Origin of the sequence: Tsukamurella sp. 8F, from assembly GCF_029167375.1 — a bacterium.
Classification (GTDB): Bacteria; Actinomycetota; Actinomycetes; order Mycobacteriales; family Mycobacteriaceae; genus Tsukamurella.
In genome coordinates this window covers 55642-112873 of record NZ_JARFTP010000005.1, presented here as the reverse complement: position 1 = coordinate 112873, position 57232 = coordinate 55642, and the positions used below count along the sequence as shown (strand labels likewise).

At 69.3% G+C, this 57232-nt stretch carries 53 protein-coding genes and 1 pseudogene (2 of these 54 running past the window's edge); 20 read left to right on the top strand and 34 right to left on the bottom strand.

Going from position 1 to position 57232, the window contains the following annotated elements:
- Both cydB and P0W64_RS05585 read right to left on the bottom strand, forming a co-directional pair.
- A protein-coding gene (gene cydB, locus P0W64_RS05590; protein WP_275479085.1) for a cytochrome d ubiquinol oxidase subunit II crosses the window boundary here: on the bottom strand, window positions 1-450 show its 5' portion. It extends 597 nt beyond the left edge of the window; 450 of the gene's 1047 nt are visible here — the first part of the coding sequence; the start codon lies at window positions 448-450; the stop codon falls past the left edge of the window.
- Between the two features lie 12 nt (window positions 451-462).
- Window positions 463-1923, bottom strand: coding sequence for a cytochrome ubiquinol oxidase subunit I (locus tag P0W64_RS05585; RefSeq protein ID WP_275479084.1), 1461 nt, complete (start codon window positions 1921-1923; stop codon window positions 463-465).
- Between the two features lie 188 nt (window positions 1924-2111).
- Here P0W64_RS05585 and P0W64_RS05580 point away from each other — a divergent pair, with 188 nt between their 5' ends.
- Entirely contained in the window at window positions 2112-3494 is a 1383-nt protein-coding gene (locus P0W64_RS05580; protein WP_275479083.1) for a DHA2 family efflux MFS transporter permease subunit, read from the top strand.
- On the opposite strand, the gene P0W64_RS05575 is transcribed toward P0W64_RS05580, so the two are convergent.
- On the bottom strand, window positions 3478-4398 hold the full coding sequence (locus tag P0W64_RS05575; RefSeq protein WP_275479082.1) for an aminodeoxychorismate lyase: 921 nt from the start codon (window positions 4396-4398) through the stop codon (window positions 3478-3480). The two genes, P0W64_RS05580 and P0W64_RS05575, sit on opposite strands and share 17 nt — an antisense overlap.
- Window positions 4399-4500: 102 nt before the next feature.
- Between P0W64_RS05575 and P0W64_RS05570 the strand changes: the two genes are divergently transcribed.
- From P0W64_RS05570 to P0W64_RS05560, 3 genes are all read left to right on the top strand, one after another.
- Entirely contained in the window at window positions 4501-5580 is a 1080-nt protein-coding gene (locus P0W64_RS05570) for a folate-binding protein (protein ID WP_275479081.1), read from the top strand.
- A complete protein-coding gene (locus P0W64_RS05565; protein WP_275479080.1) occupies window positions 5577-6209 on the top strand; it encodes an MOSC domain-containing protein in 633 nt (210 codons plus the stop codon). Before P0W64_RS05570 ends, P0W64_RS05565 begins: the two co-directional genes overlap by 4 nt.
- 133 nt (window positions 6210-6342) lie before the next feature.
- Window positions 6343-6528 carry a DUF3073 domain-containing protein gene (locus tag P0W64_RS05560; protein WP_275479079.1) on the top strand — a complete coding sequence of 62 codons (186 nt, stop codon included), beginning with the start codon at window positions 6343-6345 and terminating at the stop codon, window positions 6526-6528.
- A 143-nt stretch (window positions 6529-6671) separates the two neighbouring features.
- Here the strand turns inward: P0W64_RS05560 and purM are convergent, their stop codons facing one another.
- The 8 genes from purM to P0W64_RS05520 all read right to left on the bottom strand — a co-directional run bounded on the left by purM (window position 6672) and on the right by P0W64_RS05520 (window position 14851).
- On the bottom strand, window positions 6672-7733 hold the full coding sequence (gene purM, locus P0W64_RS05555; RefSeq protein ID WP_275479078.1) for a phosphoribosylformylglycinamidine cyclo-ligase: 1062 nt from the start codon (window positions 7731-7733) through the stop codon (window positions 6672-6674).
- Between the two features lie 61 nt (window positions 7734-7794).
- Window positions 7795-8556 (bottom strand): ABC transporter permease, encoded by a 762-nt coding sequence (locus tag P0W64_RS05550; protein ID WP_275479077.1) that lies wholly within the window; start codon window positions 8554-8556, stop codon window positions 7795-7797.
- A 2-nt stretch (window positions 8557-8558) separates the two neighbouring features.
- Window positions 8559-9338 (bottom strand): ATP-binding cassette domain-containing protein, encoded by a 780-nt coding sequence (locus tag P0W64_RS05545; RefSeq protein ID WP_275479076.1) that lies wholly within the window; start codon window positions 9336-9338, stop codon window positions 8559-8561.
- A gap of 1 nt (window position 9339) precedes the next feature.
- Window positions 9340-10140 (bottom strand): DUF4097 family beta strand repeat-containing protein, encoded by an 801-nt coding sequence (locus tag P0W64_RS05540; protein WP_275479075.1) that lies wholly within the window; start codon window positions 10138-10140, stop codon window positions 9340-9342.
- An 83-nt stretch (window positions 10141-10223) separates the two neighbouring features.
- Window positions 10224-10724 (bottom strand): histidine kinase, encoded by a 501-nt coding sequence (locus P0W64_RS05535; RefSeq protein WP_275479074.1) that lies wholly within the window; start codon window positions 10722-10724, stop codon window positions 10224-10226.
- A gap of 200 nt (window positions 10725-10924) precedes the next feature.
- Window positions 10925-12496 (bottom strand): amidophosphoribosyltransferase, encoded by a 1572-nt coding sequence (gene purF, locus P0W64_RS05530; RefSeq protein ID WP_275479073.1) that lies wholly within the window; start codon window positions 12494-12496, stop codon window positions 10925-10927.
- Between the two features lie 100 nt (window positions 12497-12596).
- Window positions 12597-14396, bottom strand: coding sequence for a glycosyltransferase family 39 protein (locus P0W64_RS05525; RefSeq protein ID WP_275479072.1), 1800 nt, complete (start codon window positions 14394-14396; stop codon window positions 12597-12599).
- A 68-nt stretch (window positions 14397-14464) separates the two neighbouring features.
- A complete protein-coding gene (locus tag P0W64_RS05520; RefSeq protein ID WP_275479071.1) occupies window positions 14465-14851 on the bottom strand; it encodes a sterol carrier family protein in 387 nt (128 codons plus the stop codon).
- A 67-nt stretch (window positions 14852-14918) separates the two neighbouring features.
- On the opposite strand from P0W64_RS05520, the gene P0W64_RS05515 reads away from it, so the two are divergent.
- On the top strand, window positions 14919-16418 hold the full coding sequence (locus P0W64_RS05515; protein ID WP_275479070.1) for a glutamate-cysteine ligase family protein: 1500 nt from the start codon (window positions 14919-14921) through the stop codon (window positions 16416-16418).
- A 137-nt stretch (window positions 16419-16555) separates the two neighbouring features.
- Here P0W64_RS05515 and purL read toward each other — a convergent pair whose 3' ends face one another.
- Together purL and P0W64_RS05505 are read right to left on the bottom strand one after the other, a co-directional pair.
- On the bottom strand, window positions 16556-18865 hold the full coding sequence (gene purL, locus P0W64_RS05510) for a phosphoribosylformylglycinamidine synthase subunit PurL (RefSeq protein WP_275479069.1): 2310 nt from the start codon (window positions 18863-18865) through the stop codon (window positions 16556-16558).
- Window positions 18866-18941: 76 nt separating this feature from the next.
- Window positions 18942-20306, bottom strand: a complete 1365-nt coding sequence (locus tag P0W64_RS05505; RefSeq protein ID WP_275479068.1) for a cation:dicarboxylase symporter family transporter — start codon at window positions 20304-20306, stop codon at window positions 18942-18944.
- 106 nt (window positions 20307-20412) lie between these two features.
- Here P0W64_RS05505 and P0W64_RS05500 point away from each other — a divergent pair, with 106 nt between their 5' ends.
- Together P0W64_RS05500 and P0W64_RS05495 are read left to right on the top strand one after the other, a co-directional pair.
- On the top strand, window positions 20413-22002 hold the full coding sequence (locus tag P0W64_RS05500) for an ATP-binding protein (RefSeq protein WP_343232839.1): 1590 nt from the start codon (window positions 20413-20415) through the stop codon (window positions 22000-22002).
- A complete protein-coding gene (locus P0W64_RS05495; RefSeq protein ID WP_275479067.1) occupies window positions 21984-22670 on the top strand; it encodes a response regulator in 687 nt (228 codons plus the stop codon). The genes P0W64_RS05500 and P0W64_RS05495 overlap by 19 nt, the downstream gene beginning before the upstream one ends.
- Here P0W64_RS05495 and P0W64_RS05490 read toward each other — a convergent pair.
- Window positions 22667-23107, bottom strand: a complete 441-nt coding sequence (locus tag P0W64_RS05490) for a MerR family transcriptional regulator (RefSeq protein ID WP_275479066.1) — start codon at window positions 23105-23107, stop codon at window positions 22667-22669. The genes P0W64_RS05495 and P0W64_RS05490 overlap by 4 nt on opposite strands.
- A gap of 102 nt (window positions 23108-23209) precedes the next feature.
- On the opposite strand from P0W64_RS05490, the gene P0W64_RS05485 reads away from it, so the two are divergent.
- The 5 genes from P0W64_RS05485 to P0W64_RS05465 all read left to right on the top strand — a co-directional run bounded on the left by P0W64_RS05485 (window position 23210) and on the right by P0W64_RS05465 (window position 28832).
- Window positions 23210-24148, top strand: coding sequence for an MBL fold metallo-hydrolase (locus P0W64_RS05485; RefSeq protein WP_275479065.1), 939 nt, complete (start codon window positions 23210-23212; stop codon window positions 24146-24148).
- Window positions 24149-24281: 133 nt separating this feature from the next.
- Window positions 24282-25079, top strand: coding sequence for a Stf0 family sulfotransferase (locus tag P0W64_RS05480; RefSeq protein ID WP_275479064.1), 798 nt, complete (start codon window positions 24282-24284; stop codon window positions 25077-25079).
- Window positions 25076-26008 (top strand): sulfate adenylyltransferase subunit CysD, encoded by a 933-nt coding sequence (gene cysD, locus P0W64_RS05475; protein ID WP_275479063.1) that lies wholly within the window; start codon window positions 25076-25078, stop codon window positions 26006-26008. Before P0W64_RS05480 ends, cysD begins: the two co-directional genes overlap by 4 nt.
- Complete coding sequence (gene cysC, locus P0W64_RS05470) at window positions 26008-27891, top strand: adenylyl-sulfate kinase (protein ID WP_275479062.1); 1884 nt, start codon at window positions 26008-26010, stop codon at window positions 27889-27891. The genes cysD and cysC overlap by 1 nt, the downstream gene beginning before the upstream one ends.
- Window positions 27888-28832: a formylglycine-generating enzyme family protein gene (locus P0W64_RS05465; protein WP_275479061.1), complete on the top strand. Its 945-nt coding sequence runs from the start codon at window positions 27888-27890 to the stop codon at window positions 28830-28832. Before cysC ends, P0W64_RS05465 begins: the two co-directional genes overlap by 4 nt.
- Window positions 28833-28859: 27 nt before the next feature.
- Here the strand turns inward: P0W64_RS05465 and P0W64_RS05460 are convergent, their stop codons facing one another.
- The 7 genes from P0W64_RS05460 to P0W64_RS05430 form a co-directional block, all read right to left on the bottom strand.
- Window positions 28860-30275 carry a sulfatase gene (locus P0W64_RS05460; protein ID WP_275479060.1) on the bottom strand — a complete coding sequence of 472 codons (1416 nt, stop codon included), beginning with the start codon at window positions 30273-30275 and terminating at the stop codon, window positions 28860-28862.
- Window positions 30276-30348: 73 nt separating this feature from the next.
- Window positions 30349-31890 (bottom strand): ABC transporter substrate-binding protein, encoded by a 1542-nt coding sequence (locus P0W64_RS05455; RefSeq protein ID WP_275479059.1) that lies wholly within the window; start codon window positions 31888-31890, stop codon window positions 30349-30351.
- The gene (locus P0W64_RS05450) at window positions 31887-33536 is read right to left on the bottom strand and encodes an ABC transporter ATP-binding protein (protein WP_275479058.1); all 1650 of its coding nucleotides are present in this window, start codon (window positions 33534-33536) and stop codon (window positions 31887-31889) included. Before P0W64_RS05450 ends, P0W64_RS05455 begins: the two co-directional genes overlap by 4 nt.
- Entirely contained in the window at window positions 33533-34375 is an 843-nt protein-coding gene (locus P0W64_RS05445; RefSeq protein ID WP_275479057.1) for an ABC transporter permease, read from the bottom strand. The genes P0W64_RS05450 and P0W64_RS05445 overlap by 4 nt, the downstream gene beginning before the upstream one ends.
- On the bottom strand, window positions 34372-35316 hold the full coding sequence (locus P0W64_RS05440) for an ABC transporter permease (RefSeq protein ID WP_275479202.1): 945 nt from the start codon (window positions 35314-35316) through the stop codon (window positions 34372-34374). Before P0W64_RS05440 ends, P0W64_RS05445 begins: the two co-directional genes overlap by 4 nt.
- A 177-nt stretch (window positions 35317-35493) precedes the next feature.
- On the bottom strand, window positions 35494-36975 hold the full coding sequence (locus tag P0W64_RS05435) for an amino acid permease (protein ID WP_275479056.1): 1482 nt from the start codon (window positions 36973-36975) through the stop codon (window positions 35494-35496).
- A gap of 82 nt (window positions 36976-37057) precedes the next feature.
- Entirely contained in the window at window positions 37058-37498 is a 441-nt protein-coding gene (locus tag P0W64_RS05430; RefSeq protein ID WP_275479055.1) for a helix-turn-helix domain-containing protein, read from the bottom strand.
- 99 nt (window positions 37499-37597) lie between these two features.
- On the opposite strand from P0W64_RS05430, the gene P0W64_RS05425 reads away from it, so the two are divergent.
- Window positions 37598-38773 carry an acetyl-CoA C-acyltransferase gene (locus P0W64_RS05425; RefSeq protein ID WP_275479054.1) on the top strand — a complete coding sequence of 392 codons (1176 nt, stop codon included), beginning with the start codon at window positions 37598-37600 and terminating at the stop codon, window positions 38771-38773.
- Entirely contained in the window at window positions 38770-39462 is a 693-nt protein-coding gene (locus P0W64_RS05420) for an SGNH/GDSL hydrolase family protein (RefSeq protein WP_275479053.1), read from the top strand. Before P0W64_RS05425 ends, P0W64_RS05420 begins: the two co-directional genes overlap by 4 nt.
- On the opposite strand, the gene P0W64_RS05415 is transcribed toward P0W64_RS05420, so the two are convergent.
- The 4 genes from P0W64_RS05415 to P0W64_RS05400 all read right to left on the bottom strand — a co-directional run bounded on the left by P0W64_RS05415 (window position 39434) and on the right by P0W64_RS05400 (window position 43752).
- Window positions 39434-40675 (bottom strand): alpha/beta fold hydrolase, encoded by a 1242-nt coding sequence (locus tag P0W64_RS05415; protein ID WP_275479052.1) that lies wholly within the window; start codon window positions 40673-40675, stop codon window positions 39434-39436. The two genes, P0W64_RS05420 and P0W64_RS05415, sit on opposite strands and share 29 nt — an antisense overlap.
- A gap of 68 nt (window positions 40676-40743) precedes the next feature.
- Window positions 40744-41697, bottom strand: a complete 954-nt coding sequence (locus P0W64_RS05410; RefSeq protein WP_275479051.1) for an enoyl-CoA hydratase/isomerase family protein — start codon at window positions 41695-41697, stop codon at window positions 40744-40746.
- The gene (locus P0W64_RS05405) at window positions 41694-42896 is read right to left on the bottom strand and encodes a M28 family peptidase (RefSeq protein WP_275479050.1); all 1203 of its coding nucleotides are present in this window, start codon (window positions 42894-42896) and stop codon (window positions 41694-41696) included. Before P0W64_RS05405 ends, P0W64_RS05410 begins: the two co-directional genes overlap by 4 nt.
- Window positions 42883-43752 (bottom strand): alpha/beta hydrolase, encoded by an 870-nt coding sequence (locus P0W64_RS05400; protein WP_275479049.1) that lies wholly within the window; start codon window positions 43750-43752, stop codon window positions 42883-42885. The genes P0W64_RS05405 and P0W64_RS05400 overlap by 14 nt, the downstream gene beginning before the upstream one ends.
- Before the next feature lie 148 nt (window positions 43753-43900).
- Between P0W64_RS05400 and P0W64_RS05395 the strand changes: the two genes are divergently transcribed.
- Window positions 43901-44878, top strand: coding sequence for an iron-siderophore ABC transporter substrate-binding protein (locus P0W64_RS05395; protein WP_275479048.1), 978 nt, complete (start codon window positions 43901-43903; stop codon window positions 44876-44878).
- Here P0W64_RS05395 and P0W64_RS05390 read toward each other — a convergent pair.
- From P0W64_RS05390 to purS, 3 genes are read right to left on the bottom strand one after another with little or no spacing between them, the layout of a single operon-like run.
- Entirely contained in the window at window positions 44814-46115 is a 1302-nt protein-coding gene (locus P0W64_RS05390) for a M18 family aminopeptidase (RefSeq protein ID WP_275479047.1), read from the bottom strand. The genes P0W64_RS05395 and P0W64_RS05390 overlap by 65 nt on opposite strands.
- A gap of 1 nt (window position 46116) precedes the next feature.
- Window positions 46117-46791, bottom strand: coding sequence for a phosphoribosylformylglycinamidine synthase subunit PurQ (purQ, locus tag P0W64_RS05385; RefSeq protein WP_275479046.1), 675 nt, complete (start codon window positions 46789-46791; stop codon window positions 46117-46119).
- Entirely contained in the window at window positions 46788-47027 is a 240-nt protein-coding gene (gene purS, locus P0W64_RS05380) for a phosphoribosylformylglycinamidine synthase subunit PurS (protein ID WP_275479045.1), read from the bottom strand. Before purS ends, purQ begins: the two co-directional genes overlap by 4 nt.
- Window positions 47028-47114: 87 nt before the next feature.
- Here purS and P0W64_RS05375 point away from each other — a divergent pair, with 87 nt between their 5' ends.
- Window positions 47115-47762: an MBL fold metallo-hydrolase gene (locus P0W64_RS05375; protein WP_275479044.1), complete on the top strand. Its 648-nt coding sequence runs from the start codon at window positions 47115-47117 to the stop codon at window positions 47760-47762.
- A gap of 14 nt (window positions 47763-47776) precedes the next feature.
- Here the strand turns inward: P0W64_RS05375 and P0W64_RS05370 are convergent.
- Window positions 47777-48145, bottom strand: a pseudogene (locus P0W64_RS05370) (nuclear transport factor 2 family protein); the annotation flags it as partial.
- Between the two features lie 105 nt (window positions 48146-48250).
- Between P0W64_RS05370 and P0W64_RS05365 the strand changes: the two are divergent.
- The 3 genes from P0W64_RS05365 to P0W64_RS05355 are packed head-to-tail and all read left to right on the top strand — an operon-like array spanning window position 48251 to window position 51452.
- Window positions 48251-49123: a CoA-transferase gene (locus P0W64_RS05365; protein ID WP_275479043.1), complete on the top strand. Its 873-nt coding sequence runs from the start codon at window positions 48251-48253 to the stop codon at window positions 49121-49123.
- Window positions 49120-49878 carry a CoA-transferase gene (locus P0W64_RS05360; protein ID WP_275479042.1) on the top strand — a complete coding sequence of 253 codons (759 nt, stop codon included), beginning with the start codon at window positions 49120-49122 and terminating at the stop codon, window positions 49876-49878. Before P0W64_RS05365 ends, P0W64_RS05360 begins: the two co-directional genes overlap by 4 nt.
- Window positions 49878-51452, top strand: coding sequence for an AMP-binding protein (locus tag P0W64_RS05355; RefSeq protein ID WP_275479041.1), 1575 nt, complete (start codon window positions 49878-49880; stop codon window positions 51450-51452). The genes P0W64_RS05360 and P0W64_RS05355 overlap by 1 nt, the downstream gene beginning before the upstream one ends.
- A 3-nt stretch (window positions 51453-51455) precedes the next feature.
- Here P0W64_RS05355 and P0W64_RS05350 read toward each other — a convergent pair whose 3' ends face one another.
- The 5 genes from P0W64_RS05350 to P0W64_RS05330 all read right to left on the bottom strand — a co-directional run bounded on the left by P0W64_RS05350 (window position 51456) and on the right by P0W64_RS05330 (window position 56540).
- Window positions 51456-52214: an SDR family oxidoreductase gene (locus tag P0W64_RS05350; RefSeq protein ID WP_275479040.1), complete on the bottom strand. Its 759-nt coding sequence runs from the start codon at window positions 52212-52214 to the stop codon at window positions 51456-51458.
- Between the two features lie 109 nt (window positions 52215-52323).
- A complete protein-coding gene (locus P0W64_RS05345) occupies window positions 52324-53397 on the bottom strand; it encodes an acyl-CoA dehydrogenase family protein (protein ID WP_275479039.1) in 1074 nt (357 codons plus the stop codon).
- 1 nt (window position 53398) lies between these two features.
- The gene (locus P0W64_RS05340; RefSeq protein WP_275479038.1) at window positions 53399-54376 is read right to left on the bottom strand and encodes an acyl-CoA dehydrogenase; all 978 of its coding nucleotides are present in this window, start codon (window positions 54374-54376) and stop codon (window positions 53399-53401) included.
- Window positions 54373-55662 (bottom strand): acyl-CoA dehydrogenase family protein, encoded by a 1290-nt coding sequence (locus P0W64_RS05335; RefSeq protein ID WP_275479037.1) that lies wholly within the window; start codon window positions 55660-55662, stop codon window positions 54373-54375. Before P0W64_RS05335 ends, P0W64_RS05340 begins: the two co-directional genes overlap by 4 nt.
- Window positions 55659-56540, bottom strand: a complete 882-nt coding sequence (locus P0W64_RS05330; protein ID WP_275479036.1) for an enoyl-CoA hydratase — start codon at window positions 56538-56540, stop codon at window positions 55659-55661. Before P0W64_RS05330 ends, P0W64_RS05335 begins: the two co-directional genes overlap by 4 nt.
- A 127-nt stretch (window positions 56541-56667) precedes the next feature.
- On the opposite strand from P0W64_RS05330, the gene P0W64_RS05325 reads away from it, so the two are divergent.
- Window positions 56668-57232, top strand: the 5' portion of a protein-coding gene (locus tag P0W64_RS05325) for an acyl-CoA dehydrogenase family protein (protein ID WP_275479035.1). 605 nt of this gene lie beyond the right edge of the window; the window shows 565 of its 1170 coding nt (coding positions 1-565); the start codon lies at window positions 56668-56670; its stop codon lies beyond the right edge, outside the window.

Genomic DNA, 57232 nt, shown 5'->3' with positions numbered 1-57232 from the left:
CATCTGCTTGCCCGCATCGATGTCCACGCCGCGCACGATGTTCGCGAACGCGACACCCCACAGGATCGCCGGTATCCACGAGCCGAGACCGATGCCTATGTCGGCGATGCGGCGCCAGCGCGGGTCATCGATCTTGCCGCGCCACTCGATCGCGCACACGCGCGCGATGAGACCGACCAGGATCAGCAGCAGTGGCAGGTACATCCCCGAGAACAGGGTGGCGTACCACTCCGGGAACGCTGCGAACATGGCCGCACCGGCGGTGATCAACCACACCTCGTTACCATCCCACACGGGCCCGATCGTGTTGAGCAGGACGCGGCGCCGCACGTCCGAGCCGCGGCCGAGGATCGGCATCAGCATCCCTACGCCGAAGTCGAAGCCCTCCAAAAGGAAGTAGCCCGTGAAGAGCACTCCGATGGCTAGGAACCAGTAGTCCGCGAGTGTCATGGCGTGCCTCCTCTAGTACGCGAACGACAGCTGGCCGGATGTCGAGTCCTCTTCCGGCGGCGAGTGATCCGGATCGTCGTGGTCGAGCGGCCCCTCCAGGGTGTAGCGCCGCAGCAACACGAACCACACGATGTACAGCGACCCGTACAACGCGGCGAACGCACAGATGGAGAACGCCATCATGGTGACCGAGTGCCCCGATACCGCATCCTGCACGGTGAGGTGGATGTTCGGGTCGCCCGTCGGGTTGGGCACCACGACCCATGGCTGCCGGCCCATCTCGGTGAACACCCAGCCGGACGAGTTCGCGAGGAACGGCGTGGGCAGCGCGATCAGGCACAGGCGGCTGAACCAGGTCGCCGCCCTTCCCGTCGGCATCCGTCTCCTCCGAGTGAGCCACAGGCCGGCCAGCGCGAGGGCACCCGATCCGACCGACCATCCCATCATCGCCCGGAACGCCCAGTAGGTGACGAACAGGTTGGGCCGGTAGTCGCCGGGGCCGACCGTCTCCTCATAGTGCTGCTGCATCTCGGCGACCCCGGGCAGTGTGGAATCGAACGTGCTCGTGGCCAGGAACGACGTGAGCTTGGGGACGGTTATCACGTGCTGCACCGAGTCGCAGTTGTTATGCGTGCCGGTCGTCAAGAGTGAGAAGCCCGCGCCGGTCTCTGTGTGACACAACGATTCCGCCGACGCCATCTTCATGGGTTGCTGCTTGAACATGAGCTTGCCCTGCGTGTCGCCGGTCAGGAAGAGCACCGCCGCCGAAGCGATCATGACCCAGAGTGCGAGCACCGTGACCGGTCGGAACAGCGTCCGCGCCAGGTCGAGTTCCCCGCGACGGGCGGAGCGCACCATCCACCACCCGCCGATCGCGGCGACGAAGGTGCCTGCGGTCAGGACGGATCCGGCCACGGTGTGCGGGAACGCGGCGAGGGTCGTCACGTTGGTCAGCACCGCCCAGATGCTTGTGAGCTCGGCGCGACCGGTCTCCGGGTTGTAGGTCGCGCCGACGGGGTGCTGCATCCACGAGTTGGCGGCGATGATGAAGTATGCCGATGCGTTGACACCTATCGCCACGAGCCAGATACAGGCCAGGTGAACAAGTTTCGGCAGCCGCGACCAGCCGAAGATCCACAGCCCCAGGAACGTCGACTCCATGAAGAATGCGACCAGTCCTTCGAGGGCCAGCGGCGCGCCGAACACGTCGCCCACGAAGCGCGAATACTCGCTCCACGCCATGCCGAACTGGAACTCCTGCACGATGCCCGTGGCGACACCGAGCGCGAAGTTGATGAGGAAGAGCTTGCCGAAGAACTTCGTGGCGCGTAGCCAGCCGGACCTGCCGGTCACCACCCATATCGTCTGCATGACCGCGATCAGCGGGGCGAGGCCGATCGTCAGCGGTACGAGGATGAAGTGCATGACGGTCGTCATGCCGAACTGCCACCGAGCTATATCGAGTGCGCTCATGTCGCTCTCCAGGGCCGAGGGGAGCGGCGGCCGGGCCGGCCATCGCTACTACGAATGGTAGTAGACAAGAGCCTCGATCCCAAGAGAATCGGCGGATCCCCGTCGGGGATCACACCCGGCCGGCGACGACCGGGGGGGCGAACCCGAGACTTGACCTAAACCATTGTAGAGGTCCAATGATGGTCTGCATGGACACTCCAGCACGCCGCATCGCAGGCATCGTCGCCCTCGGATCGCTCATGACGATGTTCGACACCACCGTCACCGCTATCGCCACCCCTGCCCTCACGCGTGCCTTGCACGCCGACCTGCCGACGGTCGCGTGGGTGACGACCGCGTACATGCTGGCGCTGGTCGCGGTCATGCCGACCGCAGCGTGGGCCGTCGCACGGTTCGGCGACCGCCGCACCTACCTCGCCGCGCTCGGGCTCTTCCTCGCCGGCTCGGCGGCCGCGGGCCTCGCCTGGAGCGTCGGCAGCCTCATCGGGTTCCGTGCACTGCAGGGCGTCGGAGGCGGCCTGCTCGCCCCGGTAGGCATGGCCGTCACGCTGCGCTCGGTGACGGACGAGAACCGCGGCCGCGTCATGGCGGTCTTCGGACTCCCACTGTTCGTCGGTCCCGTCCTCGGCCCGACACTCGGCGGCGCCCTCGTCGACGGCGTCGGATGGCGGTCGCTCTTCTTCCTGAACATCCCCATCGGCCTCGCCGCCCTCGTGCTCGCCGCCCGCTACCTCCCGCCCAACGACCGGCGCGCGGCGTCGCCCCTGGACATACGCGGCCTGCTCACCCTGTCGCCCGGCGCGGTCCTGGTCGTGTTCGGCCTCTCGCGCCTGGGCACCGACGGTGACCCCACGTCACCATCGGTGCTGGCCCCTGCGGCCGCGGGCCTCGCACTGATCGGCACGTTCGTCGCGCATGCACTGCGCACGCCGCATCCGCTACTGGACCTACGCCTGATCGCACACCCTCCGCTGCGCGCCGCGCTGCGGACGCTCGCGCCGTTCACGGCCGCGTACTTCGGTTCGATGCTCGCGCTTCCCGTCTACGTGCAGCAGGCCCGCGGCGACTCCGCGACACTCGCCGGGACGCTGACGATCGGCCAGGCCCTTGCCTCAGCCGTAGCGCTGCAGGTGGCGACACGCCTGGCGGACCGAATCGGTACCCGCCGGGTCGTGCTCGTCGGCGTGAGTACGGGACTGGCGGGGTTCGCGAGTGTCGGACTGTGCGCAGCGGCATCGGCCCCCTACCCCGCGATCGCCGCGGTCAGCGTGCTCATCGGGATCGGCGCCGGGAGCACGATGATGCCGCTGATCGCAGGCTCCACGCGCGGCCTGGCTCCCGACCGGGTGGCGGGTGCGAGCACCCTGATCAACACCAACAGCCAGCTGTTCTCCGCGCTCGGCGCCGCGATCCTCGCGACGGTGATGACCTCGACGGCCGGCGGAGCGCACCACACGCCCGGCTCGGTCGGGCTCGCCTACCTGGTGCCGGTCGCGCTCGCGGGTGTAGCGCTGGCATCCGCGCTGCGGCTTCCCAGCCCTGCCCGGAAACGCGTCACGGTGCCGTCGTGATCGCGTGCTCGATGAGCGCGCGCACGTCGGCGTCCATGGGTGCATCCGGCAGCGCGTGCCCGTCGAGTGTGTGCACCCGCGCGCAGAGCGTGATCGACGACACGAGCCACACGCCGTCGGCTGTCACGAGGTCCGCGGGGAAGAGCGGGGCCACCTCGGTCGACACGCCCTTGTCCTCGGCCGCGTCGAGCACCGCGGCGACCGTGGTGCCCGGCAGGATCCCCTGGTCGTCGGGCGGGGTGACCAGCGTACGGCCGCGCGCGACGAGCACTGTCGAGCGCGGGCCCTCGAGCACGCGGCCCTCGCTCGAGGTGAAGATCACGTCGCCTGCGCCGCGCGACTCGGCGTACCGCAGGGCCGCCATGTTCACGGCGTAGGACAGGGTCTTCGCGCCGAGCAGCAACCACGGCGCGGTCTGTGCGAGATCCACGGAGTATCCGCGGGGCAGGGTGAGCGCGGCGACACCGTCCTCGCGAGCCGTGCGCACGCGGGCGCCGAGCGGCGCGACCGTCACATACGACGTCCCGGTCGGGTCCGACTCTCGTCCGCGCGAATAGACGAGCCGCAAGGCGCCCTCGGCGTCCTCGCCGGCGCGCTCCCCGAACAACACCGCGGCACGCTCCATCGCTGCCCACCAGGCCGAATCGTTGGGCTTCGGGAGGCCGAGCGCTGCCGCCGACCGTGCCAGCCGATCGAGGTGCGCGCGCGGCTTCAGCGGTCGCCCGCCGCGGACCAGCACCGTCTCGAAACAGCCGTCGCCACGCACCGCCGCGAGATCATCCGCGAACAATAGGGGCCGAGCCGGGTCGTGGGTCGCGCCGTCGAGCGTGACCACCACCGCCGGACCGCCACCCGAGACCGCACCGGCGCTGGGAGCCGCGCCGCCGGAAGCATCAGAAGCCATGGCGCCAACAGTATTCGACTCTCCGGGGCACTACCATTCGGACAGCTGCCGGACGTGTTCGGCCGGCGCTGGGCCCACGGAGCTGCGCGTAGACTCGGGTGCGTGTCACGCGCCACGCACCCCGTCCTGCTCGACGCGACCCGCGCCGCAGGCGCAGTCCCCGCCCCCGCGGACTCCCCCGACGCGGGTGTCGCATGGCATTACGGCGACCCGTTCGCCGAGCAGCGCGCAGCGCAGCGCGCCGCCGCCGTCATCGACCGGGGCAACCGCGGAGTGCTCGCCCTGACCGGAGGCGACCGCCTCTCCTGGCTGCACAAGCTGACGTCGCAGTACCTGGACGGCCTGCCCGACGGCTCGGCCGTCCAGGACCTGAACCTCGACGGACAGGGCCGCGTGCTCGACCACTTCTGGATCAGCGACGTCGACTCGGTCGCCTACATCGACACGGAGGGTGCGCGCGTCGCCGACCTCGCCGCCTACCTGACGAAGATGGTCTTCTGGGCCGACGTCCAGGTGGCCGAGCGCCCGGACCTGACGGTGCTCACCCTCGTCGGACCGGACGCGGCCCGGATCGCGGGTCTCGATCTGCGGCCCGGACGTGCAGTCGCCCACCGGGGCGGAATCGCCCGCGCAGACGACGGGGAGACGACGCTGATCCTGCCCGCCGACGACGCCGCGGACGCCTGGGCTCACCTGGTCGAGGCCGGCGCGCAGCCCGCGGGCAGCTGGGCCTACGAGGCGCTACGGGTCGCGCGCGCCGAGCCGCGCCTCGGCGTGGACACGGACGAGAAGACGATCCCGCACGAGGTGGGCTGGATCGGTCCTGCCGTGCACCTGGAGAAGGGCTGCTACCGCGGGCAGGAGACGATCGCCCGCGTGCACAACCTGGGTCGGCCGCCCCGCCGGCTCGTGTTGCTCCATCTGGACGGCTCGGCCGACACGCGACCGGCCACCGGAGATCCCGTCACCGCAGGCGGTCGCACCGTCGGGCGGGTCGGCACGGTCGTCGAGCACTGCGACTACGGCCCCGTCGCTCTGGCGCTCGTCAAACGTGCCGTGCCGGACGATGCGCAGCTCGATGCGGGCGGCGCAGCGGCGGCCATCGACGCAGACGTCACCCCGGCCGGCGACGGAGCCGTGGCCGCCGGACGCGCAGCGGTCGACCGCCTGCGCGGACGATGATGCGCGTCCTCGCCGTGTGCGCGGTCGAGGAGGACCGCGCGCTGTTCCCGAAGCACCCGCAGCGCCGCACGTCGATCGACAAGCGGCCCGTCACGGGTCCGGTAGACGTGGGCCCCATGGGCCTCATCACCGATCACGTATCCGATACCAAGCATCACGGCGGCCTCGAGCAGGCCGTATACGCCTATTCCGACGATGAGGCCGCGCGCTGGGCGGAGGAGCTCGGCCGAGATCTGCCCTACGGCTGGTTCGGCGAGAACCTACGCATCGACGGCCCGACCACCGACCTCGTGGTCGGAACGCGACTGCGCGTCGGGGCGTCGCTGCTGCTGGAGGTGACGATTCCACGCACGCCGTGCGCCACGTTCGTCGCATGGTCGGGCGAGGACCGCTGGATCGAACGGTTCACGGCGCGCGCCGACGTCGGCGCCTACCTGCGCGTGCTCGAACCGGGTCCGGTGGCCGCCGCCGACGAGATCGCGGTCGACTCGGTACCCGCGCACGGCGCCACAGTGCGCGACGTGTTCACCGGCTCGGCACCCGAGCGGCTGCGCGCGCTGCTGGCTGTGGGCGACCTGCCGCCGAAGGTCGCCCGGGATGCGAAGCGAGCCCTCATCCGCGCGTCCTGACCCGCGTGGCGGCATGATCGCCCTACGCGCGCTAAACTAGTCCCCAGGAAGAATTTGTAAACGAGGAAAGGGGCCGCCACCCACCGGCAGAGTCGGTAGTTGGCCGCCCCTTCATTGCGCGAGGGGGTCCCCCATGGGCCGCGGCCGGGCAAAGGCGAAGCAGACCAAGGTTGCACGCGAGCTCAAGTACAGCTCGCCGAACACTGATCTCAAGCGCCTGCAGCAGGAGCTATCGGGAGGCGAGGCCGACTCAGACGTCGTGGCCGCGCACCCCGAGTGGGTCGACGTGTATGAGGAAGAGGAGTGGCGCCGCGCTTGACGCGGCTCGCCCGATCTTCTGCGCGTCGTCCCCTCGGCGTCTAGCTCGACCGATGATCTGCTCGGCAAGCAGAAACCGCGCCCAGGCTCCCTGGGCGCGGTTTCGGGTCTGTCGAGAACTCGTCCGGACGACCTGCCCGGTCGTCAGAAGCGCGGGTGTGATCCGTGCAGCACGGCCCCGGGACCGTCGGACTTGGTGACGTTGCCCAGCACCCAGCTGTCGATGTGCCGGGCGGTCAGCACCGCCAGGGCCCGGTCGACGTCCTCTGGCGCGACGATCGCGACCATGCCGACGCCCATGTTGAAGGTCTTCTCCATCTCGGCCTGCTCGACGCGGCCGCGCTGCGCGATCATCGAGAACACGGCCGACGGGCTCCACGTGCCGCGGTCCAGATTCGCCTGCAGGCCAGTGGGGATGACGCGTGCCAGGTTGTTCTCCAGCCCACCGCCGGTGACGTGGCAGAACGTGCGCACCTGCGTCTCCTTGGCGAGCCGCAGGCAGTCGAGCGCATAGATCCTCGTCGGCTCGAGCAACTCCTCACCGAGCGTGCGGCCGAACTCCTCGACATGGCCGTCGAGGTCCATATGCGCCCACTCGAGCAGCACCTTGCGGGCCAGGCTGTAGCCGTTGCTGTGCAGGCCCGACGACGCCATGCCGATCACGACGTCGCCCGCGCGGACGTTGTCCGGGCCGAGCACCTCGTCGGCCTCGACGACGCCGATGCCGGTCGCGGACAGGTCGTACTCACCCTCGGCCATCAGCCCCGGATGCTCGGCGGTCTCGCCACCCAGCAGCGCGCAGCCGGCCTGAACGCAGCCCTCCGCGATGCCTGCGACGAGCTCCGCCACGGTCTCGGGGACGACCTTTCCCACCGCGATGTAGTCCTGCAGCAGGAGCGGCTCGGCCCCCGTCACCACGAGGTCGTCGACGACCATCGCGACGAGGTCGATCCCGACGGTGTCGTGCTTGCCCAGCGACTGCGCGACGGCGATCTTGGTGCCGACCCCGTCGGTGGATGCGGCCAGGACCGGCTCGCGGTAACTGGTCCGGAGTGCGAACAGCCCGGCGAACCCGCCGAGGCCGCCCATGACCTCGGGACGCGTGGCTCGCTTGGCGTGCGGCTTGAACAGCTCGACGGCGCGGTCACCCGCCTCGATGTCGACTCCTGCGGCAGCGTACGAGGCCTTGGGGTTCAGCTCTGTCACGAGCCCTAACGGTACCCGACCGGGAGTGCCGCGGGCCCCGCCGCACCTGTGGATCCGCTGCTCAGGCGATCCGGCGGCGATAGAGCACCATCGCCACCGCGTAGGCGACCGCGAGCAGCCCCACGCACCAGGCGAGAGCGACCCAGACACCGCCACCCACGGGTTGGCGCGTGAGGAGATCGCGGATGGTGTCCACGATGGACGTCACCGGCTGGTGCTGGGCGAATGCACGCACCGGACCGGGCATCGATGCGGTCGGCACGAACGCCGAGCTGACGAAGGGCAACAGGATAAGCGGGTAGGAGAACGCACTCGCACCGTCGGGCGACTCAGCGGTGAGCCCGGGGATGACGGCGAGCCACGTGAGCGCGAGTGTGAACAGGCCGAGGATGCCTGCGACCGCGAACCAGGCGCCGATTCCCGCGCTCGAGCGGAAGCCCATCGCGACCGCCACGACCACCACGACCACCAGCGATATGGAGTTGGCCACCATCGATGTCAGGACGTGGGCCCAGAGCACCGCAGACCGGGCGATCGGCATCGAGGTGAAGCGCTCGAATATGCCGCCACGCATGTCGAGGAACAGGCGGAACGCCGTGTACGACACGCCCGACGCCACCGTGATCAGCAGGATGCCCGGCAGTAGATACGTGACGTACGAATGTCCGGGCGTCGCGATCGCGCCGCCGAACACGTACACGAAGAGCAACAGGAAGGCGATCGGCATGATCGTGGTGGTGATGACGGTGTCGACGCTCCGGGTGACGTGGCGCAGTGATCGGCCCAGCAGCGTCGCCGTATCGCCGATGACGTGGGTGCTCATGGTCAGGCCCCTTTCCGATCGGTCTGTTCGGTCGTCGCGACTATGGCCAGGAAGACGTCCTCGAGCGTCGGCTGCTTCTCGACGTACTCGACCTCCGCAGGCGGCAGCAGTGCTTTGAGCTCGGCGAGTGTGCCGTCGACGACGATCCGGCCGGAGTGCAGGATCGCGATGCGATCCGCGAGTTGCTCGGCCTCATCGAGGTACTGGGTGGTCAGCAGCACCGTCGTGCCTCCCTCGGCGAGCTCGCGCACCGCTTCCCATACCTCGATCCGGGCCTCCGGGTCGAGGCCTGTCGTGGGCTCGTCGAGGAAGATCACGGGCGGGTTCCCGACCAGGCTCATCGCTATGTCGAGGCGGCGACGCATGCCGCCGGAGTAGGTCACCACCCGCCTGTTGCCGGCGTCGGCGAGCGAGAAGCGCTCCAGGAGTGTGTCCGCGATGCCGCCTGGATCGCGCTGGTGCCGTAGGCGCGCGACGAGTACCAGGTTCTCCCGCCCCGTGAGAATCTCGTCGACCGCCGCGAACTGACCTGTGAGGCTTATGGATTCGCGCACACGCGCAGCCTGCGAGGCGACATCGCCGCCGTCGACGGTGGCGGTGCCCGAGTCCGCACGGAGCAGGGTCGAGAGGATCTTCACGACGGTCGTCTTGCCCGCGCCGTTCGATCCGAGCAGCGCGAAGATGCTGCCGCGTGTGACGGTGAGGTCGACTCCGCGGAGCACATCCAGGTCGCCGAACGACTTCCGCAGGTCCCGCACCTCGATGGCTGTCGATGTGGTCATATCACGCCCTCCGGACCCTGATCGCCCCGTACGTGGTGTGCGCCTGCAGCTCGAGGGTGTCGGCCGCGTCGCCGGGACCGTCCTGCTCGTCGAGCTCGCTGCGCGCCTCGCCGTATTGGGTACCGACGTCGAGCCACACGGCGGTGCCTTTCCGGATCCCGATGTCGAGGTCACCGTAGGAGCTCTTGACCTGCGCGGTGCCGCGCACCAGCTCGCCGATATGGACGGCGCCGTACGCGGTCTTCACCTCGGTCGCGGCCTCGGCGCGATCTACGGTGACGGTCCCGTAGGCGGCTTTGATCTGCAGGCTCCCGAGGGCCTCACGAACGCTGGTGGCGCCGTACTTGTTGGTGACGGCGGCCGGGCCGTCGACGCGGCCGAGCCGGACGGCCCCGTTGCTGTCCACCCGGACCGCGCGGGCCTCGGCGATGTCGATCGCGCCGTAGTCGGAGTCGACGTCGACGCGGTCCAGAGGCCCCTGGGTGACGATGCCGCCGTAGTCGAGACGGCCCTGCACGGCCGAGCCGCTCGGCACCTCGATCCCGACCTCGACCGCCGGCACGCTGGTGGATCTCATCATCCGCCAATAACGCTGCCAGCCGCGCGGTGCCTCGATCGTGAGGCGGCCGTCGACGAAGCGGACCTGCACCTCCTCGACCGACTTGACGTCGTCCGGAGTCGCGCGGACGCCGGGGCGGACGTCGACGGTCACCTCGGCACGATCGCCCGCGACGATGCGGACATCACCCGCCGGCAGGTCGAGAAGGACGGTTACGGGTTCTTCCGTGGCATATACGGGCATGCTTGTACTCCAGAGGTGGTCTCTGTTGGAAATGATCTTGTTTCTGTTGTGGTACTGAGACTTTCGTCAGAAGTGGGCTGGAGTCATCGCACCCATCCCCTCAGCCGCTGGCCGCCGCCCTCGCGCCGCTCGGGAGTGGGACGAGAGTCCCGGTCCAGCGCCGAGCCGACGGCGCGGACGAGCCAGGTGTTCACCGAGACGCCGTCGCGGGCAGCGGCGTCCTCGACGCGGGCCTTGATGTTGTCGGGCAGGCGCAGGGTCGTGCGCGTGGTCGCGCCGTCATCGGCGGGAGCCTCGGCGTGCGCAGGCTCTGCGGGCGCGGGCACGTCCGCGGTTTCCGAGATCCCGGGACTGACCACGAACTCGGGCTCTCGGCCGTGCAGCCGCACCTCGACTGCGCCGGGCGCGAGTGCGACGGTGATCTCCCCCGCCGCCGCGGAGAGCGCCTCGAGAAGCACCAGCCGCGCTGCGGAGTCGAGCGGCGCGATGAGACGCTCGGCGACCTGCTGCGCATCCTCGCCGCCCGCTCGAGCAGCGACGACGAGATGTCGGTGTAGGTCTTCCACGTAGCGCCCGAGCTTCATGACACCATGATGACACCACTATGGTGTCATGGCAAGACTCGAAAAACGATGCGGCTCCGGAAGCCGCCGATCTATCGCGATCTGTACTGCTCAGGCCGCAAACGGGGTGCGCGGCGAGCACCCGGACCGGGCGTCAGAGTAGTAGCGCCTGCTCGAGGGCACGCGACCGCGCGCAGGGCGCCTGGCCGACCGACTACGGGTTACGGGCGACGCAGCGCCGAGGCGTTGGCATTCTCGGCCTCGAGCGGGTTCCCCGCCTGCGGTCCCGACTTGAGCATGGTCTCCAGCACGGCCTTGCCCATCGAGGTGGACTCGGGCAACGGGATCGGGTAGTTCCCGTCGAAGCAGGCACGGCACATCTCGGATCCCGCGTGCTCGGTCGCGGCGGTCATCTCATCGATGGAGATGTAGCCGAGCGAATCGGCACCGATCGCGGCGCGGACGTTCTCGACCATGCCCTCCATCGAGTCGGCACCGCCACCGTTGGCGATGAGCTCGGCCGGGGACGCGAAGTCGATGCCGTAGAAGCAGGGCCATTTGACCGGCGACGACGCGATCCGCACATGGATCTCGGCGGCTCCCGCCTCGCGCAGCATGCGGATGAGCGCGCGCTGTGTGTTCCCGCGCACGATGGAGTCGTCGACCACCACTAGCCGTTTGCCGCGGATCACCTCGCGCAGCGGATTCAGCTTGAGGCGGATACCGAGCTGGCGGATCGTCTGCGACGGCTGGATGAACGTACGACCGACGTACGCGTTCTTCATCAGGCCCTGGCCGTAGGGGATCCCAGACTCCTGTGCGTAGCCGACGGCCGCCGGCGTGCCGGACTCGGGGACCGGGATGACCAGGTCGCCTTCGATCGGGTGCTCACGCGCGAGGCGACGCCCGATGTCGACGCGAGTGGAGTGCACGGAGCGGCCCTGGATAACGGAGTCGGGCCGCGCGAGGTAGACGTACTCGAAGATGCAGCTCTTCGGCGTGGCGGGCGCGAACCGGGACGAGCGGACGCCGTCGGCGTCGATCGCGAGCAACTCACCCGGCTCGATGTCTCGAACGAAGGACGCGCCGACGATGTCGAAGGCGGCGGTCTCAGAGGCCACGACCCAGCCGCGGTCGAGGCGGCCCAGCGACAGCGGACGGACGCCATGGGGGTCTCGTGCGGCGTAGAGGGTCGTCTCGTCCATGAAGGTGAGACAGAACGCGCCCCGCAGGGTGGGCAGCAGATCCATCGCGGCCTGTTCGAGGGTGCGGTCCGCAGCCGAGTGCGCAAGCAGGGCACCAACGATGTCCGAGTCCGACGTCGCGATCTGGTCGGCGCGACCGCCGCCCAGTCCCTCGTCGGCCGCGCGGCGCGCGAGCTCCGCGGTGTTCACCAGGTTGCCGTTGTGCCCGAGCGCGACGCCGTTGCCGGCGCTCGTGGTGCGGAAGATCGGCTGGCTGTTCTCCCAGGTGGTAGATCCGGTCGTGGAGTAGCGGCAGTGCCCGATCGCGACGTGGCCGTGCATCGAACTCAGCGTCTGCTCGTCGAATACCTGGCTGACCAGGCCGAGGTCCTTGAACACAAGCACCTGCTCACCGTCACCGACCGCGATCCCGGCGGCCTCCTGGCCGCGGTGCTGCAACGCGTAGAGACCGTAATAGGTGAGCTTGGCGACCTCTTCGCCCGTGGCCCAGACGCCGAATACGCCGCACTCCTCCCTGGGCTCGTTCTCGTCGTCCGGGTCCTTTTCGGCTCCGGCGGACGGGGTTACGAAGAGGGGCAGCTTGTTCACGGATGGCTCCTGAAGGCTGAGGGCTGCGGCGCCATCAGTGTACGGGCAGTTCACCAGCCGTTACCAATTCCGGTACCGCCCGGTGAGCCGCCTCACTCGATCACCGACGCTGTTCGCCTCCTCGGGCGGACGCCGGGGTGCAGATGTACGTCGCAGTGCCCGACGAGGCGTCGCCGCCGCGCCGCTGGCAGGCGTGGGCGATCCATGCGATACGCGGGTCGTCCGTCGCGGCCGACGCGACTACCAACCGGATCCGGCCTGCCGCGACGCCCGAGCGGATCTCGCCGACGGTCGGCCGCGCACCGTGCCCGTCGAAGCCGCCGATCGCGTACACCTCGTCGTCGGTACTGAGCGCGAAGACCGAGGCGACCGCCCCCGATCCCGTGGTCAGCAGATACGGGGATCCCGCGCGCACCCGCTGCAGCACCGGGATCAGCCGCGCGGAGCTGGCGAGGGTGTCGTGGAACCACAACGCGTGCTGCCGCTGCGTGGCCTGCGACTCGAACGGCACGTCGACCGCGCCGCCCGCGCGCTCGGCCACAGTGGCCGCCGCGGCCGCCGCCGGAACCAGGGCGCACGCGGTCGCCGCCGCGACTGCGACGCCTATACGCCGAGCGCTGCGCAGCGACCACAGCAACGCCGCGAGCGCCACCGCGGCGCCGATCGCGGCCGCGGCATAGAACGGCCACGGTGTCCATCGACCCGACGCCAGAGCCAGCCCGTACCCGACGGTGCCTGCCACCGCGACCGCCGCCACCGCCACCGCACGCGGCGTCGGCGCCGACAGCAACTCCCCCACGCCGAGTCCGACGGCGCCCGCGATCGCGGGCGCGAGCATCGCTACGTAGTACGGGTTCATCTCCTGCATCACGGAGAACGCGCCGCCTACCACGACGAGCCAGGTTCCGAACAGCGCGTATCCCGCCACCTGTGCGCGACCTGCACGGCGCGCCAGGCCCGCGACGAGGGACACTAGTGCGAGTGGCAACAGCCACCCGATGTCCAGCCCCAGCGGCCCGGTGAACAGCCGCAACGGCGACGGGCGCCCGGCATCGATCACGATCGGCAGTCCCTCGCGCTGCAGGATCGCGTTGGGCGTGTCCGAGCCGAGGCGCGCGAACCCGTTGTAGCCGAAGGTCTGGGTGAGCACCGAGTCGTCGGTGGTGCCGTCCACCCACGGCCGCGACGCCGCAGGTACAAGATCCACGAGCACCGGCCAAGCGAGCGCGACCACCACCATCGTCGCGAGGCCCGCAGCGGCCCAGCCGAGCATCGCCCTGACGCGACCCGCGCGCCATGCGAGCACGACGAGACCTGCGAGCAGCGCGGGCAGCACCAGCCATGCTGCGAGCATCTTCACCTCGAACGCGAGGCCGAGCCACAGACCCGCCGCAACGAGCCGCACAGGACGGTCGCGCGCGGCGACGACGTCGTTCGCGGCGAGTACGAGCAGCAGGATCAGTAACCCGTCGGGGATGTTGCCGCGCTCGAGCGCGACCACCGCGGGCGAGAACGTGAGGACCGCAGCCGCCGCGACGCCTGCGGCGGTTCCACCGAGTCGCGCCACCAGTCGGTACGTAGCCGGGACCGCGAGCACGAATGCGATCGCCGAGGGCAGCGCGAGAGACCACGCGTGCACGCCGAACGCGCTCACGGCCAGCGCCTGCGGCCAGATCCCGCCCGGCAGCTTGTCGATCGACACCGTCGACTGAGCGTCCGCCGCGGCGAACCAGAAGGCATGCCCACTGCGACTCATGGCCCGCGCGGCGGCGCCGTAGTACGGCTCGACCGGTAGACGCCCGAGATGCCACGCCCAGAGCGCGGCAGCACACAGCGTCAGAACCGCGACGGCTGCCGCGCCCCGCCCGCTGCGCAGCGGCGGCCCCTGGGTCTCGGTCATGCCCGACATCATGCGCCGGCGGTACGACAGGTTTGCTCCACCCCCGGGTGGAGATGCGGGTGGACTTCTCAGTCCGGCAGGGGCAGCAGCGGCAACCAGCGTTGGATCTCGCCCGCCCGGGACCCGCTGACGGTGGCGCGTCCCGCCGCGTGCGCCTCATCGAGCGTCTCGAGCCCGGTGGCGAGCCGCAGCCACGTATGCGGATCCGCCTCCACCACGTTGGGTGGCGTACCGCGCGTATGGCGCGGGCCCTCGATGCACTGGACCGCGGCGAACGGCGGAACCCGGACCTCGACGGAACCACCCGGCGCGTCCTGCTCGAGCATCCGCGCGGTCAGCCGCACGGCGGCGGCACGCTCAGTGCGACTCGGCTCGGGCACACTCGCATCGCCGATCCACGCCGCCACCGCCAGCACCGCCTCCCGCATCTCCAGCGGGTCGATCGCCTTGGCCATGCGGTCATCCTGTCAGGCCGTCGTCGATCCTTATGCGCTGACCGCCGCGTTCTGCCACGCTTGGCCGATGGGAGCGGAAGTCACCGGCACCACGTTCACCCGCGAGGACCGCACGCGATTCCGGGACCGCGTGCTCCGCGGCACCGAGGCCATCGACCGGATGCTCGCGGACGGCCTGTTCACCGACCGCAGCACGCAGCCCGATCCGCTGCTGGGTATGGAGGTCGAGCTCAACCTCGTCGACGCCCAGATGAACCCCGCGATGTGCAACCAAGCCATCCTCTCCGACCTCGCCTCAGACACGTACGAGTCCGAACTGGGGCAGTTCAACATCGAGCTCAACCTGGACCCGCAACCGCTCAAAGCCTCGCACGCAATGGATTTCGCCGACGATCTGCGCTCCGCCCTGAATCGCCTCGAATCCATGGCGGCCGAGCACGGAGCGCACACCGTCATGATCGGGATGCTGCCCACGCTCACCGCGGCGCAGTTCGAGAAGCAATGGCTCTCGCAGTCCAACCGCTACGAGCAGCTGGAGGAGCAGATCTTCGCGGCCCGCGGAGAGGACCTGCTGATCGACATCGAGGGTTCCGCCTTCGACGGTGCTGCGGAGGAGTTGCACGTCGTGACCGGCACGATCCTCCCCGAGGCCGCCTGCACCTCGATCCAACTGCACCTGCGGCTCGCGCCCGAGGACTTCGCGAACCACTGGAACGCGGCCCAGGCGTTCGCGGGCGTCCAGGTCGCGCTAGCCGCGAATTCGCCGTTCCTCGACCACAAGGCCCTGTGGCATGAGACCAGGCTCCCGCTGTTCACGCAGGCCACCGATATCCGGCCGATCGAGCTCAAGAACCAGGGCGTGCGCCCGCGCGTGTGGTTCGGCGAGCGCTGGATCAACAGCATCTTCGACCTGTTCGAGGAGAACACACGCTACTTCCCGGCGCTCCTGCCCGAATCCTCACCCATCGACCCGCTCGACGAGCTCGACGCCGGCCGCGTCCCCGAGCTGACGGAGCTCAAGATGCACAACGGCACGATCTGGCGCTGGAACCGGCCGGTGTACGACACCGTCGGCGGTCACCCACACGTCCGGATCGAGAACCGCACCCTGCCCAGCGGCCCCACGCTGATCGACATGATGGCGAACGCCGGCTTCTTCTACGGCGCGATAACGTCGCTGGCTCGGGAGGACCGACCGATCTGGACTCGCATGAGTTTCGGTGCGGCAGAGGAGAACCTGATCGCCGGGGGCCGCGATGGCATGGATGCGCGGCTGTACTGGCCATCGGCCGGATGGGTCTGTCCCGATGAACTCACCCATCGGATCCTGCTCCCGCACGCCGACCACGGGCTGCAGGTTCTCGGAGTCGATTCCGATGTGCGCGATCAACTCCTGACTGTGATCGAAGGACGTTGCGCGACAAGGCAGAACGGCGCATCCTGGCAGCGCCGCAGAGTCTCGGAACGCGAGACCGCGGGCGAGACCCGCGCGGACGCCATCGTCGGCATGCTCCGCGAGTACCTCGACCGCATGCACGACGGCGATCCGGTACACACCTGGGACTGAACCACATTTCTCAGCGATGCTCGCGGGCTCGGCCGTCCCGGCAGCCGAGCGCACGCGACACGCCGGAGCCGCCCGGACCCTCCGTGTGTGCATGCGCCCCATGACGCTCGCCGCGTGACTCGGGCCGGCTCGTCGGCCTACGCCACGCCGTGCCCGAACAGCTTCGGCAGAGTCCCCTCATGCGTCTCGCGGAGCTCGGCGAGCGGCACGGTGAACTGCCCTTGCACCTCGACGGAGTCCGAGCCCTGGTCCACGACACCGATCCGCACGGCGGGCAGCCCGCGCGCGGAGCACATGGACACGAAACGGGACTCCTCGGTGCGCGGCACGGCAACCAGGATCCGACCGGCCGACTCCGAGAACAGCGTCACGAACGGGTCGGCGCCCTCGGGCAGCAGCAGCCGAACGCCCGTCTCCCCCGCGAGCGCGGACTCGACGGCCGCCTGCCACAGGCCACCCTCCGAGAGATCGTGGGCAGCGGAGACGAGACCGTCGCGCGACGCCGCGGTCAGCACCGATGCCAGCAGCCTCTCCCGCTCGAGGTCGACGCGCGGCGGCACGCCACCGAGATGATCGTGCGCGACCTGCGCCCAGATCGAGCCGTCGAACTCGTCGTGGGTGTCGCCGAGCAGGATCAGCGTCTCGCCGGGCTCCGTGCCGAAGCCGGTGGGTATCCGGCGGCGGACGTCGTCGATCACGCCCATCACGCCGATGACCGGCGTCGGGAGGATCGCAACGGCGCCGGTCTGGTTGTAGAACGAGACGTTGCCGCCGGTCACCGGGATGCCGAGCTGCGCGCAACCGTCGGCGATGCCGTGCACAGCCTGCTGGAACTGCCACATGACGCCCGCGTCCTCCGGTGAGCCGAAATTGAGGCAGTCGGTGACAGCCTTCGGCGTAGCACCCGTGGCGGCGACGTTGCGGTAGGCCTCCGCCAGCGCGAGCTGTCCGCCGACGTACGGGTCGAGGTACGTGTAGCGCCCCGAAGCGTCGGTGGCCAACGCGATGCCGCGGTGCGACTCCTCGTCGATCTGCACCACGCCCGCGTCGGCGTGCTCCGCGAGCACGGTGTTGCCGCGGACGTAGCGGTCGTACTGCTCGGTGATGAAGCGCCGCGAGCACAGTGCCGGCGACGCGAGCAACTGCAGCGCGGTGGCCCGCAACTCCTCGGGGGTCTGCGGGCGGGTGAGGCCCCTCGAAGTGGACGCGATGACGTCGTCCATCCATTCCGGGCGCGCGACTGGACGCTCGTAGACGGGGCCGTCGTGGGCGATGGTGCGCGGCGGCGCGTCGACGACGGTCTCACCGTGCCACGTGATGACGAGTCGCTCGCCGTCCGTGACCTCGCCGATGACGGTGGCCAGCACGTCCCACTTCGCGCACACCTGCATGAACGCGTCCACGTTCTCGGGCGTCACGACGGCGCACATGCGCTCCTGAGACTCCGACGACAGCACCTCCGCCGGGGTCATGCCTTCGGCGCGCATCGGCACCTTCTCGAGCTCGATATGCATGCCGCCGTCTCCGGCCGCAGCAAGTTCGGACGTGGCACAGGAGAGCCCCGCGCCGCCGAGGTCCTGGATGCCGACGACCAACTTCTCGCGGTACAGGTCGAGGCAGCACTCGATGAGCACCTTCTCGGTGAACGGGTCGCCCACCTGGACCGCCGGGAGCTTCTTCGGCCGCGTCGGCGCGCCGACTCCGTCGGCGGGCCCGTCGTCGAAGGTCTCCGAGGCGAGCACGGAGACGCCGCCGATGCCGTCGAGGCCGGTGCGCGCGCCGAACAGGATGATCTTGTTGCCCGCACCGGACGCGAAGGCGAGGTGCAGATCCTCGGCACGCAGCACGCCCGCGCACAGCGCGTTGACGAGCGGATTGCCCGCGTAGGAGGCGTCGAACACGGTCTCGCCGCCGATGTTCGGCAGGCCCAGCGAGTTGCCGTAGCCGCCGACACCGCGCACCACACCGTCGACGACGCGACGCGTGTCGGGCGCATCGGCGGGGCCGAAGCGCAGCTGGTCCATGACGGCGATCGGGCGCGCGCCCATCGCCATGATGTCGCGGACGATGCCGCCTACGCCGGTCGCGGCGCCCTGATACGGCTCCACATAGGAGGGGTGGTTGTGTGATTCGACCTTGAACGTCACAGCCCAGCCGTCGCCGATGTCCACCACGCCTGCGTTCTCGCCGATGCCCGCGAGCATCACCTCACGCATCTCGTCGGTGGTGGTCTCGCCGAAGTAGCGCAGATGCACCTTCGAGGACTTGTAGGAGCAGTGCTCCGACCACATCACCGAGTAGATGGCCAGCTCTGCGTCGGTGGGGCGGCGTCCGAGGATGTCCCGGATCCGCTGGTACTCGTCGTCCTTCAGCCCGAGTTCACGATAGGGCTGCGGTTCGTCGGGGGTCTGCGCGGCGTTCGCGGCCGTGTCTACGTGCACGGACACCGAGTGTAATGGGCACCGGGAGGCACCCCGTGGGCGCCCGTTGGGCTCCTGCGGAGCGCTCCGCGAGCGCGGCCCGTCAGACCTGAGCGGGTTCCGACGCCGGCGGGGGCGGCGAGGCCGGTTCCGACCCGTGGTCGACCATCGTGGCCTCATCGAACGGGTCCTCGCCGTCGAGGACGCGGCGGGTCTTGTCCAGGTCGACGGAGTGGGTCCACTTACCGATCACGAGCGTCGCTATCGCGTTGCCGGAGAAGTTGGTGAGTGCGCGTGCCTCGGACATGAACCGGTCGATGCCGACCACGACACTGACGCCGTCCAGCAGGTCGGGGCGGTGCGCCTGCAACCCGCCGGCCAGGGTCGCCAGGCCGGCACCGGTGACGCCGGCCGCACCCTTGGAGGCGATCATCATGAACAGCAGTAGGGAGAACTGCTCGGCGTAGCTGAGCGGATTCCCCATCGCATCGGCGACGAACAGCGACGCCATCGTCAGATAGATCGCGGTTCCGTCCAGGTTGAACGAGTAGCCGGTGGGCACGACTAGACCGACCGTGGTCTTCTCGACCCCGGCATGCTCCATCTTCGCGATCAGGCGCGGCAGCGCCGACTCCGACGAACTCGTCGCGACGATCAGCAGATACTCGCGGGCGAGGTAGCGCGCCAGCTTGAATACCGACACACCCGTCACCAGCTTCAGGACGATCCCCAGCACCACGAAGACGAACAGGATGCACGTCACGTAGAACGCGAGCATCAGCAGCCCCAGCTGCTCGACGGCCTTGAACCCGGTCGAACCGACCACGGCGGCGATCGCACCGAAGGCGCCGATCGGCGCGAGCCACAGGATCATCACGAGCACGCGGAACACCAGTCGCTGCACGAGCGCGATGCCACGCACGATCGGCTCACCGGCGTCGCCGAGGGCCTGCAGACCGAAACCCACGAGCAAGGCTACGAACAGCGCCTGCAGCACGCTTCCGGAGGTCACCGACGAGAACAGGGTGTCGGGAACGATCGAGCGGACGAAGTCCCATGTGCCGCCCGCCTCATGCGCCTCGGCGGCGTACTTCGCCCCGGATCCCGCGATCACGTTCAGACCGGTGCCGGGCTTGACGATATTGCCGACGAGAATGCCGATTCCCAGGGCGAACGTCGACATGACGATGAAGTACAGGAGCGCGAGACCGCCGACCCGGCCGACGCTTGCCGCCTTCCGTACCGACCCGATGCCGAGCACGATGGTGCAGAAGATGACCGGCGCGATCATCATCTTGATCAGGTCCACGAAGATGTCACCGAGGGGTTTGAGCCCCTTACCCACTCCGGGAGCGAGGAGGCCGAGTATCACGCCCGCCACGACCGCGGCGATGACCGCGATGTAGAGCAGGTGTGTGCGGTCCCTGCGCCGCGCGGGTGACGCGGGCTGCGAGGCTGATGTGGTCACGGTGTCTCCTTTGACTCGTGCGCGAGGAACGCTCGCCGACGATCATGGGACACGCTGTGACCTACAGCACTCTTGTGTTCATTCTGTGCACGGAAGGAGCGGGCAGGTGGTCCTACGCCCCGGTCGATGGCGCCCCACCGTGTCGATGCGGGTGTTCCTCGCACAGTTCGCACTGCTCCTGGTGGTCGCGACGCTCGGAACCGCCCTGGTCGTGTGGCACGACCGCCGCTCGACCGACGACGCGGCACGCGCCCGCACGACCGCGGTGGCGGTTGCCCTCGCCCGGGCACCGTCGACGGTGGCGGCACTCGCCGCACAGGACCCGACCGCCCAGCTGCTGCCGGTCACCGACTCGGTCTCGCATGCCACGGGCATGGACTTCATCGTCGTGATGGCGCCCGACCGCACCCGGTACACACACGCCGAACGCGACCGGATCGGCGGCAGGTTCACCGGCAACATCGACGAGGCTCTGCGCGGTAGAACGTTCACGGAGACGTACGCAGGCACCCTCGGGCCGTCCATCCGCGCGGTCACGCCGGTGCGGGACGGCACGGGGAAGGTCGTCGGGCTGGTGTCGGCAGGCGTCACCCGCGAACACCTGTCGGACCAGGTGTGGGCCGCGGTCCCGTCGCTGGTCGCGGTCGTCGGCGCGGGGCTGCTGGTCGCGGCCGGAGTGTCGCTGCTGCTCGAACGCAGGCTGCGGCGGCAGACACTGGGCCTGACCCCGTCGGGGCTGCGCCAGCTGTATGAGCACCACGACGCGGTCCTACACGCGCTCGCCGAGGGCATCGTCGTGTTCGACGACGCGTCGCCGAACGGGCCGGCAGCGGTGGTGAACGACGAGGCCCGGCGCCTGCTGTCACTGCCGGAAGGGCCGATCCACCGCGGCGACCTCCCCGACTCCCTGCGCGGGGACGACGACCTGCTCGACGAGTTGCACATGGGCGGCGGCCGCGTCCTGGTCGCCAACCGGCAGCCGGTCTCGGGTCCGACCGGGCGGCTGGGCACCGTCCTCACGCTGCGCGATCGAACGGAGCTGCAGGACGTCCTCGGCGAACTCGATGCCGTGCGGTCGCTGGCGAACGCGCTCAGCGCTCAGGCCCACGAGCACGCCAACCGGCTGCACACGGTCGTGACGATGATCGAGCTGGGGCGCCGCAACGAGGCCGTCGAGCTGGCCACGGCGCAGCACTCGACCTCGCAGGAACTCGTCGACAGGCTCGCATCCGCGGTGGATCCGGCGCTGACGGCGCTACTCGTGGCGAAGGTCTCGGAGGCTGCCGCGGTCGGCGTCGAGGTCACGCTGGCCGACGGCGCGGACCTCGCCGGTGGCCCGCTCACATCGGCCGAAATGCTCACTGTTCTAGGGAATCTCGTGGACAATGCGATCGACGCCGCCGGGCCGGACGGTTGGGTGGAGGTCGACGGCGGCCCGTCTCGCGACGGCTGGTCCATCCAGGTGGTCGACAGCGGCGCGGGCATGTCCGGCGAGGAGTTCGACCGCGCCCTCGCCCGCGGGTTCTCGACGAAGGACTCGTCGGGACGAGTGCACGGTCGCGGGCTCGGCCTCGACCTCGTCGCGCAGGTCGCACGGCGGCGCGGCGGTAGGCTTACGTCGCACCGCGACCCGTCCACCGTCGAGCTGGTGCTGCCGCAGCGTCCGGAGGGAGTCCCGTGGGGATCCGCGTCCTGATCGTCGACGACGAGCCGGGTATCGCCGCCGCCCACGCCGAATACATCCGGCGCATACCAGGTTTCAACGTTCTCACTACAGCCGGTAACGGAGCCGACGCGCTCGACGCGGCGCGCCGTGCGTCCTCCGGCCCCGCCCCGGTCGACCTCGCTCTGGTCGACGTGGGGCTGCCCGATATGAGTGGTCTCGACGTCGCAGGGGCACTCGCCGACGTCACACCCCGGCCCGACGTCATCGTGGTCACCTCGGCACGCGACATAGACACGGTGCGGACAGCCGTGGCGCGCGGCGCCCTCCTCTACCTCATCAAGCCCTTCACATTCGCGGCGTTCTCCGCCAAACTCGAGCGCTACCGCGAGTACCGGCGGACGCTCGGCGACCACGACGTCGGGCAGCGCGAGATCGACGCCGCGCTCGCCGCGCTACGCGAGCCCGCGGCGGTGCCCGCCACACCGAAGGGCATCGCGGCGCCGACGCTGGAGCTCATCAGCAGCACCCTCCGCGATTCGCGCGCCCCCTTGAGCGCCAACGAGATCGCGAGCCGTACCGGGATGTCGCGCGTCACGGCCTGGCGGTACCTGGAGCGACTCGCGGACGACCGCATCTGCGAGCGCGTCCCCGCGTACGGCGGCCGCGGCCGCCCCGAGATCCGCTATCGCTGGCTCTAGCTCCCCGACGTGTCGCTCAGTGCATCGCCGGCCGGAATACGCGCCCGCCGACGCCGTGGGCGACCACTTACGGACGCATCGGCGAACGCCGCGCAGTCGGGGCACTCTGTCACGATCGGGTGACTGCAGCTCAGGACGTGCCCCAGAAAGCCGTCCGCGCGCCGCAGCGACCGGATCTGCTCCGCGATGCGCATCCGCCGATCCTCGATCGCGGCGACCCGAGCCGCGTGACCGGAGGACGCCATGCCCGCGATGTCGGCGAGCGACATCCCCGCAGCCTGACACAGCAGAACGAGCCTGCCCCGGGCCACCGACTCGGCATCGTATTCACGCTGGTCACCCATCGTGCGCTCGGGAATCAGAACGCCGGCGTCCTCCCAATGCCGCAGCACGTGGCTCGGCACTCCGATGCGCGACGCCGCCTCGCCTATCCGCACGACCGGCCCCCTTCGTCGTGAACGCGTCTGCCGACGCCTTTACTTCAGGTCGACCTTAAGTCCTATCGTGGCATCCACCAACACAGAGACGGGAGGACATCCATGCCCACCGAGAACAGCGCATCCGTCCGAAGAATCGGCGCCGCGACCTGCTGCCGCGCAGTGGTGGCGTCCGCGCGCGGCGCCGTTCGCCCGCGCCGCCCCACCCGTGCCGAGCTGGCTGCGGTCCCCCAGACCGAGTTGCCGCCCGCCAGGGCGACCGTGCGGTTCGTGGCACTACCCCAGGTCTCGCGCCCGGTGCCCGCTCCGTTCGTCGTCGAGGGGGCCAGGAGTTCTCGGCGCCTGCAGATCGGGCTGCGCACCTACGTCATCGAGCACCCGCAGTGTCGCATCCTGCTCGACCCGTCGATCTCCACATCGGTGCGCGACCGGACGCTCTCCGCTATGCCGGAGCCACTGCGCCTCGCGGTGACGCCTCCGGCGGACGTCCTCAGCACCGTCGAGGCGCTACATGTCGGCGGGTTCGACGGAGCGGACATCGATTTCGCGCTGCCGACCCACCTGCACTGGGATCACGTGTCCGGCCTGTCCGACCTCCCCGGACTTGCGACTGTGGTCCACCGGCCCGAATGGGACTGGGCGATGACGGGCATGATCGCTCCCGTCGCCGGGGTGCGTCCCGCCATGTCCGGCAGGGAGATCCGGAACTACGAGCTCGACGGACCGCCTGTCCTGACGTTCCCGCACAGCCACGATCTATTCGGCGACGGCGCCGTGCTCCTGCTCGATCTCGCCGGGCATACGCCGGGCAGCGTCGGCATCCTGTTGAACACCGAGCGGGGTCGTCTCCTCGTCGCGGGCGACGCCGCATGGCACCACGACCAGATCGACCAGGCCGCGCAGAAGCCCGGCTTTCCGGGGATCCTGGTGGACGAGGACCGAGACGCCACGTTCGAGACCCTCGTGCGGCTGCATATCGCCCGGAGCACGGTCGAGATACTCCCTACTCACGACCACGTTCTCGCGACACGTTGGGAGTAGGGACGCGCTGAGGCGACGCGGCACGGCAGACCTGGAATCGGCTCGCAGCACACCGATCCGGGACTGTCAACGGATGCGGTCACGCCGACGCTGGACCGCTGGTCACGAGCCGTTCTGCAGCACACTAGCGTGCATGCCGAAGCCGACCGCCTACCTCGTCTGCGCAACCCAGCGCAGCGGCAGCACGCTCCTCGTCGAATCGCTCGCGGCAACCGGCGTCGCGGGACGCCCGCAGGAGTTCTTCCAGTACTACCCGTCGTCCTCCCGGTCGCCGCAACCGCGGGAGTGGTTCGCGGGTGTCACCAACCCGCGGATCCTGGGCCTGCTCGACGACACCGAGCCAGGATCGGTCGACTCCCGAACCGAGTCCCAGTGGCGCTCGGACGTATGGTCCGCCGGATCCACCCCGAACGGCGTGTGGGGCGGCAAGCTGATGTGGAACCAGACATCGGTGGTGGTAACGCGCACTCGCACGGGATCGGGGTCCCTGCGCACCGCGATCCGTTCCCTCTTCGACGGTGCGGATCCCGTCTACGTGCACGTCTTCCGACCCGATGTGGTGCCTCAGGCGGTGTCGATGTGGAGGGCGGTGCAGACGCAGGTGTGGCGCGACGCTCCCGACGCGGACCCCGCGCGGGACGAGGGTGCCGAGTACCTGGCCGAGGGCATCGCGCACCTCGCCGGAATCCTGTTGGAGCAGGAGCGATCCTGGAGATCCTGGTTCGCCTCCGAGGGCATCGAGCCGCTCGAGGTCGACTTCACGGAACTCGTGCGCGACCCGCGTAAGACGACGGGTCGGGTCCTCGAGGCGCTCGGGCAGGATCCCGACCTCGCCCCGGCACCACCTCTCCGGCGCCAGTCCAACGCCCGATCCCGGGAGTGGGTGCGGCGCTATCGCGAGGATGCGGCGGCCAACGGGTATCCCGCGTGAGCGCGCCGGCCGTCGACCGCGTCGACGAGCTGCGCGCCCTCGAGGCCGAAGCCGTCCACATCATCAGGGAGGTCGCCGCCGAGCTGGAGCGGCCGGTCCTACTGTTCTCGGGCGGCAAGGACTCGATCGTTCTGCTTCGCCTGGCGGAGAAGGCCTTCCGTCCTGCTCCCTTGCCGTTCCCGGTCCTGCACGTGGACACCGGTCACAACTTCGACGAGGTGATCGAGTTCCGGGACCGTCGGGTCGCCCCCACGGCGGAGACTCCTGAAGGCCTCGAGCTGATCGTGGCGTCGGTGCCCGCCGCGATCGAGTCGGGCCGCATCGCCGAGTCGACCGACCCCTCTGGTTCACGGAACCGGCTGCAGACCCGTGTGCTGCTGGATGCCCTGGAGGAGGGCGGGTTCGACGCTGCGTTCGGCGGAGCCCGACGCGACGAGGAGCGTGCACGCGCCAAAGAGCGCGTGCTCAGCTTCCGCGACGAGTTCGGACAGTGGGATCCCCGCGCGCAACGCCCCGAGCCCTGGTCGCTGTACAACGGCCGCATCCGCCGCGGGGAGTCCGTGCGCGTCTTCCCGCTCTCGAACTGGACCGAACTCGACGTGTGGCGCTATATCGAGCTCGAGGGACTCGACCTCCCGCCGATATACTTCGCAAGCGAGCGTGAGGTATTCGATCGCGACGGGATCCTCCTGACCGTGTCGCCGCACAGTCGGCCCGGCCCCGACGACGTCGTGACCCGCGAGTGGGTGCGTTACCGCACGGTGGGAGACCTGACGATCACGGGCGCGGTCCGGTCCCGCGCCACCGACATAGCCACGGTCATATCCGAGATCGAGGCCGCCACCGTCTCCGAGCGGGGCGAGACCCGCGCCGACGACCGCACCTCGGCGGCCGCAATGGAGGACCGCAAGCGAGAGGGGTACTTCTGATGGGCGCACCGGCGCGCGGACGTCAGTTGCTCCGCCTGGCCACGGCCGGCAGCGTCGACGACGGCAAGTCGACGTTGATCGGCCGCCTCCTGCACGACACGGGCAGCCTTCCCACCGACCACATCGCGGCCGTCACCGACGCCGCCGGCGTCCTCGACCTCGCCGCTCTGTCGGACGGGCTCCGTGCCGAGCGCGAGCAGGGCATCACCATCGATGTCGCCTACCGCTACTTCTCCACTCCCACACGCAGTTTCGTGCTGGCTGACACGCCCGGTCACGAGCGTTACACGCGCAACATGTTCACCGGCGCGTCCAACGCACACGTCGCCGTCCTCCTTGTGGATGCGCGCTACGGGGTGCAGCGCCAGACCCGGCGGCACGCGCGGATCGCGACGCTGCTGGGCATCCCGCACATCGTCGCGGCGGTGAACAAGATCGACCTCGTCGACTTCTCCGCCGAACGGTTCATCGAGGTGGTCACCGAGCTCGACGAGCTTCGAAGCCAGCTGGGCATCAAGCAGATCCAGTCGATACCACTGGCCGCGAAGCCGGGCGACAACGTGGTGAAGCGCAGCGCGAACACGTCGTGGTACGACGGTCCGACACTGCTCGAGTACCTCGAAACGGTGGAGCTCAGCGCGCCGTCTCCCGTGCCGGAGCAACTACGTCTGCCGGTGCAGTGGGTGTCCCGTCCCACCGCGGACCAGCGCCGGCGCTACACCGGGCGAGTCGCGGCGGGCACGCTCGCCGTCGGCGACGAGGTGCTCGTCCTGCCGTCCGGCAGCCGGAGCACCGTGACCGCGCTAGACACGCTCGACCCCGAGCGCACCGTTGCCGTCGCTCCCCTGTCGGTATCGCTGGAGCTCGCCGACGACATCGACGTCGGCCGCGGCGATGTGATCGTCAGCGGCGCAGATTCGACCGACCTGCCGGTTTCGGCGCGCGAACTCGAGGCGACGGTGTGCTGGCTGTCTTCGACTCCGCTGCGCGCGGGCGACCGGGTCGCGCTGAAGCACGCCACCTCCACGGTGCGCGCGACGGTGCAGTCACTCGAGCGACGCCTGGACCCGGACACACTCATCGAACAGGTCGGGCCCAGCGAGCTGGGGCTCAACGACATCGGCACGGTCACCCTGCGCACGTCTTCGATCGTCGTGGCCGACACCTACGCCGCGAACCGCGATACCGGCGCGTTCATCCTGATCGACGAAGCCGGTGGCGACACTGTCGGCGCCGGAACCATATCGGTTCCGCGAGAAGTGGTTCCCGGGAAGGCGACCCGCAACGACATCAAGTGGCACCCCAGCTCCCTCGGCCGGCCCGAGCGCTGGGAGAAGACCGGTCAGCGCGGGGCGACGGTGTGGTTGACCGGCCTGCCCGCGTCCGGCAAGTCGACCGTGGCCGTCGCGTTGGAGCGCGCCCTGGTGACGCGCGGCGAGGTCGCGTATCTCATCGATGGTGACAACATCCGCCACGGTATCTCGGACGACCTCGGATTCTCGCCGGGTGACCGTGCCGAGAACATCAGGCGGGTAGGACATCTCACCCGTCTGTTCGCCGACGCCGGGGTTGTCGCGATCGCCTCGATGGTCTCGCCGCTGCGTTCCGACCGCACCATCGCGCGCGAGCTGAACCGCGCTGCCGGGCTCGACTTCGTGGAGGTGCATGTCAGCACGCCTGTGAGCGAATGCGAACGCCGGGACCCGAAGGGGCTCTACGCCCGCGCGCGGCGGGGCGAGTTGCGCGGCCTCACCGGCGTGGACGCTCCGTACGAGAAGCCCGCAGACCCCGACCTCCGCTTCGACACCACCGGCGCAGACATCGATGAGCTCGCAGGCCGGATCGTGACACTGCTTGCCGAGCGCGGCATCATCGGAGAATGAACTGCTGCACACCGGGCCACGACGGGCCGGCGCATGCCCGCGCCGGCGCCGGGGGTGCCGCCCCGAACGGCTCCGGCAAGAACGACTCCCATACGAACAGCTCCGGTACGAACGGCTCCGGGACTCACCTCGTCCGCCAGGCGGTGATCCCGGGCGGCGAGTTCGCGATGGGCGATGCGCACGGGGACGGCTACCGCGCGGACGGAGAACTCCCCGTCCATCGAGTTACACTGCGCCCCTTCATGATAGATAGGACAGCAGTCACCGTCGCCGCGTTCCGGACGTTCGTGGACGCGACCGGCTACGTCACAGACGCCGAGCGGTTCGGATCGTCGGCGGTGTTCCACTCATATGCCGAGGGCGGCGTGCCCCTGCCCGAGGCACCCTGGTGGCGCACCGTCGACGGTGCCACATGGCGCTTCCCCGGAGGGCCGGGCACCGTCGCAGTCGCGGACCACCCGGTCGTGCACGTATCGCACGCGGATGCGCTGGCCTACTGCATGTGGACGGGACGCGACCTCCCCACTGAGGCACAGTGGGAGTATGCGGCGCGAGGCGGACTGGAGGGCGCGCGCTACCCATGGGGAGACCGACATCCGCGCCCGCAACAGATCGACATCTTCACCGGAACGTTTCCCTGGGAGCCGACTGGACCGGTCGGGACAGTTCCGGCGGATGCTCACGCTCCCAACGGATTCGGCCTCCATCAGACCGTAGGGAACGTATGGGAATGGTGCTGCGATCGCTACTCGGCACGGTACTACAGCAGATCTCCGTCCGCCGATCCGACGGGCCCGGACCGCGGTAACTCGCGGGTCCTGCGCGGCGGCAGCCACCTGTGCCACGACTCGTACTGCTACCGCTACCGGGTGTCCGCGCGGTCGCACTCGACACCCGACAGCTCCGCATCCAACATCGGATTCCGCACCGTCACAGCGTGACCGGCCGGTACACACCGGATGCGGACGCTACCCCATTGCGGTGTCGGCCGCGGTGACGCCTCCGGCCGGCGCGGGAACCCGGGTCAGTTCACGGTTCTCGCCATGTGGACGACGGGAGGGCAGCGCCTCGCCCGCCTCGGCGTCACGAGTGGCGAAGAACTCCGTCATGAATCGCTCGGCGATCGCCGTGCCCTCCGCTTCGTCCGGCAGGACGTCCGCCGTCTCACGACGCCAGCGCGCGAGGTCCGCGGACAGCCGGCGCACCGTCCATCGGTACGCGGGCTCATCGATCACATTGCGCCGCTCGTACGGGTCCACGACCAGGTCGTACAACTCCCGGCGGGCGCGGGGTGCGCTCGCTTCGTACACGTCGATCGCCTGCCCCGTCGGGCTGTCGGCGATGTCTAGCGGCAGCAGGAGAGCGGGACGCGCCGCGTAGTTCTCGATGTAGCTGAACTGCTTGGTGCGCACCGCGCGGATGGGATCGTAGGCGTCGTGATAGGTCTTCTCGGTGAACAGCTCCTCGCGCACGGGATCACCTGCGGGAGAGGTTATCTCGGGCGCGTGTGACTCGCCGTCGACGTCGGTCGGGATCGGCAGGCCCAGAAGCTCGAGCACCGTAGGCGTGAGGTCCACGCCCGAGAACAGGTCACCGTAGACGCGCGGGGCTATCGCCCGACGACGAGGCGGCCGCACGATCAGCGCGACACCCGTCCCCTCCGCGTACAGCGTCGACTTGGCGCGCGGCATAGCGAGACCGTGATCGGTGACGAACACGATCCACGTCGAATCGTCGAGCCCCAGCTCGGCCACGGTGTCGAGGAGGCGGCCCACGGCCGCGTCCGCCTCGGCGATGCTGCCGTGCACGCCGGCGAGGTCCGCGCGCACGCGATCGTCGTCGGGCAGCCAGCCCGGGACCACGACGTCGGCGGGGTCTGCGGGCTCGTACGCCTCATACGGACGGTGCGTCTCGAAGAAGCCCGCCGTGAGCAGGAAGGGATCGTCGTCCGCCCGATTCCCGAGCCACTCCTGCGCGCGCGCAGTGACGTAGTCACACAGCGAGTCCGACACGTCGACCTCGTCGAAACCCAGTGTCGACGGGTCGGTGCTCTCGTGCTGCATGCCGAAGAGGGCGGTGTGGTAACCGGCGTCGCCGAGCAGCGCAGGCAGTGTGCGCACATGGTCGCGGTATGCGAACCCGTGATGTGCGAGCCCGACGAGGCCGTTCCGGTGCGGATACTGCCCCGTGAAGAGCGAACCGCGCGCAGGGGAGCACAGGGGTGCCGTCGCGTGCGCGTCGGTGAACCGAATCCCCTCGCCGGCGAGACGGTCGAGATTCGGGCTCCGGACGCCTTCCGCGCCGTAGCAGGCGAGGTGGCGACCCAGGTCGTGCCAGTGCACCAGGATCACGTTGTCCCGCCCATGCGCCGCACCACTCGCCATATTCCCAGGGTGCCACTCAGGGCACTGCTTGCGGAACGTAGGGCTCACCGTGAGCCGAAGTCGACGAGCGCCCTCAGTGCACGGTCACGCCGTGCGCGTCGATGTACTTATACATGTTCCACGTCAAACCCTTGGTCCGGGCGCGCGACACATAGGTCGCCGGAGCGGTGACCAGGTCGATCACGAACTGCTGCTCGAGCAGATGCGTCGTGTAGGCGGCGTAGGCGTCCGACCTCCGGGACGCAGGCGCGTCGACGAGCTGCTGTACCAGCTCGGTGTAGCGCGGGTCGGAGTAGTTCGACAGGTTGCCCTTCGGCTTGAACGGCGCGGCGCCCGCGGCGAGTGTCGCGGGGTCGGACTGTCCGAAGCCGTGCGGACCGAGCCACAATTGCGCCGCACCACTCTTGAGGAACGGTGAGAACGCGGACTGCTCGCGCGGGTCCAACCGTGCGTCGATACCGACGTCCGCCAGGTTGCTCTGTACGATCGCCGCGATGTGCGGCGCCACGGCGAGGCCCGTCGGGTAGCTGAGGTCCAGCGGCCGGGCACCGCCTGCCGCAGCGAGCAGGGAGCGTGATCTGTCCAGATCGCGGCGGTAGTGGGTGGCTGCCGCGGCATCGTATGCCGGGGAGCTTCGTGCCCAGGGCGCCGAGCTCGCGGCGGCCGCGCCGCCGAATACCTCCTTCGCGATCCGTTCGCGGTCGACGGCGTACGACACCGCCTGCCGCACACGGACGTCCGCCAGCTCGGGTCGCCGCACGTCAGCGCCCACGTAGTAGGCGGCATCGAATACGTCTCCGGTCTCGACCCGGTACAGCGATTCGTCCGGGAACTGGCGGAGGGCCTGCGGGTTCGCGTCCAGGACCAGGTCCGACTGCCCCGCGCGGATCGATGTCAGCAGCGCGCCCGGGTCTCGGACGACGCGGAGCGTGACGCCGTCTAGCCGGGCAGGGCCGCGCCAGTACTCGGCGTACCGGGTGAAGTGAGCATTCGCGCCGACCTCCCGTCCGGCGAACCGGAACGGCCCCGTGCCGACGAAGGATTCGCCCGAGCGAAGCGCCGCCGCCGAGTCCGAGTCGGTCAGCAGCATGAACTCCAACAGGTCGAATATGTTCGGCACGGGGACACCGAAGCGCAGCACGGCGGTGTGGTCGTCCGGCGTATCCACGGCCGCGATCGATTTCGCGGCGGTCTGCAGTTGTGATCCGGCGGCGTCCGAGGCGTACACCGAGACCGCGTACGCCACGTCCTCGGCGGTGAAGGGCCGTCCCGTGTGGAAGTGCACGTCGTCGCGCAGGTGCAGCGTGAGGGACCGGCCGTCCGGGGCCGCGTCCCAAGCCCTCGCCACGGACGGCGTGGGTCGAAGCGTCGCGTGGTCGTAGCGGATCAGTGAGTCGAAGGCGAGCAAGCCGATCGCCATCGTCGTCACCGACTGCGTGTAGATGGTCTTCGGGTCCAGGTCGGTCAGTGAGCCGATGACCAGTGTCCCGCCGGACGTCCCAGGCGCGGCATCGGCCTGCCGAGCCTGCTGCACCGCCGATGTGCATGCGGGCAGGGTCGCGACGGCACCGAGGCCGAGCGCGCCCGCGAACAAGGCGCGGCGGGTCACCGTCATCGTGCGCTCCTTCCGGGATCCTCTGCCGGCGCTACCTCCGACCGTGCGCGCCGAACCGTGCCGGACCCTGCGCCCTGCGCCGCATCCGACCGCCGCGCGCGCTGCCTGACCGGGTCGGGCAATGGCACGGCGGCTACCAGGTCGCGCGCGTACTGCGAGGTCGGGTTCGCGAGCACGGTGCCCGTCGGCCCCTGCTCGACGACGGTGCCCGCACGCAGGACGAGCACCCGGCTCGCCACCTCCGATACGACCGCGAGGTCGTGCGTGACGAACAATGCCGCGAAACCGAACTCGGACTGCAGAGAGGAGAACAGCGTGAGCACACCGGCCTGCACGGATACGTCGAGAGCGCTGGTGGGCTCGTCCGCGACCAGCAGTTCCGGCGCGGACGCGAGAGCACGCGCGAAGGCCACCCGCTGCCGCTGTCCACCCGACAGTTCACGCGGGTGGCGCGCGCCCGTACCCGAAGGCAGCTCGACCGCGTCGAGGAGTTCGGCGACACGGCCCTCGGTCGCACGGTGCCCCTCCCCTGCGAGCCGCAACGGCTCACCGACGATGCGGGTGACGCTCCATCGCGGATCCAGCGCCGCGTACGGGTCCTGGTGCACGAGCGCCACCCGCCGGGCCGAGCGCTCGACCACGCCCTCCGCCGGCGCTATGAGACCGAGCACCGTGCGCCCCAGTGTGCTCTTGCCCGAACCGGATTCGCCGACGACACCCACCACCTCGTCCCGTGCGACCGTCAGGTCGACGCCGCACAGGGCCGGCCGCCGCGCCCCCGGGTAACGCACCGTCACACCGCTCACGGAGACGACCGGTGCGACATACTCCGTACCGCCGGCCGGTTCGCCGGATGCAGTAGGGACCGACGAGTCCAGCACCGGCACCGCCGCGAGGAGGCGTCGGGTGTACTCGTGGCGAGGTCGCGCGAACAGCTCGTCTACGGGAGCCTGCTCCACCGACTCCCCCGCGCGCAGTACCACGACCCGGTCCGCGACGTCGGCGACCACACCCAGATCGTGTGTCACCAATAGGATCCCGACGCCGCTGCTGTCGCGGAGATCGCGCAGAAGACTCAGGATCTGCGCCTGCACCGTGACATCGAGTGCCGTCGTCGGCTCGTCGGCGATCAGGAGCGCCGGCTTCGCAGCGAGCGCAAGGGCTATGACCACGCGCTGCCGCTGCCCGCCCGAGAGCTGATGCGGATACCACTCGGCGCGCTGCTCAGGCTCTGGAATGCCTACGGAAGACAGCAGTTCGATCGCCCGCGCACGCCCGTCGCGCCGGGACACCCGGGTGTGTGCGCGGAGCACCTCGTGGATCTGCCGCCATATCCGCTGCGAAGGGTTGAGGGCGGTCTGCGGCTCCTGGAAGATCATCGCCGCACCCGGACCGCGCAACTCGCGCAGAGCCCGCTCGGACCGCCCAACGATCTGCTCACCCGCAAGCACGACGTCGCCACTCGCGGTGAGACCGTCCGGTAGCAGGCCGAGGATCACGCGACCAGTGATCGACTTCCCGGAACCCGATTCGCCTACCAGGGCCACGATCTCGCCCGCGTCGACCGCCAGATCGAGGCCACGCACCAGCGAGCCGGACGGGCCGCTGATGCCGAGGCCGCGGATCTGCAGTACCGGATCGCTCATCGACGCCACCCCGCGACTCCCCGCGCGACAGCCAACAGGGAGAGCGACAGCGCGATGATCGCGACGAGTGGCCCGATCGCGTAGCCCGCGTTGGCATCCCAGTTGTAGACCGCCTCCGACAACAACGATCCGAGCGATGGCTGTGGCGGCCTCACGCCGACGCCCACGAAGCTCATGCCTGCCTCGACGAACACTCCGAGGGAAAGAGCCAGTGCGGCCTGGACCAGCAGCGGCTCCGCCGCGTTCGGCAGGATGTGCCGCGTGAGGACCCAGGCGGACGAGCCGCCTGCGAGTCGCGATGCCTCGACATAGGGCTGGGACCGCAAGCGCAGCACCTCACTTCGTGTCAGGCGGGCGAATGACGGCGCCTCTGCGATGGCGATCGCGATGACGACGGTGACCGATCCCGGACCGCGTAGCGCCGTCACGAGGACTGCGAGGATCAGGGCCGGGAACGCGAGGATCACATCCGTGACGCGCGACAGCAGCACGTCTGCGAACCGGTTCGACGCTCCGAACAGGCCCAGCGTTACGCCGGCGACCGCGCCGACGGGCACCGCGACCGCGATCACCGTCAGGCTCGTGCGGATCCCGTAGAGCACCCGGCTCAGCACGTCGCGGTCGAGCTCGTCGGTGCCGAGCGGATGGGAACCGCTGGGCGGCAACAGATTCGCTGCGGGTATCTGGCTGATCGGATCGTACGGCGCCAGGAGCGGCGCCAGGACACCCGCGAGGACCACGAGCGCCAGCAGGACGCCTCCTGCAACGAGCAACAGAGGTGGCCGCGGGCGCACACCCGCCGGCGCAGACGTCGCAGGAACGACATATCCGTCGGTCATGTGCCCCTCCGCGAAGGGTCGAGCGCGACGTAGGCGGCGTCCGTCAGGAGCTGGACGGCTATGAACACTGCCACAGACAGCAGCAATACCGCCTGCACCACCGGGTAGTCGCGCGCCGAGATCCCCTGTGCCAGCAGCTGCCCCAGTCCCGGCCAGGCGAAGATCGCCTCCACCAGAACCGCTGAGGCAAGCAGCTGGCCCGACTGGATGCCGAGCACGGTCACGGTCGCGGGCAGGGCGTTGCGGGCTGCGCCCCGCAGCAGGATCCGCCCTTCCGGCACGCCGGCCGCGCGGGCCGTGAGCACGTAGGGCTTCGCCCACTCGCTCCGTAGCGCCTCGGAGAAGAACCGGGTGAGGGTCGCGGCGACGGGGATCGCGAGGCACAGAGCGGGCAACAGCAGGTACTGCACGGTGATCCCGGGCGCCGCGAGGTAGCCGTGGGGCGGTGTACCTCCCGCCGGAAGCACCGGCCAGAGCACCGCGAAGACCTCGACCAGTACCACGCCTGTCACGAACGGCGGCACCGCGATTCCGAGCACCTCGAAGCCGCCTACCACCGCCCGCACGACCCTGGACGCCCGGCCGACGACCGCGAGGGACCCCACTGTCGCGATCAGGACCGCGAGCGACAACGCGGTTCCCGCGAGGGCCGACGTATTCCGAGCACCGTCGGCGAGCAGACCGCCGATGCTGCCACCGATCACGTACGAGCGTCCAGGATCCCCGGAGACCACACCCGACAACCAGTGCAGGTACTGCGCGACCAGCGGGCGGTCGGTTCCGAGCTCATGCCTCAACGACGCCAGCGTCGCAGGGGAGGCATCCGCGCCGGCAAGTGCGACCGCGGGATCGCCTGGAACGGCGTGGATGACGGAGAAGATCACGATCGACGCGAGCAACAGGGTGACGAGCGCCATCGCCGAGCGACGGACCAGCGGCAGCGCCCACGCGGCACGGTGCGCGCCCCGGGCAGCGGTCACCGAGGCTGCGTCCGTCACGCAGCGATAGTCCCGGCAGAAGCCCCGTTCAGTCATTCATTTCGGTCAGATTGATCCGAACGTAGGTCACGAAACGTGCTCTGTGCATGTCCATCCCGTATATGTGCGGGATAGGCCTCCTCAGGACTCGACTCGTGACGCCCCGCGCCAGCGCTCGGCCGCAGCCTTCTCCTCCGCGACCTTGGTCGCGTGCGCCGCACGCAGTTCGGCGTGGCGCGGCGACCGCCGCACGAACACGTAGCCGATGGCCACCGCGACGAACCAGATCGGCGTCACGATGAGCGCCTGAAGCGTGTCGGTCTCCTGAGTGAACGCCCACACCAGGAACACGAAGAACGCGAACACCACCCAGGGCATGACCATGCCGAGCGGCATCCGGAAGCGGCTGACGGCGTGGTCCTGCGGGCGCCGCGACCGATACACGAGATAGCTCGCCAGGATGACCGTCCACACGAACATGAAGCACAGGGACGACACCGTCGTGACGATGGTGAAGCCCGTCGACTTGTCCAGGCCGCACGCCAGCAGGACGACCGCGGACAGCAGTACGACGCCGGTGAGGAACAGTGCGTTCTGCGGGACCCTGCGCGACGAGAGCTTGGCGAACGCGCGGGGCGCGTCACCGTCGGTCGCGAGGCCGTACACCATCCGTGACGTCGAGTAGATCCCCGAGTTGGCCGACGAGGTGGCCGAAGTCAACACGACCGCGTTGACCAGGTGCGCCGCCGCGCCGAGCCCGGCGAGGGAGAAGAGCATGACGAACGGCGACTGGTCCGCGTCGAAGCGGTCCCAGGGTACGACCGCCATCAGGACGACCAGCGACCCGACGTAGAACAGCAGGATGCGCACCGGGATCGAGTTCACCGCGCGCGGCAGGTTCTTCTCGGGATCCTTTGTCTCGGCGGCCGCGGTGCCGACGAGCTCGATGCCGACGAACGCGAACACCGCGATCTGGAAGCCGGCGACGAAACCCGCGATGCCCTTGGGGAAGAAGCCGCCGTGGTCCCACAGATTGGTCAGCGATGCGGTGGCGCCGTCGTGGGTGAAACCCGCGATGATCATCACCGCGCCGATCACGATGAGCGCGACGATCGCGACCACCTTGATCATCGCGAACCAGAACTCGGTCTCGCCGAATGCCTTGACGGTCGGTAGGTTCAGCCCGATCAGCAGCGCGATGACCAGGACTGCGGGGATCCACGGCGGGATGGAGTCGAGCCAGAACGTGACATACACGCTCGAGATGACCACCACGTCTGCCACGGCCGTGACCACCCAGCAGAACCAATAGGTCCAGCCGGTGAAGTGCGCGGCCCACGGTCCGAGGATGTCGCCCGCGAAGTCGGAGAAGTTGCGGTAACCCGAGCGCGAGAGCAGCAGCTCCCCCATGGCCCGCATGACGAAGTACAGCATGAAGCCGATGACGCAGTACACCAGTATCACCGACGGCCCGGCGACCGAGATGGTCTTGCCCGAGCCCATGAACAGGCCGGTGCCGATGGCGCCGCCGATCGCGATCAGCTGGATGTGCCGGTTACCGAGTGCTCGGCTCAGGTGCGGCGATTCGGTCGCCGCCTCCACGGAATCGGACGTGTTGGTCATAGTTGCGCAGGATACCTAGGCACAGGGTGTACCCCGCAACACCGTTCAGGCAGGCGATCCCGAATGGTGGACCAGTCCAGGATCATCCGTCCTCCAGTGTCAGCTGCCCGTGCCTCAGCGCCTCGCCACACGCCTCGCAGTGCACCTCTGCGACGAACTCACCCCCACAGGTGTGGTCGAACCGCACCGGGTCGTCACCGTTCCGCACGTGCTCGTTCCCCCATCGCTTGAGCGTGAGCAACACCGGCGACAGCGCCCGGCCGGCCTCGGTGAGCCGGTACTCGTAACGCGGCGGGCGCTCGCTGTACTGCTCTCGCCTGATCACACCGTGTTCGACCAGCTTGCGCAGCCTGGTCGTCAGGATGTCGCGCGGCGCACCGGTGTTGCGCGCGATCTCGGTGAACCTGCGTTCGGCGTAGAAGAGTTCGCGCACGATCAGCAGACTCCAACGGTCGCCGACGACCTCCAGTGCGTCGGCGATCGTGCAGTCTCGCGGAGTCTGAGCTGCGGGTGCTGTCGGCATGCCCACATCATCCCCCTAGTCGGTTGCGTTTCCAAACCGACTGTGCCATCGTCTAGTCAGTTTGATATTCCAACTCATTACTCCGGAATGGAGGACACCATGTCCGATGCAGTAATCGTCGACGCCGTTCGCACTCCAGTGGCGAAAGGCAGACCGGGCGGTGCGTATGCCGACGTGCACCCCGTCGATCTACACGCCCACGTGCTGGCAGCACTGGTGCGTCGCACAGGTATCGACCCGGCCGTGGTCGACGACGTGATCAGCGGCGCCGTCGGGCAGGTCGGTGAGCAGTCCGGCAACACCGCACGCTGGGCCGCTCTCGGCGCCGGGTTCCCAGAGTCCGTTCCGGCCGTGACCGTGGACCGGCAATGTGGTTCCAGCCAGCAGGCGCTGCACTTCGCCGCGCAAGGGGTGATGGCCGGCGCCTACGACGTCGCCATCGCTTCCGGGGCGGAGTCGATGAGCCGGATCCCGATCGGGTCGCAGTCGCTGGGCAGGGACTTCCTGGGCTCGCGCGTCGGCGCCCGCTACGACCAGGGGCTGGTGCCGCAGGGGATCAGCGCCGAGCTCATCGCGGCGCGCTGGGGCATATCGCGTCGCGAGCTCGACGAGTTCTCGGTCGAGAGTCACCGTAGAGCAGCACGCGCGTGGGCCGAGGGCCTGTTCGACGACCAGATCAGCATGCTCAACGACCTCGCCGTGGACGAGACCATCCGGCCCGGTTCCGATGTGGAGACTCTTGCCGCGTTGCGGCCCGCGTTCCGCACCGAACACTGGGCCGACCGCTATCCCGACCTGGACTGGCGCGTCACCGCAGGTAACAGCTCGCCTGTCAACGACGGAGCCGCCGCCCTGCTCGTCGCCGGCGCGGAGGCTGCCCGGCGGCTCGGGCTTCGGCCACGCGCCCGAGTGCACTCCGTGGCCGTCGTCGGCGACGACCCCGTCTTCATGCTCACCGGCATCATCCCCGCGACCGAGAGAGTTCTTGCCCGCGCCGGGCTCACCATCGGCGACATCGATGTGTTCGAAGTGAACGAAGCCTTCGCGTCGGTCGTGCTGGCGTGGCAGCGAGAGACCGGCGCCGATCTGGGGAAGGTGAACATCAACGGCGGTGCGATCGCCATCGGTCACCCACTCGGCGGCTCGGGCGCACGCCTCATGACGACGCTGCTGTCCGCGCTGGAGCAGACGGGTGGACGATACGGGCTGCAAGTCATGTGCGAAGCAGGCGGCCTCGCCAACGCGACGATCATCGAGCGGCTGGACCAGCGATGACGACGTCGTCACAGATCTTCACCGAAGCCACCGATCCCGACGTGATGACGCCCCGCGAGGCTGCCGGTGTACTCAGCGACGCCCCATGGCACCGGTTCGGCGTCTTCGGGGACAGCCTGTCGCTCGGCGTCGGGGACGCGACGCCCGGCTACGACGGTGCGGGCTGGCCCGTGCGGGTCGAGCAGGCGTTGCGACGGATACATCCCGACCTCGACTACCTCAACACGGCGGTCGTCGGTGTCACCACGGAACGCGCCCTCCGAGAACAGAAGGCGCGCATGGACGATTTCGCACCCGACCTCCTGCACCTGGGGAGCGGGGCCAACGACATCATGCGCCGCGAGCCCGACTGGGGGCGGATCGAGGACGATCTCCGAGCGATGTACGAATGGGCTGCCGCCACGGGAGCGCAGTCCAGCGTCTTCACCCTGGGCAACGCATTCGTCGTACCGGCGTTCCCCGACTTCACCGACCGGGTCGCGCGCCTCAACGACATCACGCGGATGCTCGCCGACGAGCACGGAACAGTCGTCGCCGAATGCTGGAATCACCCGGTCAACGAACGCCCGAACCTCCTGAGCGCCGACCGGATCCACTTCGCCGCGGTGGGACAGGCGGTCATCTCCAGCATCATGGTCCGCGCCCTCGGCGAGCGCCTCGTCAGTCTCCGGTCGCAGCGGCACTGCTGACGGCGTCGACCGCACCGGGCCACGCATCGACAGCGGCGCGGGCCCGCTCGCCGACCAGGCCACGCCAGTCGACGAACAACGCGGCCAGGCCGGCGCCGTACTTCCGGCGCAGCTCGGCCGAGTGGATCAGCACGTCCATCTCGTTGGCCACGGTGAGTTCGACGAATGCGCGGAGTGTCATCCGGCCCAGCGGATGCCGCTCGCCGGTCCGGTGATCGACAACGACCGGGTGAGGGCCGGCGAAGGTCGCGTAGCTGTCGGCACGGCGACAGTGGCAATAGAGATCGATGAGGCCTGCGGCACGAACGCCGACGGCAGCCCGCACCACCTCCGGGGTCACTCCCGGCAACGCGGTAGGGAACCCCTCCGTCCCGTACGCCGCGTGCAGGCATCCCGCGTCGACCAGCCACGCTTCGGATCCCCACTGCCGCAGACGCTCTCCCGTGCGTAGTAGGTGCGACGCAAGAGTGCCGCCGGGGTGCTCCGCATCCTCCGCACCACACGCACGCAGGACCGCCGCTATGCGTCGCCGCCGGACATCGTCGTCGTCCGCGACGAAGGCAAGGACGTCTGTCAGCGCCGCCGGCGCCGTCCTGGCCACGAGATGCTCCGCACCGGGTAGCTCGTGGACCACGAGTCCGCCGATCATCGCCGCCGCGTCGGCTACCGAACCGCCCGACAACGCGCCGTCACCCGCGCGCACGAGGTGCACGGGTAGATCCAGCGAGCGGGCGGCCGCTTCGAGTTCTCCTCTGCGACTGAGCATCTCGTCCACAAGCGGATCCCCCGCGAGCCCGCGTGGCCCGAGGAAGGCGTACACGTCGCGCGCCGCGGGGGTGGGAACGACGTCCACCAGAACGAGCCCCGAGCACCTCGCCCTGACTGCAGGATCGGCGAGGGCATGCAACGCCGTGAATCCCCCCAACGATGCTCCGACCACCACGGGAGGAACGTCGAAGGTCGCCAGCAGGGCGGCGACATCTCGCCCCAGCACCGCGAGGTCGTGGGCATCGCGTGCATCGCTCTCGCCGTGCCCGCGCTGGTCGACGGCGACGGATCGGAAGCCCATGTCCGCAAGGCGCTTTGCGCAATCGCGCCAGACGGTCCTGTTCTCGCCGCCCGCGTGCAGCAAGAGGAGCGCCGGCCCGTCGCCGGTCTCCTCACCGGCCAATCGGGTGCCGCCCATATCCCACGTCAGGCGCTTGGTGTCCATGCCCGCCTCCGCACTCGATAACCCACGGCACGTCCCCCGACGATAGCCCTCGTCGCCGATTGCGTGGGCTACGACGGGTCCGATGGGGGGACACCATGTTCGAGTAGGGGGTGCCAGCCGCGCAGGATGGCATCGTCCGTGAGTTCCCCGACCGTGGACAGGTGGGTGTTGAACGCGGACATCGCGCGTTCGGCGTCGCTGGCGGAGAGTGTGGTGATCGTGCTGGCGGCTTCGCGTGCGAGCCCGGAGCGCATCGGCCGTGTAGCGGCGTCGTAGACGCTGCGTTTGATCTCACGGATGCTGACTGGTGAGCGTCGAGCGAGACGCTGCGCGACGGCGTGGGCACGCTCGGACAGATCGTCACGGGCGACTACCTCGTGGACCAGCCCGAGGTCATGGGCTTGTGCGGCGGTCAGCCAGCGTCCATCGAGAAGCAGTTCCAAGGCTCGGCTCGTCCCGATCATGTGGGTCAGCCGTTGCGTCCCACCGGCGCCGGCCAGAAAGGCCAGCCCGGTCTCGGGCAGTCCGATGTGGGTATCGTCGGCCATCAGTCGGATGTCGCAGGCGAGCGCGACGATACAGCCCATCCCCAGGGCAAGGCCGTTGATCTCGGCGATCACCACTTTGTCCATGCGGTTGAGCCGGTTCAGCGAATGGTAGATGCGCCCCATGAACACCACGTCTCGCGCTGGAGTCGCGCGCAGTGTGCGATCCACGGTGCGGCTGGCTGTTGCCAGGCGCGCGGCGCCGGCGACCGCGCGAGCGGTTCGGTAGCCGACCGGAAAGGGAATCGTGCGGGCGCCGCGCAACAGATCGGGGACATCGAAGTGAGTGATGAACCGGTCGCCGTCACCCGTGAAGATCACCGCGCCGATCGTCGAGTCGCGAGCCACGGCGCGGGTGACGTCGTCGAAGGCCACGCTCATGGCCTCGTCGAAGAAGTGCCTTGGCGGACGGTTGAACGTCACAGTCAGCACCCGACCGTCTTGGACGGTGGTCAACCTAGAGGCGCTGGGGCTCATCGTCGGTCTCCTTCGGCTGCCCAGGCTGCGGCGATGTGATGGCTCAGCGTGACCGCGTGGCCGACCGTCCGCCAGTCGACCTGGTCGATCGTGTCGGAGCTACGGTGCAGATGGCTGATCCAGCCGTCTTCGTCGGACAACAGGGAGACGGTGGTCAGCCCGGCGTGCGTCAATCCGACAGCGTCGGTGGGGTTCGGGATCGCCCTGGTCCGGATGTCGATACCCAGCTCGGCAGCGCATTCGCGTGCCCGCCGCACCGCCTGTCGCGACAGCGGATTGCTGAGACTCTCGCGGTATGCGACGGCCAGTGGGCCGTGGCTGCCCACCGCGTCGAGGTTGATCGCCAAGGTGGTCTCGGGATCGAGCTGGGGTCGATTGTGTCGCAGCCACTGGCGGATACCGGTGTTGCCGACCTCTTCGCCGCCGGGGAGTACCACCAGCACAGTGGTGCCGGGCAGCGGATCGGCGATCAACCGGCGCGCGAGTTCGAGTACCGCGGCCACACCGGAGGCGTTGTCGTTGGCACCCGGTGTGGTGCGGCTGCGCATAGACTGCGCCATCAGCGCCGCGCTTCCCGCCAACACACCGGCAGCGACGAGACGCGGCACGCGTCCTGGCACGGCGGCCGCCACCATCGCGGACAGGGCCGGTACATGGCTGGGGACGGCGCGGCCCGTGCGCCTCGACAACCACTGGCTGGCCGCCACGGCCGACCGCTGCCATACCCACCCGTTGTGCGCCGCGTCGTGGTGAGCCACCAGGATCAGGGTGCGATACGACCGCCCACCGGCCGGTATGCGGGCCGTCACAGACGTGCCACGCCGGGCCGGGATCAGTCGCCGCACCCACTGGCTGCGACCCGATACCTCGAGTTCATAGGAGATCGCAGTCAGCGCAGCCACCATCCGGGCGGTGCGGTGGGGGAACGCCGCTGCGGCCGCGGTGATCGCGACATGGGCCAGATGCGCCGGTGCCCATGACGACTGCGTCCGAAAGGTCGGCGTGGCAACGTCCGCGGCACCGAGCGCGACCAACTCGCCGGCTATGTACTGCGCAGATCGGTGCTCACCGACTGTCGCAGTGCGCCGATCGAACTCGACCAGACGAGCGACGTCCCGGTAGAGTCGTTCTCGTTCATGATCTTTCGGTGCCGACTCTTCCTGCGGGACACCCCGGGTCGGGCCGTCAGTCCCGGTCATGCGCAGCCTCCCCTACAGTTCGACGGTGCAGGGTGAATGTCGTGATCTCCCTGGCGAGGAGTTCCGGCTCGTCCTCGGAGACGAAGGTGTAGCTGTCACCGGCGTCCACCAACCGTGCGTCCGGAAGCATCTCGACCCATCGGTGAGCGTGTTTCAAGGGGAAGAACGGCGCCCGCCGCGGCCACACCAGCAAGACCGGTTTCTCGAAGCTGCGCAAGGTCTCGGCGGCGGCCAGGGTGTCGCGGTGGTCGATCGCCGCCAGAAAACGCGACATGTCACGCTGCACCCCCCGGTCGGACAGCAGCGGCCGCATCCACGCTGCCGCGACCTCGTCGGGGACACCGTGTTTGGCCAAGGTGCGATAGGTCGAGCGCTGCACCGGTCGAAGGCGCAACGGTTGGAGCGCCGCCACCCGAAGTCCCGGGACGCGCGCGATGTACTGCATGATCCGGATCGAACGCGGCAGGAAGTTGTCGAACGAGTCGCATGGCGTCAACACCACCCCGCGGATACGGTCGTGGCGTCCGCTGGCGAGCAGGAGCTGCACGATCGCGCCACCGGTGTCGGTAGCCACCAACGTCACGTCCCGCAGATCGAGCGCATCGAGGAATTCGGCCACCAGACCCGCCACCGCGCGTGGAGACAGATCGGCGTCCACGGCCATCGGCAGAACGTGCGCACCCAATGGCAGCGTCGGTGTCACGACACGCAAACCAGCTGATACCAGAGGGGATTCGATCTTCCGCCACACGGCGCAATCGGCGAACACGCCGTGCACGCATACGACGGCCGGCCCGCTCCCGCTGTCACGGTAGCGGATCGTCCCCGCCGAGAGTGCGACATCCCGTACGACCATCTGTCTCTCCTCACGCCGGCGATTGACCGAGTATCACTCTGTGAACGACTGATAGTCCGTGAGTATGCTCGAACTCCACAAAGAACGTCAAGACCCGGCCACGAGGTGTCTCGCCGCACCAGCACCAGGCAAGATAGGGTTACCTAATATGAAGAAGATGACGCGCCGCGCCATGCTCGGCGGTGCCGCCGGATTCGGCGCCGCCACACTCCTCGCCGCGTGCGGCGCCCCGACGAGCCGGTCGGCGTCCTCCGCTGCCGACGCCCCGAAGCGCGTGATCGCATTGTCCACCGGCCATCTCGATCACTGCCTTGCACTGGGGATCGTGCCCGTGGGTCTCGCGGTCGCCGTATCCCAAGCCACCGACAGCCGTGGCATCCCCGCGTACATCCAGGACGCGTTCGGCTCCCGGTACGACCTCGACGCCATCACGATAGTCGGCGAACGCATGACTCCCGACATGGAGAAGGTGGCGGCACTGAAACCGGATCTGATCCTTTCGAACAAGCGGAATACCAAGCAACTCAACAACTCCCTGGCACAGATCACCAAGACCGTCCTCACGTCGGGTGGGTCGGAGAACTTCAAGAGCGACCTGAAAGTGGTTGCCGACGCCCTGCGCAAGGGCGCGCAGGGCGACGAGTTGCTCGCCGGCTACGAGCGACGAGCCCACGACTGGGGCGCCGCGCGTGGTAGCGCCGATACCGTATCCCTGGTGCGCGGCAAGGGATCCGAGTACCTGTACTTCGGCACGCTCGCCCTCGCGAGTATTGTCGCCGCCGACGCCGGCCTGACCCGGCCGCTATCCCAGCGCTTCGACGACACCGCCGGTCACAGCCTCTCCTTCGAGCGCACCGACCTCCTCGACGCCGACTGGCTGTTCTATGCATTCCCCGGCGACTCGTCCGGCATCACGTCGAAGGACGTCTGGAAACAGCTCCCGACGGTACGCCGCGGACACGCCTTCGAGGTCGATGTCGACCCGTGGTTCATCAACGCATCAGTCGTGGCAGCGGACCGGGTGCTCGCGGACATGAAGAAGTTCATGTCCGCAGCGCCGATTACGCCGGCGCGAGGAACGCCGTCAACGCAGCTGAGTAATACCCCACGTCCGCGGCGCCCATGAGTTCGCGGGCGCTGTGCATCGCGAGCTGCGGTGCTCCCACGTCCACCGTCGTCAAGCCGGTGCGAGTCGCGGTGATCGGCCCGATCGTGGACCCGCACGGCAGGTCCGCCCGGTGCACATAGCGCTGCAGCGGCACGCCCGCCTGCTCTGCTGCGAGGACGAACAGGGCCTCGCCGTCGGCGTCGGACGCGTACCGCAGGTTCTGGTTGACCTTGAGCACGGGGCCACCGCCGACGGCGATGTGGTGCCCCGGCTCGTGCCGGTCCGGGTAGTTCGGATGCGTGGCGTGCGCCATGTCGCCGGATGCGACATCCGACAGCGCGAGCGCGCGCAGGAAATCCTCGCGGCCCAGCCCGTGAGTCAGTGCGATCCGCTCCAGCATCGTGATGAGGAAGTCCGAACCCGCACCGCGATCCGATGACGAGCCCACCTCCTCATGATCGAAGAGCGCGAGCACCGGCACCACGCCGGCCCCGCGGGTCGATGCCTCGATGAGCGCGCGCGTCCCCGCGTAGCAGGTGCACTGGTTGTCGAGGCGCGGAGCTGAGACGAGGTCGCCGTCGGCGCCGATCAGGCGACCCGGCGCGAGATCGTGGACCATGAGCTCGAAGCCCAGGACGTCTTCGACGTGGTATCCCTCCGACGCGGCCACGCGTTCCAGGAACGACCCCGACGATGCCGCGCCCCAGATCGCATCCAGGTGTCGTTGCGGATCGAGCTCGACACCCTTGCGGTTCTCCGACAGATGGATGGCGAGGTGCGGGACGCGCAGCAGCGGCTCGTCGATCCGCACGACGGTGTGCACCACCTCGTCGCCCTGCCGCACGGCGATCCGGCCCGAGATGCCGAGATCCCGGTCGAGCCACGAGTGCAGCCAAGCGCCACCGTACGGCTCGAGCCGGATCTGCGCGAGACCGACGGACTCGCGGTCGTGGTTCTGCTTGACCCGCAGGTTGGGGCTGTCCGTGTGGCCACCGACGATGCGGAAAGCGGGCAGTTCGCCGTGGTCGAAGCCGGACGAGTCGAAGGCGATGATCGAGCCGCCGCGCACCACGAAGTAGCGGCCCGGCCCGGGCCACGTGTCGACCTCCGACAATGCCGTGAAGCCGGCGTCCTCGAGCATCCGCGCCACCGTCTGGCAGACATGGAACGGCGAGGGCGAACTGTCGATGAAGGCGCACATCGCCTCGGCGTGGGGAAACGCAGTCTCGGCGACGGGGAGAAGTGCGCCGCTCATGTCAGGCCGCCAGCACCGCGTCGAGTACGGAGTAGAAGAGACCCAGTCCGTCGTCGGAGGGCCCCGTCAGCGCCGCGGTGGCGTGCTCGGGGTGCGGCATGAGGCCGACGACACGGCCATCCGGCGAGGCGATTCCCGCAATCGAGCGCATCGCCCCGTTGGGGTTGTCGCCGGCATATCGGAAGGCGACGCGTCCCTCGCCCTCGATCTCGTCGAGCACCGTCTCGTCGGCGACGTAACGGCCCTCGCCGGATTTGAGCGGCACCAGGATCTCGGCCCCCGACTCGAAACGCGACGTCCACGCGGTGTCGGTCGACTCGACGCGCAGCCACTGGTCGCGGCAGATGAAGTGCAGTCCCTCGTTGCGTACGAGCGCGCCCGGCAGCAGGCCGGACTCACACAGGATCTGGAAGCCGTTGCAGATACCGAGTATCGGCATCCCCTTGCGTCCGGCGTCGACGACCTCGCGCATCACGGGCGCCATCGACGCGATCGCTCCCGCCCGGAGATAGTCCCCGTAGGAGAAGCCGCCGGGCACGACCACGGCGTCGACGCCCTTGAGATCGGCGTCCTTGTGCCACAACGCAACCGCCTCGCCGCCCGCACGTTCGACTGCGCGCGCCGCATCCACGTCGTCGAGAGTCCCGGGAAAGGTGATGACCCCGACCTTCGTCACTTCGCCACCCGGCTCACCGAGAAGTCCTCGATCACGGTGTTCGCCAGCAGTTCCTCGGCGATCTTCTCGAGCGCCTCGTCATCGACATCGTCGGCCACCTCGAGCTCGAACCGCTTGCCCTGCCGCACATCGCTCACCCCGGCGTAGCCGAGCCGACCGAGCGCGCCGACGATGGCCTGGCCCTGGGGGTCCAGGATCTCCGCCTTCGGCATGACATCCACAACGATCCGCGCCACGTGTTGCCCCTTCCCGGGCTCGATGGGCCGCTCGAGACAGCCTCTACTTTCAACGCGACGGTCAGTTTACCGGCGCATACTGGCCCCATGCGAGTCACCCACTTCCACCATTCCTGCGTGCTCGTGGAAGCGGAGGGCACGACCGTGCTCTTCGACCCGGGCAGCTTCTCCCACGGCTTCGAGGGCCTGACCGGCCTGGACGCCATCGTCATAACCCACCAGCACCCGGATCACGTCGACGTCGACCGCCTCCCCTCCCTCGTGGAGGCGAATCCAGGCGCGACGTTGCTGGCCGATCCGACGACCGCCGCGCAGCTGGGCGGCGGCTGGCACGCGGCCGCGGCGGGAGACACCTTCACGATCGGCGGCCTCACCGCCCGCGCCGTCGGCGGCCGGCACGCGATCATCCATCCGGACATCCCGCAGATCGACAACACGTCGTTCCTGCTGGGCAGCGGCGACCGCCCCGCTCGCTTCTATCACCCCGGCGACGCGCTATTCGTCCCCGATGTCGACGTCGAGGTGTTGGGCGTGCCCGCCAACGCGCCCTGGGCCAAGCTGTCGGAGACCGTCGACTTCCTGCGGGCCGTCAAGCCGCGGCGCGCCGTGCCGATCCACGACGCACTGCTGTCGGACTTCGGTGCGAGCATCTACCTGGGCCAGCTCGGGCGCCTCGCCGACCCGGCGACGGAGTTCCTCCCCTTCCCCGACGAGGTGCCGGTCGAGCTGGATTGACCGGCGGGCGTGAAGCGCGCGTCCTGCGGGGCCCAGTAGGCGCGCATGCTCGTGACGCGCCCTTCGCCGTCGAACGTCATGACGTCGATGGGTGTGATGTCGACGGCTCCCTCCGGCGCGGTGGTGACGATGCGGAAGTGGAACGCCGCGGAGTCGCCCGCCACGCGCACCGCGAGCAGCTCGGTACTGCGCCGCATCGGTTCGATCTGCTCGTAGAAGGCCGTGATCGCCGCGCGCCCGACCTTCGGCTCGGAGCCCACCGGATCCTCGAGCGTCGCGTCGTCGGCGTATAGCGCGGCGATCTCCGCGCCGGTGCCGCTGCCGACCCGTTCCACGTATGCCTCGACGGTGCTGCGGATCCGCCTGTCGACCGACTCGTTCATGAAGCCCTCTCCTCCACGTGGGCGAACCCGCCAACGGACTGCCGACGAGCACTCGCCGCTGCTACGCTACCAATCAAGCGTTAGGTTCGATAGTGAGGACGGAGTATGGGCGACAAGACCATGCCGCTGGACCGCCTGCCCGGTCGACTCCGCTCGGGCATGACTCTGGGCATCGGAGGTTGGGGGTCGCGGCGCAAACCGATGGCCATGGTCCGCGAGGTCCTGCGCAGCGATATCACGGACCTGACGGTGGTCACGTTCGGCGGCCCCGACGTGGGCCTGCTGTGCGCCGCCGGCAGGGTGCGGCACCTGATATACGGGTTCGTGTCGCTCGACAGCATCCCCCTCGATCCGCACTTCCGCGCGGCCAGGGAGGCGGGCACCGTCGAGACCACCGAGTACGACGAGGGCATGTTCGTCGCCGCCCTGCGTGCGGGAGCGAATCGCCTGTCCTTCATGCCGATCCGCGCCGGCATGGCCAGCGACGTAATGACGATGAACCCCGGGCTGAAGACCGTCCGATCACCGTACGACGACGACGAGTACGTCGCCGTGCCAGGCATCCGCCTCGACGCCGCGCTCATCCACGTCAACCGTGCAGACGCGATCGGCAACGGCCAATACCTGGGGCCGGACCCGTATTTCGACGACCTGTTCGCCATGGCCGCCGACGAGACCTACATGTCGGCGGAGCGGATAGTCCCCACCGCAGAACTCACGGCCACCGCATCGCACCACACCCTGCTCATCAGCCGGCTGTTCACGAGCGGCGTGCTCGAGACGCCGAACGGCGCGCACTTCACGAGCTGCGAGCCTGACCATCCACGCGACGAAGCCTTCCAGAAGCACTACGCGTCCGCGGCCGCCGACGGCGCCGCATGGGCCGAATTCACCTCCACCTATCTGTCCGGCGACGAATCCGCATACCAGGACGCCGTGGCCGAGTTCTCTTCCAGCGCTGCGAAGGAGCGCGCATGACCGACGACGCCACGCGGGCCGAGATCTGCGTGACCGCGTGCAGCGACGCGTGGCGCGACAGTGGCGAGGTGCTCGCGCACGCCGTGGGGCTCGTCCCCAACATCGGCGCGCGACTCGCGCGCCTGACCCACAACCCGGATCTCGTCCTCACGGACGGCACGTGCTTCCTCATGGCGGAGCCCGCGCCACTCGGCCACGGCGCCGACGCCGGTGGCCTGATCGAGGGGTGGATACCGTTCCGCGACATCTTCACCGTCCTGGCGGGCGGGCGCCGCCATTCGATGATGGGGGCCAGCCAGATCGACCGGTACGGCAACCAGAACATCTCCGCCATCGGCGACTGGCGCAAACCGTACCGTCAGCTCATCGGCGTACGCGGCGCGCCCGGCAACACCGCCAACCATCGCACCGACTACTGGGTGCCCCGGCATTCCACGCGCGTCTTCGTGGAGAAGGTCGATGTGGTGTCGGGCGTGGGCAACGACCGCGCCACGGCCGCCGGAGCGCCGCTGCGATTCCACGACCTGGGCGTAGTCGTCACCGACCTCGCGGTTCTCGACTACGACGATGAGGGGGGTCTGAAGGTGCGCTCCCTGCACCCCGGCGTCACGGTCGAACAGCTACAGGCGGCGACGGGATTCGATATCGACGCGTCCTCCGCAGGCACGACGCGGGCTCCCGACGCGGAGGAGTTGGGGCTCATCCGGACCGCGATCGACCCCGGCTCGCTGCGCGATCGCGAGGTCCGCACCTGATGTCCCCGGACACCGTCCCCGGCCTCGTCCGGGAGGCTGCCGAACTGCACGCCGGTGCCCTCGCGATCACGGATCACGCTGTGACGCTGACCTATGCCGAGCTGTACGACGCAGTGCGGCGGACCGCGACGGCGTATCTCGCGCTGGGCGTCGGCAGTGGTGACCGGGTGGCCATCTGGGCGCCGAACCGACACGAGTTCGTGCTCGCGCTGCTGGGCGCGCAGATGATCGGGGCAGCGGTGGTCCCACTCAACACCCGATACCGCGGGCCCGAGGCTAGGGACGTGCTGGAGCGTTCCGGAGCGCGGGTTCTGTTGCTCTGTAACGGGTTTCTGGAAACCGACTACCTGGGGATGCTTCGCGATGCACCGGACGCGACGGTCGGCGGTGACGGTCCGATTCCGGGTCTGCCATCGCTGCGGACCGTTATCGATCTCGGGTTCGGCGGCGCAGCGCTGGGCTGGGACGAGTTCCTCGCCGGCGGGGTGAGAACCGAGGCGGGTGCGCTCGACGCAGCGATCGCCGGAGTCACCCCGGACACCCTGTGCGATGTGCTCTACACGTCGGGAACCACGGGCCGCCCCAAGGGAGTGATGTCCAGCCACCGGCAGACGGTCGGGATCGGACGCACCTGGGCGGAGGGTGCCGAGCTGTCGCCTAGCGACCGGTACGGCATCGTCAGTCCTTTCTTCCACGGCTTCGGGTACAAGGCCGGCGTCATCGCGGCGCTCACGGCGGGTTCGTCCATCCATCCGGTCCTGACTTTCGACCCACCCTCGCTGTTGGCGTGGATCGAGGCTGAGCGGATCACCGTCCTCCCCGGCGCACCGACCGTCTTCATCGGACTCCTGGGCGAGCCGCAGCTGTCCCGGTTCGACACCACGTCACTGCGTTTCGCCACGTGCGGCGCGGCTACCGTGCCGGACAACCTGTTTCCGCGAATGCTCGACGAACTGCACTTCGACCGGGTCGCGCAGGCGTACGGTCTGACCGAGTGCCTCGTGGTCACCATGACCCGGCCGGGCACACCGATCGATGCCATCGCCGAGTCGACGGGCCAGGTCGTCCCCGGGCTCGCGGCGCGCATCGTCGCGCCGTCGGGTGCGGACGTACCGTCCGGAACCGACGGCGAGCTACTTCTGCGCGGCCCCTCCGTGATGCTCGGCTACCTCGACGACGAGGTCGCCACACGCGCCGCAGTCGACGACGACGGTTGGCTGCACACGGGCGATGTCGCCCACTTGGATTCACTAGGAGGCCTGAAGATCACGGATCGGCTCAAGGACATGTTCACCGTCGGAGGGTTCAACGTGTACCCGGCCGAGGTCGAGAACACGCTCAGCACTCATCCGGACGTGGTCGAAGCCGCGGTGGTCGGCGTGCCCGACGATCGGCTCGGCGAGGTGGGACACGCTTTCATCGTGCCGCGAGAAGGCGCCGTCGACGCCACTGCGCTGTCAACGTTCTGTCGCGATCGGCTCGCGAATTACAAGGTGCCACGCGGGTTCTCGTTCGTCGATGCCTTTCCGCGCACCGCGAGCGGCAAGGTCGTGAAACGCGGTCTTCGCCCTTGACGATCAAGCGTTCGGCGTGTGCCGCAGGAAGGCGGGCCACTCGCCGCCGCCGTCTGCGTTCAGGACCGCGCCCGTGACATTCGCCGCTAGTGGCGACGCGAGCAGGACGCACGCATCACCGATCTCGCGGGGGCTCGCGAACACGCCGCGCGGAACGGTGGCCGCCACGCGCGCGGTCTGCTCCGCATCGCCGTAGTGCCCCGCGGCGGCAGACGTGGCGACGAGGCCGCAGCTCACCGCGTTCACGCGAACCCGCGGCGCCCACTCGACGGCGAGACTCGTGGTCAGGCTCTCCAATGCGGCCTTCGCGGCGCCGTACACGGCGGTGCCCGGGCTGGGCCGGCGAGCCGAGATGGAAGTGACATTGAGCAGTACGCCCCCCGATTCCACGAGCGCGGCGTGCGCCGCCTGAGCGACGTAGACCGGTCCCAAGAAATTGAGCGCGGTGACCTTCTGGTGCAGACGCGGCGACGCCGTCGCGAACTCCGCGTACGGGCCGCCGCCCGCGTTGTTGACGACGATATCGATGCGCCCCCGCCGATCCATCACGTCCGCAATCCATGCCGCCGCCGAGTCGGGCTCGCGCACGTCGATCCTGGAGTAGTGCAGGCCCTCGGCATCCCGACCGTCGGGCTTGCTCCGCCCGGCGGTCTCCAGCGTCCCGCCCGCGGCGCGGAACGCCTCGGCGATGCCACTACCCACACCACCACGACCTCCGGTCACCAGGACCACGCGGCCGGACATGTCGATACTCAGTGCCATCGTCACGTCCCCCTGCATCGCGGGTGGAGGACCGCCGCCCGCGCTCGCACGCTCGCACGCTCGCACCGTCGACGGCGAACGGGCGGGTGCGCTGTCGCGATGGCGGGCGTCATGTGGCGTGCCTCGCAGCCCTGGAGCGGTGCATCCGGGGGTCACCGAAGAGCTGGGCAGTCGCGTGGGCGCGCTTGAAATACAGGTGCGCGTCGTGCTCCCAGGTGATCGCGATGCCTCCGTGCAACTGGATCATCTCGGCGGCGACGCGGCCGAAAGCCTCGGAGCACCAGGCCTTCGCGGCAGACGCGCGGCGCAGATAGCCGGGTTGGCGGTGCGCCACTGCATATGCCGCCCACCAGGAGATCGAGCGCGCCGTCTCGACGTCGACGAGCATGTCGGCGGCGCGGTGCTTCAAGGCCTGGAAGGACCCGAGCGGCCGCCCGAACTGCTGCCGCTCGCCTAGATAGCGCACGGTCTGGTCGAGCGCGGCCTGTGCACCACCGACCTGTAGCGCCGTGACCGCGCACGCGGCCTCCGCAAGCAGATCGTCGAGCGGGACCGGCCCCAGAGGCGTTGCGGGAGCGCGGTCGAAAGTCACCGTGGCGAGGTCCAGTGTCGGATCCAGCGCCGGGGTGCTCACCACGACGCCTCCACGCGCCTCGAACAACGCGGCACCGGCACCGGTCTCGGCCACCGCAAGAAGCACGTCGGCTCGGCCGCCGTCGACGACGAGCGCGGATGTGCCTGTGAGGGACCAGGAACCAGCGTCGGTCGACGCGCTCAACGCGGGTTCACGTGACCAGCGTCCCGCATGATCGGCCCACGCGAGGGCGCCGATCTCGTCGCCGGACGCCAGGCTCGGCAGCAGCCGTTCCTGCGCGGCGCCGTCGGCGGCGAGCTGGACCGCCCGCATCGCGATGAACGTACCCGGCAACGGTGTGGGCGTGAGGGATCCGCCCAACGCATCGAGAACCACATGCGTCTCGAACGACGTCGCCCCGGCACCACCGAGCTCCGCGGGGATCGCGAGCGCGGCGACGCCGACCTGGCCGCACAGCGCGGACCACAGTTCGCGATCGTAGCCGCGTTCGATCGCGGCACGCAGATCGCACTGCTGCGCGCGGCGCTCCACGACGCCCCGTACCGCGGCGGCCAGGGCCTGCTGCTCGTCGTCCAGGCGGAATCTCATGTCAGTACCCCGCCAGGGGGCCTGTCAACGAGCCGAGCACACGCGCCCGATGCTGCCCTGCCGTGCCCCAAGCTCCGAGGAGGGCCCTCGTGCGCAGGTACCAGATGCTCAGGTCCGCCTCCCGTGTGTAGCCGATCGCGCCGTGCGACTGGAGAGCCACCGCCGCCGAGGCGGCCGCGGCCGACGAGGCCACCACCTTGGCAGCAGAGACGTCCCGCGCGGCCAACGGATCGCGGGCGGCGAGCGCGCGCGCGGCGCCGTGCAACACCGGGTGAGCGAAGTCGAGCGCCACCCTCACGTCGGCCAGGGCGTGCTTGATCGCCTGGAACTCACCGATCGCCCGGCCGAACTGCCTGCGCTGTATGACGTACTCGACTGTCATGGCGAGCATCCGCTCGCCGGCCCCTATCAGGGTCGCAGCGCACGCGAGGGCCGCGGTATCCAGTGCACGTGCCCGCATCGACGGGTCCCTGGGCCGCTCCTCGGCTGCCGACACCGACGCCAGTGTCCGCGTCGGGTCCACCGAGGCGTAGCGTTCGCCGGCGTCGGCTCGCCCGAAGCCCCTGTCCGACGCCAGGTACACGCTCGTGGCGACGTCGGGATCAAGTGCGTAGGGCGTCCATGGCGGGGCGGCGACCGTGATCCGCGCGCTTCCGTCGACGATCGCCGCCTGAAGCTCCGGCTCGGCCAGGATCGCCCCGACCGCGGCCGTCTCGATCCACGGGCCCGGCACGCCGTGGAATCCGAGGCGATCGAATGCCAACACGAGGTCGATCGCCGTTCCCCCCGTCCCGCCCAAGTCCTCCGGCACCAGCAGCCCCGCGACACCGGCCTCGGCGAGTCGGCCCCAGAGGGCCGTGACCGGTTCGTACTTCCCGTCGGCGGCGTGCCGGTTCACGGCGGGGACGTCGGCGCCACCGAGTATGCCGTCCAAGGCCCTCGCGAAGGCCTGCTGTTCAGCGGTGAGCGAGAACCTCATGTACGCCTCGCGTTGTCCCCGCGCGGCAGTCCCAGCACCCGTTCGGCGACGATGTTCCGCTGGATCTCGTTGGTACCGGCGTAGATCGGGCCTGCGACAGCGAACAGGTGGTCCTCGACCCAGCGGCCGGCGTCGGGTGCGTGCGGCCCGAGCAGCTCCTGCTCCGGGCCCAGTAGCTCGAGCCCGGTCTCGTGCAGCGCGATGTCGAGCTGCGACCAGAAGAGCTTGTTGACGCTGCCTTCCGAGCCGACACTGCCGCCCGACTCGATGCGGTCGACCGTGCCCCACGTGTACAGCTGGTATGCGTGCGCGGCAATCCACGCGTCCACCACACGGTCGCGGAGCGACCAATGGTTCGCCTTCGCGTCCGACCAATGGTTCGCCTTCGCGTCCGACCAGGTCTCGGGGTTCGCGCCGGGCTCCGGCGCCACGTGACCACGCTCGCGCCACAGCGTCAGCAGGCGGTCCGCGGCGGCCAGGAACCTGCCCGGCGAGCGCAGTGACAGCCCTCGCTCGTTGCCCGCAGTGCTCATCGCGACCGACCAGCCCTGCCCCACCGCACCTAACACGCCGGAGTCGGGAACGAATACGTCGTCGAAGAATATCTCCGCGAAACCCGCGTCGCCGTCGAGCTGCCGTATCGGCCGCACGGCGATCCCCTGGGCGTCCAGCGGGAACAGGAAGTACGTGAGATCGCGATGGCGTCCGACCGAGCCCTCTGCACGCGAGTCGGCCGCGCGACCGGATCGGAAGAGACCGAACCCGCTGTCCGCGAACGGCGCCCGCGAGCTCCAGATCTTCTGGCCCGAAAGGAGCCAGCCGCCGTCCGTGCGGACCGCACGGCTACGGATCGCCGCGAGGTCGCTGCCCGCCTCGGGTTCGGACCACGCCTGCGCCCACACCGTGGTGCCATCGGCGATGGACGGCAGCAGGGTATCGCGCTGGTCGTCGGTGCCGTGTCCGAGGATGATCGGCGCCAGCAGCGAGATCCCGTTCTGTGCGATGCGGGTCGGGGCGCCGGCCAGGTAGTACTCCTCCTCGAAGATCACCCACTCGGTCAGCGAGGCGTCTCGGCCGCCGTATCGTGCGGGCCAGGCGATGACGGACCACCCGTCTGCTGCGAGTTCGGCCTCCCATTCCCTATGTGCCACAGCGCCGGCGGAGGTGTCCATGGACGGCAGTCGGCCCGGTGCGTGCGCGCGCAGCCATTCCCGCGCCTCCGCGCGGAAAGCACGCTCGGACTCCGTGAACTCGACCGCAGCGCCGATATCGGCAGCACCTGTCACTGCCCGGCCTCCCGCTTGTTCGCCCGGGCCATGGCGCGCGCATCGAGCCCGGCGAGCGAGTCGGCGCCGACCTCGGCGTTGTGCGCGTGCGCCGCGTGATGCAGACCGAATACCGAGTCCATGCCGTCGCGCAAGCCCTGCAGGTCCTCGGCCTGGTTGACAGCCTTCTTGGTGAGCGCGAGGCCCAGGGGCGGCATCTCTGCGATCTTGTCGGCAACGGCGAACACGGTGTCCGCGAGCTCGGCCCGGGGCACCACCCGGTTGACCATGCCCAGTTCGCGCATCCGCTCTGCGTCGAACCGGGCACCCGTGTACAGGAACTCCTTGGCCGCACGGGGATTCATCACCCATGGGTGCGCGAAGTACTCCACCCCCGGGATACCCATTCGGACCACCGGATCCGAGAAGAACGCGTCGTCCGACGCGATGACGAAGTCGCACGACCACGCCAGCATGAGTCCGCCTGCGACGCAGGCCCCATGCACCATCGCGATGACCGGCTTGGGGATCTCCCGCCAGCGCCGACACATGCCGACGTAGACCTCGGACTCGCGCGCGAACCGGGATGCGACCCCTTGCTTGCCGACATGGTCCCAGTGGATGATCGCACGACGCGGGAAGCCGACGTCGATGTCGCGGCCGGGTGTGCCGATGTCGTGACCTCCGCAGAAGTGCTTACCCTCGCCCGCCAGCACGATGACACGGACATCGTCGTCGTCGACCGCACGGACGAACGCGTCGTCGAGCGCATACGTCATAGCGGAGTTCTGCGCGTTGCTGTACTCCGGCCGGTTCAGGGTGACCACGGCGACGGCGCCCCGCACCTGGTACCTCACCACCGGATCTGCGGCGTCCGATGCCTCATCGAGTCCAGCCATGCACACCTCCCGCGAGTGAAAGTCCTTGTCGTCCATCGAACCGCCTTCAGCCTACCAAGCACTCGATTGGTTTGATAGTGTTGTCGAACGCCGGGAGTCCCGTCGAACCCGGCCGCCAGGAGGCCTGATGGACCTGTCGGAATCGCCGCGCGACGCAGCGTTCCGCGAGGAGGTGCGGACGTGGCTCGCAGAGAACCTCGTCGGCGATTTCGCACGACTCGCGGGGCGCGGCGGTTCGGGACGTGAACATGAGGCCTTCGAGGAGCGGGTGGAATGGAACCGACACCTCGCAGCCTCCGGCTGGACGTGTCTGGGCTGGCCCGAGCACCACGGCGGCCGCGGACTTCCACTCGCACAGCAGGTGATCTTCCACGAGGAGTATGCGAGCGCCGGTGCCCCGGCCCGCGTCAACCACCTGGGCGAGGAACTGCTGGGCCCGACACTGATCGACCACGGGACGCGCGACCAGCAGGCTCGCTTCCTGCCCGGTATCCGCGCCGTGACCGAGCTGTGGTGCCAGGGCTATTCAGAACCCGATGCCGGCTCGGACCTGGCGGGCGTGCGCACGAGGGCGCGACTGGAAGGCGGCGAATGGGTGATCGACGGGCAGAAGATCTGGACATCGCTCGCGCGGCAGGCGCAGTGGTGCTTCGTGCTCGTGCGGTCCGATCCCGACTCACGCCGACACGCGG

Coding starts and splice junctions, on each gene's coding strand:
- P0W64_RS05585 (WP_275479084.1), bottom strand. CDS start 1,923: ATGAGCGCACTCGATATAGCTCGGTGGCAGTTCGGCATGACGACCGTC.
- P0W64_RS05580 (WP_275479083.1), top strand. CDS start 2,112: ATGGACACTCCAGCACGCCGCATCGCAGGCATCGTCGCCCTCGGATCG.
- P0W64_RS05575 (WP_275479082.1), bottom strand. CDS start 4,398: ATGGCTTCTGATGCTTCCGGCGGCGCGGCTCCCAGCGCCGGTGCGGTC.
- P0W64_RS05565 (WP_275479080.1), top strand. CDS start 5,577: ATGATGCGCGTCCTCGCCGTGTGCGCGGTCGAGGAGGACCGCGCGCTG.
- P0W64_RS05560 (WP_275479079.1), top strand. CDS start 6,343: ATGGGCCGCGGCCGGGCAAAGGCGAAGCAGACCAAGGTTGCACGCGAG.
- P0W64_RS05550 (WP_275479077.1), bottom strand. CDS start 8,556: ATGAGCACCCACGTCATCGGCGATACGGCGACGCTGCTGGGCCGATCA.
- P0W64_RS05545 (WP_275479076.1), bottom strand. CDS start 9,338: ATGACCACATCGACAGCCATCGAGGTGCGGGACCTGCGGAAGTCGTTC.
- P0W64_RS05540 (WP_275479075.1), bottom strand. CDS start 10,140: ATGCCCGTATATGCCACGGAAGAACCCGTAACCGTCCTTCTCGACCTG.
- P0W64_RS05535 (WP_275479074.1), bottom strand. CDS start 10,724: ATGAAGCTCGGGCGCTACGTGGAAGACCTACACCGACATCTCGTCGTC.
- P0W64_RS05525 (WP_275479072.1), bottom strand. CDS start 14,396: ATGACCGAGACCCAGGGGCCGCCGCTGCGCAGCGGGCGGGGCGCGGCA.
- P0W64_RS05520 (WP_275479071.1), bottom strand. CDS start 14,851: ATGGCCAAGGCGATCGACCCGCTGGAGATGCGGGAGGCGGTGCTGGCG.
- P0W64_RS05515 (WP_275479070.1), top strand. CDS start 14,919: ATGGGAGCGGAAGTCACCGGCACCACGTTCACCCGCGAGGACCGCACG.
- P0W64_RS05485 (WP_275479065.1), top strand. CDS start 23,210: ATGCCCACCGAGAACAGCGCATCCGTCCGAAGAATCGGCGCCGCGACC.
- P0W64_RS05480 (WP_275479064.1), top strand. CDS start 24,282: ATGCCGAAGCCGACCGCCTACCTCGTCTGCGCAACCCAGCGCAGCGGC.
- cysC (WP_275479062.1), top strand. CDS start 26,008: ATGGGCGCACCGGCGCGCGGACGTCAGTTGCTCCGCCTGGCCACGGCC.
- P0W64_RS05465 (WP_275479061.1), top strand. CDS start 27,888: ATGAACTGCTGCACACCGGGCCACGACGGGCCGGCGCATGCCCGCGCC.
- P0W64_RS05460 (WP_275479060.1), bottom strand. CDS start 30,275: ATGGCGAGTGGTGCGGCGCATGGGCGGGACAACGTGATCCTGGTGCAC.
- P0W64_RS05455 (WP_275479059.1), bottom strand. CDS start 31,890: ATGACGGTGACCCGCCGCGCCTTGTTCGCGGGCGCGCTCGGCCTCGGT.
- P0W64_RS05450 (WP_275479058.1), bottom strand. CDS start 33,536: ATGAGCGATCCGGTACTGCAGATCCGCGGCCTCGGCATCAGCGGCCCG.
- P0W64_RS05445 (WP_275479057.1), bottom strand. CDS start 34,375: ATGACCGACGGATATGTCGTTCCTGCGACGTCTGCGCCGGCGGGTGTG.
- P0W64_RS05435 (WP_275479056.1), bottom strand. CDS start 36,975: ATGACCAACACGTCCGATTCCGTGGAGGCGGCGACCGAATCGCCGCAC.
- P0W64_RS05430 (WP_275479055.1), bottom strand. CDS start 37,498: ATGCCGACAGCACCCGCAGCTCAGACTCCGCGAGACTGCACGATCGCC.
- P0W64_RS05425 (WP_275479054.1), top strand. CDS start 37,598: ATGTCCGATGCAGTAATCGTCGACGCCGTTCGCACTCCAGTGGCGAAA.
- P0W64_RS05420 (WP_275479053.1), top strand. CDS start 38,770: ATGACGACGTCGTCACAGATCTTCACCGAAGCCACCGATCCCGACGTG.
- P0W64_RS05415 (WP_275479052.1), bottom strand. CDS start 40,675: ATGGACACCAAGCGCCTGACGTGGGATATGGGCGGCACCCGATTGGCC.
- P0W64_RS05410 (WP_275479051.1), bottom strand. CDS start 41,697: ATGAGCCCCAGCGCCTCTAGGTTGACCACCGTCCAAGACGGTCGGGTG.
- P0W64_RS05405 (WP_275479050.1), bottom strand. CDS start 42,896: ATGACCGGGACTGACGGCCCGACCCGGGGTGTCCCGCAGGAAGAGTCG.
- P0W64_RS05400 (WP_275479049.1), bottom strand. CDS start 43,752: ATGGTCGTACGGGATGTCGCACTCTCGGCGGGGACGATCCGCTACCGT.
- P0W64_RS05395 (WP_275479048.1), top strand. CDS start 43,901: ATGAAGAAGATGACGCGCCGCGCCATGCTCGGCGGTGCCGCCGGATTC.
- P0W64_RS05390 (WP_275479047.1), bottom strand. CDS start 46,115: ATGAGCGGCGCACTTCTCCCCGTCGCCGAGACTGCGTTTCCCCACGCC.
- P0W64_RS05375 (WP_275479044.1), top strand. CDS start 47,115: ATGCGAGTCACCCACTTCCACCATTCCTGCGTGCTCGTGGAAGCGGAG.
- P0W64_RS05365 (WP_275479043.1), top strand. CDS start 48,251: ATGGGCGACAAGACCATGCCGCTGGACCGCCTGCCCGGTCGACTCCGC.
- P0W64_RS05360 (WP_275479042.1), top strand. CDS start 49,120: ATGACCGACGACGCCACGCGGGCCGAGATCTGCGTGACCGCGTGCAGC.
- P0W64_RS05355 (WP_275479041.1), top strand. CDS start 49,878: ATGTCCCCGGACACCGTCCCCGGCCTCGTCCGGGAGGCTGCCGAACTG.
- P0W64_RS05350 (WP_275479040.1), bottom strand. CDS start 52,214: ATGGCACTGAGTATCGACATGTCCGGCCGCGTGGTCCTGGTGACCGGA.
- P0W64_RS05345 (WP_275479039.1), bottom strand. CDS start 53,397: ATGAGATTCCGCCTGGACGACGAGCAGCAGGCCCTGGCCGCCGCGGTA.
- P0W64_RS05340 (WP_275479038.1), bottom strand. CDS start 54,376: ATGAGGTTCTCGCTCACCGCTGAACAGCAGGCCTTCGCGAGGGCCTTG.
- P0W64_RS05330 (WP_275479036.1), bottom strand. CDS start 56,540: ATGGCTGGACTCGATGAGGCATCGGACGCCGCAGATCCGGTGGTGAGG.